The 57,671-nt window shown below is 62.3% G+C and carries 52 protein-coding genes, 1 tRNA gene and 1 rRNA gene (1 of these 54 running past the window's edge); 40 read left to right on the top strand and 14 right to left on the bottom strand.

Features of this window, described 5'->3' with window-relative positions; genetic code table 11:
• The 3 genes from H582_RS0107165 to gyrA form a co-directional block, all read right to left on the bottom strand.
• Positions 1-70 (bottom strand): 16S ribosomal RNA (locus H582_RS0107165); the annotation flags it as partial.
• A gap of 219 nt (positions 71-289) precedes the next feature.
• Complete coding sequence (locus tag H582_RS0107170; protein ID WP_028597995.1) at positions 290-1,354, bottom strand: HD-GYP domain-containing protein; 1,065 nt, start codon at positions 1,352-1,354, stop codon at positions 290-292.
• Positions 1,355-1,389: 35 nt separating this feature from the next.
• Positions 1,390-3,888, bottom strand: coding sequence for a DNA gyrase subunit A (gene gyrA / locus H582_RS0107175; protein WP_028597996.1), 2,499 nt, complete (start codon positions 3,886-3,888; stop codon positions 1,390-1,392).
• Between the two features lie 321 nt (positions 3,889-4,209).
• On the opposite strand from gyrA, the gene H582_RS0107180 reads away from it, so the two are divergent.
• On the top strand, positions 4,210-4,968 hold the full coding sequence (locus H582_RS0107180) for a YheC/YheD family protein (protein ID WP_028597997.1): 759 nt from the start codon (positions 4,210-4,212) through the stop codon (positions 4,966-4,968).
• Between the two features lie 87 nt (positions 4,969-5,055).
• Here H582_RS0107180 and gyrB read toward each other — a convergent pair whose 3' ends face one another.
• The 6 genes from gyrB to dnaA form a co-directional block, all read right to left on the bottom strand.
• Positions 5,056-6,969: a DNA topoisomerase (ATP-hydrolyzing) subunit B gene (gyrB, locus tag H582_RS0107185; protein ID WP_028597998.1), complete on the bottom strand. Its 1,914-nt coding sequence runs from the start codon at positions 6,967-6,969 to the stop codon at positions 5,056-5,058.
• A 76-nt stretch (positions 6,970-7,045) separates the two neighbouring features.
• On the bottom strand, positions 7,046-7,297 hold the full coding sequence (gene remB / locus H582_RS0107190) for an extracellular matrix regulator RemB (RefSeq protein ID WP_028597999.1): 252 nt from the start codon (positions 7,295-7,297) through the stop codon (positions 7,046-7,048).
• A 67-nt stretch (positions 7,298-7,364) separates the two neighbouring features.
• Positions 7,365-8,474: a DNA replication/repair protein RecF gene (gene recF, locus H582_RS0107195; protein ID WP_028598000.1), complete on the bottom strand. Its 1,110-nt coding sequence runs from the start codon at positions 8,472-8,474 to the stop codon at positions 7,365-7,367.
• Positions 8,475-8,532: 58 nt separating this feature from the next.
• On the bottom strand, positions 8,533-8,748 hold the full coding sequence (gene yaaA, locus H582_RS0107200) for a S4 domain-containing protein YaaA (RefSeq protein ID WP_028598001.1): 216 nt from the start codon (positions 8,746-8,748) through the stop codon (positions 8,533-8,535).
• Between the two features lie 112 nt (positions 8,749-8,860).
• Positions 8,861-10,003, bottom strand: a complete 1,143-nt coding sequence (gene dnaN, locus H582_RS0107205; protein ID WP_028598002.1) for a DNA polymerase III subunit beta — start codon at positions 10,001-10,003, stop codon at positions 8,861-8,863.
• A 225-nt stretch (positions 10,004-10,228) separates the two neighbouring features.
• Positions 10,229-11,581, bottom strand: a complete 1,353-nt coding sequence (dnaA, locus tag H582_RS0107210; protein WP_028598003.1) for a chromosomal replication initiator protein DnaA — start codon at positions 11,579-11,581, stop codon at positions 10,229-10,231.
• A gap of 639 nt (positions 11,582-12,220) precedes the next feature.
• Between dnaA and rpmH the strand changes: the two genes are divergently transcribed.
• From rpmH to H582_RS0107260, 11 genes are all read left to right on the top strand, one after another.
• Positions 12,221-12,355, top strand: a complete 135-nt coding sequence (gene rpmH / locus H582_RS30765; protein ID WP_084136787.1) for a 50S ribosomal protein L34 — start codon at positions 12,221-12,223, stop codon at positions 12,353-12,355.
• Positions 12,356-12,510: 155 nt separating this feature from the next.
• A complete protein-coding gene (gene rnpA, locus H582_RS0107215; RefSeq protein WP_028598004.1) occupies positions 12,511-12,855 on the top strand; it encodes a ribonuclease P protein component in 345 nt (114 codons plus the stop codon).
• A gap of 105 nt (positions 12,856-12,960) precedes the next feature.
• Positions 12,961-13,833, top strand: coding sequence for a YidC/Oxa1 family membrane protein insertase (locus H582_RS0107220; RefSeq protein ID WP_043111057.1), 873 nt, complete (start codon positions 12,961-12,963; stop codon positions 13,831-13,833).
• 156 nt (positions 13,834-13,989) lie between these two features.
• Entirely contained in the window at positions 13,990-15,369 is a 1,380-nt protein-coding gene (gene mnmE / locus H582_RS0107225; RefSeq protein WP_028598006.1) for a tRNA uridine-5-carboxymethylaminomethyl(34) synthesis GTPase MnmE, read from the top strand.
• Positions 15,370-15,564: 195 nt separating this feature from the next.
• Positions 15,565-17,451, top strand: a complete 1,887-nt coding sequence (gene mnmG, locus H582_RS0107230) for a tRNA uridine-5-carboxymethylaminomethyl(34) synthesis enzyme MnmG (protein WP_028598007.1) — start codon at positions 15,565-15,567, stop codon at positions 17,449-17,451.
• Between the two features lie 3 nt (positions 17,452-17,454).
• Positions 17,455-18,189 (top strand): 16S rRNA (guanine(527)-N(7))-methyltransferase RsmG, encoded by a 735-nt coding sequence (gene rsmG, locus H582_RS0107235; RefSeq protein WP_028598008.1) that lies wholly within the window; start codon positions 17,455-17,457, stop codon positions 18,187-18,189.
• Positions 18,190-18,550: 361 nt separating this feature from the next.
• Complete coding sequence (gene noc, locus H582_RS0107240; protein ID WP_028598009.1) at positions 18,551-19,369, top strand: nucleoid occlusion protein; 819 nt, start codon at positions 18,551-18,553, stop codon at positions 19,367-19,369.
• A gap of 270 nt (positions 19,370-19,639) precedes the next feature.
• Positions 19,640-20,413: a ParA family protein gene (locus H582_RS0107245; RefSeq protein ID WP_028598010.1), complete on the top strand. Its 774-nt coding sequence runs from the start codon at positions 19,640-19,642 to the stop codon at positions 20,411-20,413.
• On the top strand, positions 20,394-21,239 hold the full coding sequence (locus H582_RS0107250) for a ParB/RepB/Spo0J family partition protein (RefSeq protein WP_028598011.1): 846 nt from the start codon (positions 20,394-20,396) through the stop codon (positions 21,237-21,239). Before H582_RS0107245 ends, H582_RS0107250 begins: the two co-directional genes overlap by 20 nt.
• A 190-nt stretch (positions 21,240-21,429) precedes the next feature.
• Entirely contained in the window at positions 21,430-22,599 is a 1,170-nt protein-coding gene (locus H582_RS0107255) for an aminotransferase class V-fold PLP-dependent enzyme (protein WP_028598012.1), read from the top strand.
• 27 nt (positions 22,600-22,626) lie between these two features.
• Positions 22,627-23,157 carry a DUF4446 family protein gene (locus tag H582_RS0107260; protein ID WP_240478965.1) on the top strand — a complete coding sequence of 177 codons (531 nt, stop codon included), beginning with the start codon at positions 22,627-22,629 and terminating at the stop codon, positions 23,155-23,157.
• Here the strand turns inward: H582_RS0107260 and yyaC are convergent.
• A complete protein-coding gene (gene yyaC, locus H582_RS0107265; protein ID WP_028598014.1) occupies positions 23,108-23,701 on the bottom strand; it encodes a spore protease YyaC in 594 nt (197 codons plus the stop codon). The genes H582_RS0107260 and yyaC overlap by 50 nt on opposite strands.
• 91 nt (positions 23,702-23,792) lie before the next feature.
• On the opposite strand from yyaC, the gene H582_RS0107270 reads away from it, so the two are divergent.
• The 4 genes from H582_RS0107270 to H582_RS0107285 all read left to right on the top strand — a co-directional run bounded on the left by H582_RS0107270 (position 23,793) and on the right by H582_RS0107285 (position 25,711).
• Positions 23,793-24,026, top strand: a complete 234-nt coding sequence (locus tag H582_RS0107270; RefSeq protein WP_028598015.1) for a putative Se/S carrier protein — start codon at positions 23,793-23,795, stop codon at positions 24,024-24,026.
• Positions 24,027-24,289: 263 nt separating this feature from the next.
• Positions 24,290-25,252, top strand: a complete 963-nt coding sequence (locus H582_RS26435; protein WP_052333044.1) for a mechanosensitive ion channel family protein — start codon at positions 24,290-24,292, stop codon at positions 25,250-25,252.
• Between the two features lie 81 nt (positions 25,253-25,333).
• A complete protein-coding gene (locus H582_RS0107280) occupies positions 25,334-25,564 on the top strand; it encodes a DUF951 domain-containing protein (protein WP_028598016.1) in 231 nt (76 codons plus the stop codon).
• Positions 25,565-25,620: 56 nt separating this feature from the next.
• Positions 25,621-25,711, top strand: a tRNA-Ser gene (locus H582_RS0107285).
• Between the two features lie 422 nt (positions 25,712-26,133).
• Here the strand turns inward: H582_RS0107285 and H582_RS0107290 are convergent.
• Positions 26,134-26,319, bottom strand: a complete 186-nt coding sequence (locus tag H582_RS0107290) for a YjzC family protein (RefSeq protein WP_028598017.1) — start codon at positions 26,317-26,319, stop codon at positions 26,134-26,136.
• Positions 26,320-26,738: 419 nt separating this feature from the next.
• Between H582_RS0107290 and rpsF the strand changes: the two genes are divergently transcribed.
• The 3 genes from rpsF to rpsR are packed head-to-tail and all read left to right on the top strand — an operon-like array spanning position 26,739 to position 27,922.
• Positions 26,739-27,023: a 30S ribosomal protein S6 gene (rpsF, locus tag H582_RS0107295; RefSeq protein WP_028598018.1), complete on the top strand. Its 285-nt coding sequence runs from the start codon at positions 26,739-26,741 to the stop codon at positions 27,021-27,023.
• Positions 27,024-27,057: 34 nt separating this feature from the next.
• Positions 27,058-27,624, top strand: coding sequence for a single-stranded DNA-binding protein (locus H582_RS0107300; RefSeq protein ID WP_028598019.1), 567 nt, complete (start codon positions 27,058-27,060; stop codon positions 27,622-27,624).
• A gap of 19 nt (positions 27,625-27,643) precedes the next feature.
• The gene (gene rpsR / locus H582_RS0107305; protein WP_028598020.1) at positions 27,644-27,922 is read left to right on the top strand and encodes a 30S ribosomal protein S18; all 279 of its coding nucleotides are present in this window, start codon (positions 27,644-27,646) and stop codon (positions 27,920-27,922) included.
• 191 nt (positions 27,923-28,113) lie between these two features.
• Here rpsR and H582_RS26440 read toward each other — a convergent pair whose 3' ends face one another.
• Entirely contained in the window at positions 28,114-29,481 is a 1,368-nt protein-coding gene (locus tag H582_RS26440) for a hemolysin family protein (protein WP_052333045.1), read from the bottom strand.
• Positions 29,482-29,719: 238 nt separating this feature from the next.
• Between H582_RS26440 and H582_RS0107320 the strand changes: the two genes are divergently transcribed.
• The 15 genes from H582_RS0107320 to H582_RS0107390 all read left to right on the top strand — a co-directional run bounded on the left by H582_RS0107320 (position 29,720) and on the right by H582_RS0107390 (position 47,726).
• Positions 29,720-30,481 (top strand): DUF1836 domain-containing protein, encoded by a 762-nt coding sequence (locus H582_RS0107320; protein ID WP_028598022.1) that lies wholly within the window; start codon positions 29,720-29,722, stop codon positions 30,479-30,481.
• A gap of 89 nt (positions 30,482-30,570) precedes the next feature.
• Entirely contained in the window at positions 30,571-31,668 is a 1,098-nt protein-coding gene (locus tag H582_RS26445) for an LCP family protein (RefSeq protein WP_084136792.1), read from the top strand.
• Between the two features lie 33 nt (positions 31,669-31,701).
• On the top strand, positions 31,702-32,133 hold the full coding sequence (locus tag H582_RS0107330; RefSeq protein WP_028598023.1) for a CBS domain-containing protein: 432 nt from the start codon (positions 31,702-31,704) through the stop codon (positions 32,131-32,133).
• A 179-nt stretch (positions 32,134-32,312) separates the two neighbouring features.
• Positions 32,313-33,215 (top strand): DUF2232 domain-containing protein, encoded by a 903-nt coding sequence (locus H582_RS0107335; protein ID WP_028598024.1) that lies wholly within the window; start codon positions 32,313-32,315, stop codon positions 33,213-33,215.
• Between the two features lie 15 nt (positions 33,216-33,230).
• Complete coding sequence (locus H582_RS0107340; RefSeq protein ID WP_028598025.1) at positions 33,231-35,192, top strand: DHH family phosphoesterase; 1,962 nt, start codon at positions 33,231-33,233, stop codon at positions 35,190-35,192.
• Positions 35,189-35,635, top strand: coding sequence for a 50S ribosomal protein L9 (rplI, locus tag H582_RS0107345; protein WP_028598026.1), 447 nt, complete (start codon positions 35,189-35,191; stop codon positions 35,633-35,635). The genes H582_RS0107340 and rplI overlap by 4 nt, the downstream gene beginning before the upstream one ends.
• Before the next feature lie 19 nt (positions 35,636-35,654).
• Entirely contained in the window at positions 35,655-37,010 is a 1,356-nt protein-coding gene (gene dnaB / locus H582_RS0107350; protein WP_028598027.1) for a replicative DNA helicase, read from the top strand.
• Positions 37,011-37,433: 423 nt separating this feature from the next.
• Positions 37,434-38,720, top strand: a complete 1,287-nt coding sequence (locus tag H582_RS0107355) for an adenylosuccinate synthase (RefSeq protein WP_028598028.1) — start codon at positions 37,434-37,436, stop codon at positions 38,718-38,720.
• 135 nt (positions 38,721-38,855) lie between these two features.
• On the top strand, positions 38,856-39,548 hold the full coding sequence (locus H582_RS0107360; protein WP_028598029.1) for a hypothetical protein: 693 nt from the start codon (positions 38,856-38,858) through the stop codon (positions 39,546-39,548).
• A 440-nt stretch (positions 39,549-39,988) separates the two neighbouring features.
• Complete coding sequence (locus H582_RS26450; RefSeq protein WP_052333046.1) at positions 39,989-41,455, top strand: M23 family metallopeptidase; 1,467 nt, start codon at positions 39,989-39,991, stop codon at positions 41,453-41,455.
• A gap of 185 nt (positions 41,456-41,640) precedes the next feature.
• Positions 41,641-42,393, top strand: a complete 753-nt coding sequence (gene yycF, locus H582_RS0107370; RefSeq protein ID WP_028598030.1) for a response regulator YycF — start codon at positions 41,641-41,643, stop codon at positions 42,391-42,393.
• Entirely contained in the window at positions 42,390-44,222 is a 1,833-nt protein-coding gene (walK, locus tag H582_RS0107375; protein WP_028598031.1) for a cell wall metabolism sensor histidine kinase WalK, read from the top strand. Before yycF ends, walK begins: the two co-directional genes overlap by 4 nt.
• The gene (locus H582_RS26455) at positions 44,219-45,751 is read left to right on the top strand and encodes a YycH family regulatory protein (protein WP_052333047.1); all 1,533 of its coding nucleotides are present in this window, start codon (positions 44,219-44,221) and stop codon (positions 45,749-45,751) included. Before walK ends, H582_RS26455 begins: the two co-directional genes overlap by 4 nt.
• The gene (yycI, locus tag H582_RS0107385) at positions 45,738-46,622 is read left to right on the top strand and encodes a two-component system regulatory protein YycI (protein ID WP_028598032.1); all 885 of its coding nucleotides are present in this window, start codon (positions 45,738-45,740) and stop codon (positions 46,620-46,622) included. The genes H582_RS26455 and yycI overlap by 14 nt, the downstream gene beginning before the upstream one ends.
• A gap of 291 nt (positions 46,623-46,913) precedes the next feature.
• Complete coding sequence (locus H582_RS0107390; protein ID WP_028598033.1) at positions 46,914-47,726, top strand: MBL fold metallo-hydrolase; 813 nt, start codon at positions 46,914-46,916, stop codon at positions 47,724-47,726.
• Here H582_RS0107390 and H582_RS26460 read toward each other — a convergent pair.
• Positions 47,689-47,940 carry a hypothetical protein gene (locus tag H582_RS26460; RefSeq protein ID WP_052333049.1) on the bottom strand — a complete coding sequence of 84 codons (252 nt, stop codon included), beginning with the start codon at positions 47,938-47,940 and terminating at the stop codon, positions 47,689-47,691. The genes H582_RS0107390 and H582_RS26460 overlap by 38 nt on opposite strands.
• A 265-nt stretch (positions 47,941-48,205) precedes the next feature.
• Between H582_RS26460 and H582_RS0107400 the strand changes: the two genes are divergently transcribed.
• The 6 genes from H582_RS0107400 to H582_RS0107425 all read left to right on the top strand — a co-directional run bounded on the left by H582_RS0107400 (position 48,206) and on the right by H582_RS0107425 (position 53,052).
• Positions 48,206-49,528, top strand: a complete 1,323-nt coding sequence (locus tag H582_RS0107400) for a S1C family serine protease (protein ID WP_028598035.1) — start codon at positions 48,206-48,208, stop codon at positions 49,526-49,528.
• Positions 49,529-49,626: 98 nt separating this feature from the next.
• Positions 49,627-49,794, top strand: coding sequence for a CxxH/CxxC protein (locus H582_RS30770; RefSeq protein WP_084136798.1), 168 nt, complete (start codon positions 49,627-49,629; stop codon positions 49,792-49,794).
• A gap of 261 nt (positions 49,795-50,055) precedes the next feature.
• Positions 50,056-50,859, top strand: coding sequence for an alpha/beta fold hydrolase (locus H582_RS0107410; protein WP_028598036.1), 804 nt, complete (start codon positions 50,056-50,058; stop codon positions 50,857-50,859).
• 144 nt (positions 50,860-51,003) lie between these two features.
• Positions 51,004-51,438 (top strand): YciI family protein, encoded by a 435-nt coding sequence (locus tag H582_RS0107415; RefSeq protein ID WP_028598037.1) that lies wholly within the window; start codon positions 51,004-51,006, stop codon positions 51,436-51,438.
• Complete coding sequence (locus H582_RS0107420; RefSeq protein WP_028598038.1) at positions 51,435-52,679, top strand: RNA polymerase sigma factor; 1,245 nt, start codon at positions 51,435-51,437, stop codon at positions 52,677-52,679. Before H582_RS0107415 ends, H582_RS0107420 begins: the two co-directional genes overlap by 4 nt.
• A 28-nt stretch (positions 52,680-52,707) precedes the next feature.
• Positions 52,708-53,052, top strand: coding sequence for a DUF1801 domain-containing protein (locus H582_RS0107425; protein ID WP_028598039.1), 345 nt, complete (start codon positions 52,708-52,710; stop codon positions 53,050-53,052).
• A gap of 119 nt (positions 53,053-53,171) precedes the next feature.
• Here the strand turns inward: H582_RS0107425 and H582_RS0107430 are convergent, their stop codons facing one another.
• Positions 53,172-57,671, bottom strand: the 3' portion of a protein-coding gene (locus tag H582_RS0107430) for a DUF7507 domain-containing protein (RefSeq protein WP_164820137.1). Its footprint extends 417 nt past the window's final position; 4,500 of the gene's 4,917 nt are visible here — the last part of the coding sequence; the start codon falls outside the window, past its right edge — the gene reads right to left on this strand; it ends in the stop codon at positions 53,172-53,174.

A 57,671-nucleotide genomic window follows, 5' to 3' on the forward strand; every position in this document is an offset into this window, starting at 1 on the left:
TCCGCTCGACTTGCATGTATTAGGCACGCCGCCAGCGTTCGTCCTGAGCCAGGATCAAACTCTCCATAAAGGTAGTTCGATGACTCATTTATAATGCTGACTTGCTTCACTCGTTGTTCAGTTTTCAAAGAACAAATTCGCTTTGTTTCCGTCCCGCCTCTCAGCGGCGACTTAGATAATATATCACGCCCGCCTAGAACATTGCAACCCTTTTTTTCATTCTTTTCGATTTCTTTTTCGCTCAAGCATGGAAGCAAAAAAGCCCGGAGCTTTTCGCTCCGGACTTCAGTCAATGGCTGATGCATTCATCAATATAAAGCTGCCTCTCCACCGAGAGATTGACGATCGTGCCTGACACGGACACCCAAGGACGAATCGGCGCCGTCCGGTCCGTAAAGACGATTTCTCCGATCCTGCCGTCGCTCAGACGGACGAGGCTGCCGTTCTGGAACTGAGTCGCCTTTTCGATGAACTTGCGGACCGATCCCGGATCCAGGCTGCCGAAGGCGTCCTTCTCGATCTGCTCGAGCACGACATAGGGCGACATGGCGGGACGATAGGCCCGATCCAGCGTCATGGCGTGGAAAATATCCGCAATCGCGACAAGCTTGGCGTAGCGATGGATATTGTCCGCGCCGAGCCCGAGCGGATATCCGCTGCCATCCACCCGCTCGTGATGCTGCAGAGCCGACAGCTTGACCCCCTCGTTGAGCGCGGCGATCGGCTTGAGCAGCTGATAGCCGTTCAACGTATGCCGCTTCATCTCTTCCTGCTCCGAGGCGCTGAGGACGCCGGGCTTCATCAGGATGTCCCGATCCAGCTTGACGTTGCCGATGTCGTGGAGCAGTCCGGCGAGCGCTACCTGCATCCAGTCCTTTTGCGGGAGATCGGTCCACTGGGCTAGCCGGTAACAGGTCAAGGCGGACAACACGCTGCTATGGAAATAGAAGTCTTCCCGGCTCGCTTGCCGCGGCCGGAAGGCGAGCACCTGATAGTCCGCGCTATGAGCAAGCAGCCTCTCGAGCTGGGTCCGCAGCGAGAGCAGCGGCAGGGCGTCGCCGCCTGCAACGAGCGCGTAAGCTTTTCGCAGCTGTGCGGCCATCTCTTCGTACTCCGCATGCAGCGCGCTCCTCGCCGCCGGCGCCGCTGCCGCCGCAGCCTCGGATGCGGCGGCCGGAGACGTCTCCTCGCCGCGATCCACGCTGACCTGCTGCACGAGGAAAGCCGTCAAAATATCGAGTTCCCTTAGCGTAATGACGCGCCCTTTGTGGAAAAGGACGCTGCCTAGAGGCGTCAGCACATCTTGCGAGACTACATCGCCCGGCTTCAGCAACGACCGATCCACTATTGGCATGGAAGCTCCTCCTGAGTCATCGCGATCGCGGCCCCTTATTCCTCCGAATGGTCTTGCGCGCCGTCCGTCTCGGCCTGTGGCTCGCCGTCGGCTGCATCTTCCTGGACTTCCTCGCTGCGGGCGACACGAGTGACGGTCGCGACCGCATCCTCTTCACGGATGTTGATGAGGCGCACGCCTTGCGTATTGCGGCCCATCGAGCGGATCGAGTCCATGCTCATGCGGATGAGCGTACCCGATTCCGTCATGATCATGAGATCCTCGTCCTCGGCCACCACCTTGAGGCAGACGACAGGTCCGCGCTGCTCGCTCACGTTGAACGTCTTGATGCCTTTGCCGCCGCGGGACTGGGAGCGGTAATCCTCGATCGGCGTCCGCTTGCCGTAGCCCTTGGAGGTGACGATGAGCACTTCCTGGTCGGGATCGACGACATCCATGTCGATGACCTTGTCGCTCTCGTCGAGCTGGATGCCCTTGACCCCGGTCGCCGAACGCCCCATGGAGCGCACGTCGCTCTCCGGGAAGCGGATCGACTGGCCGCCCGCGGTGCCCATGATGATCTGCTGCTTGCCGTCCGTCAGCTTGACGCTGATGAGGTCGTCGTCTTCGCGCAGGTTGATGGCGATCAGGCCGACCTTGCGGATGTTGGCGTAGTCGTCGAGCGGCGTCTTTTTGACGACGCCTTGGCGCGTGCCGAAGAACAGGAAGCAGTCGGGATCAAACGATTCCACCGGGATGACCGCGTTGACCGTCTCGCCTTGCTCGATCTGCAGCAGGTTGATGATCGGGGTTCCGCGCGCCGTGCGGCTCAGATCCGGAATCTCATACGCCTTCAGCCGGTACACCTTGCCCTTGTTCGTAAAGAACAGCAGGAAGTGATGCGTGTTGGAGACGAACAGATGCTCGACGAAGTCGTCGGACTTCGTGTCCATGCCCATGACGCCCTTGCCGCCGCGGCGCTGGCTGCGGTAGGTCGTGACCGGCAGCCGCTTCACGTAGCCGGAGTGCGTGATGGAAATGATGACGTCCTCGCGCGGAATGAGGTCCTCGTCGAGGATCTCGTCCTCGCCGATCGTCACCTCGGTGCGCCGGTCGTCGCCGAAGCGCTCGCTGATCTCGGCCAGCTCCTCGCTGATCAGATTCAGCACGAGCTGCTCGTCGGCAAGAATCGCCATGTACTCCGCGATGCGGGCCAGCACCTCGTTGTACTCGGACTCGATCTTTTCGCGCTCCAGGCCCGTCAGGCGCTGCAGCCTCATGTCGAGAATCGCTTGCGCCTGCTCGATGCTGAGCGCGAAACGGCTGATCAGCCCCTCGCGAGCCTCGTCGGCCGTGCGCGACGAGCGGATGAGCGAGATGATCTCGTCGATATGGTCCAGAGCAATGCGCAAGCCTTCGAGGATATGCGCGCGAGCCTGGGCTTTTTTGAGATCGAACTCGGTGCGCCGGCGGATGACCTCGATCTGATGCTGCAGGTAGTGGTACAGCATGTCCCGCAGCGTCAGCGTGCGAGGCTCGCCGTTCACGAGCGCCAGCATGTTGATGCCGAACGTCGACTGCATCTGCGTATGCTTGTACAGGTTGTTGAGCGTCACGCTCGGATTGACGTCGCGGCGCAGCTCGATGACGACCCGCATGCCGTTGCGGTCGGACTCGTCCCGCAGATCGGTGATGCCCTCGATCTTCTTCTCGCGGACGAGCTCGGCGATCTTCTCGACGAGACGGGCCTTGTTCACCTGGTACGGCAGCTCATGCACGACGATGCGGGCCTTGCCGCCGTTCTCCTCGATCTCGGCGCGGGCGCGCATCGTGACGGAGCCGCGGCCCGTCGTGTACGCCTGCCGGATGCCCGAGTGGCCCATGACGAAGCCGGCGGTCGGGAAGTCCGGCCCTTTGACGTAATCCATCAGCTCCAGCGACGTGATGTCGGGATTGCGGATGAGCGCCTGGACGCCGTCTACGATCTCGCGCAGGTTATGCGGAGGGATGTTGGTCGCCATGCCGACCGCGATGCCGGACACGCCGTTGACGAGCAGGTTGGGGAACCGGGCCGGAAGCACCGACGGCTCGCGCTCCTCGCCGTCATAGTTGGAGACGAAGTCGACCGTGTCCTTGCCCAGATCGCGCAGCAGCTCCATGGCGATCTTGGACAGGCGCGCCTCCGTATACCGCATGGCTGCGGCCATGTCGCCGTCGATGGAGCCGAAGTTGCCGTGCCCGTCGACGAGCATGTAGCGCATGGAGAAGTCCTGCGCCATCCGGACCATCGATTCGTAAACGGCGCTGTCGCCGTGAGGATGGTACTTGCCGATGACCTCGCCGACGATGCGGGCCGATTTTTTATAGGGCTTGTCCGGGGCCATGCCGAGCTCCGACATGGCAAAGAGGATGCGCCGGTGCACGGGCTTGAGCCCGTCGCGCACATCCGGCAGCGCGCGGCTGACGATGATGCTCATGGCATAATCCATGAACGATTCGCGCATCTCCGTGCCGATATCCCGGTCCTTGATTTGGGAACGTTGTTCTTCCGCCATACTTACCTCCTGTGCGGTCAGGCCTCCAAGCGGCTCTGGCCTGATGATCGCGGCCCGCCTCGCTCGCTGTCCGATCTTATCTGTGTGGCACAAAAAGCGGACAAATAAACGTCGGGACCGTCGAAAAATAGGTGGATGCCGTGCTCCATCCGTTCGCGAAATCCATAAAATAAGACGATGGATCGCGGATAGGACAATACAGTCTATTATAGCATTGATTGATCGCTTACGATATCGGAATTTGCACTAATATCCGGAAGCCGAACCGCCGAAAGCGGCGGAACGGCGCGCTTTTCGGAGACAAGGAAGGATGAGGAACGGTTGGCTATCCAACGGGTTGTGAGCAAGCAGAGAAAGACGGAGGTCCTGCTGCAGTCGGAGAAGCTCTCGCTCCATGTGCCGGACACGAGAGTCTACACGAAAGACTCGCTGAAGGCGATGCTTGACCAATACGGCATGCTGTATATCAAGCCGGATTCCGGCACCTTCGGCAACGGCGTCATCAAGGTGCAGAAGCTCGAAGAAGGCGGCTACCGGTTCCAAAGCGGCACCCGCGTCCAAACGCATGCCGCCTACGATGCGATGTTCCAGTCGCTGGAGCGCATCCGGCCGAAAAAGCGCTATCTGGCGCAGAAGGGGATCCATCTGCTCCGGCACCGCAACCGCCGCTTCGACCTGCGCGTCATGGTGCAGCGGAACCCGGCCGGCGCCTGGGAGACGACCGGCATCATCGGCAGGCTGAGCCACCCGTCGAAAATTGTCACCAACTACCACAGCGGAGGCACGATCACGCCGTTCGAGACGCTTCTGGGCAGCCATATGGACGCCGCCGCGCAGAAGGAGTTCCGCAGCCGCCTCGAGAAGCTCGGCGTCCAGACGGGCGAGCAGCTGGCGACGCGCTGGCCGCGCCTGAAGGAGATCGGGCTCGACGTCGCCGTGGATACGGCGTTGAAGCCGTGGATCCTGGAAGTGAACACGAAGCCGGATCCGTATATTTTCCGCAAGCTGCAGGACAAGGGGATCTTCCGCCGGATGCGGCGCTATGCCGCCGCTTACGCGCCGAAGCGCAGCGCCCGCTGAGGGCGGACGGCCGCTCCGGACCGATAGGTCCGAAAAAAGAGAGCCGGCTCGGGATCGCTCCGGGCCGGCTTTGCTTTGCGGTTTGCGCTAGATGTCGAGGTTCTTGACGTACTTGGCATACTGCTGGATGAAGTCGCGGCGCGGCTCGACGTTGTCGCCCATGAGGGTGTCGAACATGACGTCGGCCTTGATCGCGTCCTCGATCTGCACCTGCAGCATCGTGCGGCTCTCGGGATCCATCGTCGTCTCCCACAGCTGGGAGGCGTTCATCTCTCCGAGGCCTTTGTAGCGCTGCACGTTGACCTTGGCGCCCTCGCCGAACTCGGCGAGGATGTCGTCGCGCTCCCGTTCGGACTGGGCGTAGCGGACGACCTTGTTGCGCTCGATCTTGAACAGCGGCGGCTGCGCGATGTAGACGAAGCCGGCCTCCAGCACCTTGCGCATGTAGCGGTACAGGAACGTCAGCAGCAGCGTGCGGATGTGCGCGCCGTCGACATCGGCATCGGTCATGATGATGATCTTGTGGTAGCGGGCCTTGGCGATGTCGAAATCGTCGCCGATGCCGGTGCCGAGCGCGGTGATGATCGCGCGGATCTCGGCGTTGGACAGAATGCGGTCCAGGCGCGCCTTCTCGACGTTGAGGATCTTGCCGCGCAGCGGAAGGATCGCCTGGAAGTGCCGGTCGCGGCCCTGCTTGGCCGAGCCGCCGGCGGAGTCGCCTTCGACGATGTACAGCTCGCTAATGCTCGCGTCCTTGGAGGAGCAGTCGGCCAGCTTGCCGGGCAGGCTGCTCACCTCGAGCGCGCTCTTGCGGCGAGTCAGCTCGCGGGCTTTGCGCGCCGCCTCGCGGGCGCGGGAGGCGGACAGGCCCTTGTCCACGATTTTGCGGGACACGGACGGGTTCTCCTCGAGGAACTCCTGGAGCTTCTCGGCGAAGAACGACTCGACGATGCCGCGCACCTCGCTGTTGCCGAGCTTGGTCTTGGTCTGACCCTCGAACTGCGGCTCCGGAATCTTGACGCTGATGATCGCGGTCAGGCCCTCGCGCACGTCGTCGCCGGACAGATTGCTGTTGCTGTCCTTGATCGCGCCGGACTTGCGGGCGTAGTCGTTGATGATCCGCGTGAGCGCGCTCTTGAAGCCGGATTCGTGGGTGCCGCCCTCATGGGTGTTGATGTTATTGGCGAACGAGTAGATGTTCTCGCTGTAGCTGTCGTTGTACTGCAGCGACACCTCGACCTGGATGCCGTCCTTGGCGCCCTCCACGTAGATCGGCTGCTCATGCAGCGGCTCGCGGTTGCGGTTGAGGTACTGGACGAACTCGATGATGCCGCCGTCGTAGCGGAACGTGTTGCTGACGCCGGTACGCTCGTCCTCGAGCACGAGCTCGATGCCCTTGTTGAGGAACGCCAGCTCCCGCACGCGGGACTGCAGCGTCTCGTACTCGAAGACCGTCGTCTCGGTGAACACCTCGGGATCCGGCTTGAACAGCGTGCGCGTGCCCGTCTCGCTGCTCTCTCCGACAATCTTCATGTCGTACTGCGGCACGCCGCGGCGGTACTCCTGCTGATAGATCTTGCCGTCCCGGCTGACCTGGACGACGACCTGCTCGGACAGGGCGTTGACGACGGAGATGCCGACGCCGTGCAGGCCGCCCGACACTTTGTAGCCCTCGCCGCCGAACTTGCCGCCCGCATGAAGGACGGTCATGACGACCTCGAGCGTCGGCCGCTTCATTTTGGGATGCTCGCCGACCGGGATGCCCCGGCCGTTGTCGGTGACGGTGATGCTGTCGTTCTCGTGGATCGTTATCGTAATCCGGCTGCAGTAGCCGGCTAGCGCTTCGTCGATGCTGTTGTCGACGACTTCCCATACCAGATGGTGGAGCCCCTTGCCGCTCGTCGAGCCGATATACATGCCCGGCCGCTTGCGGACCGCCTCCAGGCCCTCGAGCACCTGGATCTGGTTCTCGTCGTACGTATGCTGTTGGTTCGTAGACATGCGATGATTCACTGCTCCTCTCGACTGCGCTAAGCAACTGATGCGGGCATGCCGCCTCCGGGTATGCCCTGCCGCCTTATCCGTTGGCGGCGAAGTTGTGGCCGCGCTTCTTCAGCGTGGATGATGAGATGGGGGAGTAATACACCCGGCTCTTGGTGACGACGATCGACTTCGGCTCCTCCTCGCCGATCAGCTCCACGTCCTTGCGCTTCTTGGCGCCGGCGACGAACTGCTTGGAGAGCTTGGAGGACTGCTCGATGGATATGTCGAAGATGGCGACCAGCTCGGATGCCCGGATGATCTTCTCCCCGCCCAGATGGATGTACATCTCCTTCACGCTCCTCTATGCAAAGCCCCGCTAGGAGGCAGAATCGCCAAGAAAGGGCTGAGGCGGCCTATTGGGTGACCTTGCCGCCTTCAACCCGGTAGATGCCCGCGTCGGACAGCCGGCTCGTATTGACGCTCTCCAGCCCCGTCGCGGTTATGAATGTCTGGACCTTGCCCTGGAACGTCTCGATCAGCTGCGTCTGACGGTGCTGGTCGAGCTCCGACAGCACGTCGTCGAGCAGCAGCAGCGGGTATTCGCCGATCTCTTCGCGAATGAGCTCCAGCTCCGCCAGCTTGAGCGAGAGCGCCGTCGTGCGCTGCTGCCCCTGAGAGCCGTATACCTGCGCCTCCTTGCCGTTGATGAAGAAGGCCAGATCGTCGCGGTGAGGGCCCGCAAGCGTAACGCCGCGGCGGATTTCCTGATCTTTTACCTGGGTTAACTTTATCATAAATTGCTCGAATAAAACAGATTCTTCTTCGTCCGCGCCGATGTCGAACGACGGACGGTACTCGATCGACAGCTCCTCGCTCCCGGCTGTGATGCCGGAATGGATGGCGGCCGCCCACGTCTTCAGCTTTTCTATGAATTGTTGCCTCTTTTTCATGATTTTAACACCATGCTCCGCAAGCTGCAGGTCCCATACCTCCAGCAGCCCCGGCTTGACGCCGGAAGGTCCCGTCGATTTGAGGTAATTGTTGCGCTGCACGAGCACCTTGCCGTACTGCTGCAGCGTATGCAGGTAGCCCGGCTGCACCTGGCCGATCTCCATGTCCAGGAAGCGCCGGCGGATGCCCGGAGTCCCCTTGACGATCTCGAGATCCTCGGGAGCGAACATGACGACGTTGAGCGTGCCGACAAAGCCGCTCAGCTTGCGCTGCTCGAGCCCGTTGACCCGGGCTTTTTTGCCTTGGGCGGAATAGGCGAGATCGAGCGTCACGCGGCCGTAGCGCTTGTCCACCTCGCCGTGCACCGACGCTTCCTTGCCGTTCCAGCCGATCAGCTCCCGGTCCTTGGCGGTGCGATGCGATTTCGTCAGCGCAAGCGCGAAGATCGATTCCAGCAAATTCGTCTTGCCTTGGGCGTTGGGGCCGATGAACAGATTCACCTTGCGGTCCGTCTCGAGCTCCAGCTGCTCGTAGTTGCGATAGTTGCGAAGCGCGATCACATTCAGGAACACCGCTCAGCCCCCTGTCTTGAAATGTCCGCCCCAGGCGGACAGCGCCGTCGGCACAGGTTCACGTTCTCTGAACCTTGAAGCTGCCGAAGCCGTCCACCTCTACGGTGTCGCCGTCGTACAGCTTACGTCCGCGCCGGTTGTCGGGCTCGCCGTTGATGACGACCTTCGTTTCCTGGAGGAAGAACTTGGCCTGGCCTCCGGAATCGATGCAGTCGGACAGCTTGAGAAACTGGCCCAGCGCGATGTAGTCGGTCTTGATCGTAATCGTGGTCATCGTGGATGCCTCCTGCGTGATGGGATGGGAAAAGAGGGAGAGCGCAGCGGCGCATGGAAAAGGCGGGCGACCGGAAGGTCGCCCGCCGTGTGCCGCCGCCGCCGCGGAAAATTCAGTTGGTCGTGCGGTAAGGCAGGATGATGTATTGGCTGTTGTCGTGGTCCGCGGGGCGGATGATGATCGGGCTCATCGCGCCGGTGAAGCTGATGACGAGCTGCTCGCTGTCGATGACCTTGAGCGTGTCGAGCATGTATTTGGAGTTGAACGCGATCCGCAGCGGCTCGCCGCTTTGGCGGATCACCTCGAGCTGCTCCGTGACCCGTCCGAGCTCCGAGGAGCTGGAGGAGATCTCGATCGTTCCGTTCTCGAGGGTGACGATACGCACGATGTTCGTCTTTTCCTCGCGGGACATCAGGTAGGCGCGCTCCATCGCGTCGATCAGCTTGCGCGTCTCGAGGACGAGTTCTGTTTTGAACGACTGCGGAATAATCTTGGAGGTATCGGGATAAGTGCCGTCGAGCATGCGGCTGTAGAACAGCGTATGGCCGAGGCGGAACAGCACCTGGTTGCTGGCGACGACGATATCGACGAGGCCGGCTCCATCGGGCACGAGCTTCGACAGCTCGACCATCGTCTTGGCGGCGATGACGACATTGCTCAGCCGGTAGCCGTCAGGAGTGTCGACGCGGGAAATCCGGCTCGCGAGCCGGTGCCGGTCCGTCGCGACGAACTTGAGCTCGCCTTCGATCAGGTTCCAGAGCAGTCCCGTCAGCACCGGCGTCTGCTCGCTCGTCGAAGCGCAGAAGACGGTCTGGCGGACCATCGCCTTGAGCAGGTCGCCGGGCAGCTGCAGCACTTCGTTCTCCTCGATGGACGGAAGCACGGGGAATTCCTCCGGATCCAGGCCGACCATCTGGATGTCGGTCGAGCCGGAGCGGATCATCGTCTGATAGTTGTCGCCGACCTCGATCTGGACGTCCTCCGCCGGCAGCTTGCGGATGATTTCGACAAAAAACTTAGCCGGCATGACGACGCTGCCCGGCTTGTCGACCTTGGCGATGACGGTCTCGTCCGTTTCGGCAGGAATGAAGCTCTGGATGGAGATGTCCGTGTCGCTTGCCGTAAGCGTGACTCCCTGATGGGTCACGTCGAACTTGATGCCTCCGAGAATCGGGATGGCGGGGCGGACCGAGGCGGCCTTGGCGACTTGCTGGATGGCGTCGTTGAGTTCGTTTTTCGAGATGGTAAGTTTCATGCGTTCCTCCTTGAGCGGCTTGGGCGGCACTCGTCCTTGGGGTTCAACCTGCGGCGGAGCCGTACTTTTTTTAGATGATGTTTAGTTAAAAGAAAAAAGCAGTAGTAGCCGTAGGTGCGGTGAATATGTGGATAAGCCCGCCAAAGGGGGATGCGACAAGCCTATCCACATGTGTACAGCTTGTGCATAGGCTTGTCGGTTCTTGTCCCTTTTTCGGGGATAAGATTACATATGATTTTTGACTTTTTCCGTCAGGTTCTGAATGACCTTGAACAGCTCCTGGTCCAGCTTGAGCTGCTTGGAGATCTTCTCGTGCGCGTGGATGACGGTCGTATGGTCGCGGCCGCCGAAAGCCTCGCCGATCTTGGGCAGCGAGTAGTCCGTCAGCTCGCGCGAGAGATACATGGCGATCTGCCGCGGATAGGCGACCGCTTTGGTGCGCTTGCGGGCCTTGAATTCCTCGAGCTTGAGGCCGTAGAACTCGCCGACGCGCTGCTGGATGTCATGGATCGTAATCATCTTGGGACGGCTGGACGGGATGATGTCCTTGAGCGCCTCCGCAGCCAGATGCGAGCTGATGTCCTCGTTGATGAGGCTGCTGTAGGCGACGACGCGGATGAGCGCGCCTTCGAGCTCGCGGATGTTCGTGTCGATCTGATTGGCGATGTACACCATCGCCTCGTTCGGGATGTCCAGGTTTTCCGCCTTCGCCTTTTTGCGGAGGATGGCGATCCTTGTCTCCAGATCGGGCGGCTGGATATCGGTGATGAGGCCCCATTCGAAGCGGGAGCGCAGCCGCTCCTCGAGCGTCGGGATCTCCTTGGGCGTGCGGTCGCTGGAGATGACGATCTGCTTGCGCTCCTCGTGCAGGGCGTTGAACGTGTGGAAAAATTCCTCCTGCGTGCCGTCCTTGCCGGCGAGGAACTGGATGTCGTCGATCAGCAGGACGTCGATGTTGCGGTACTTGTTGCGGAAGCTCTCGCCGCGGTTGTCGCGGATCGCGTTGATGAATTCGTTGGTGAACTTCTCCGAGGAGATGTACATCACTTTCGTGCTCGGGTTGTGCTCCAGGATGTAATGGCCGATCGCATGCATCAAGTGGGTCTTGCCGAGGCCGACGCCGCCGTAGAGGAACAGCGGATTGTAGGCTTTGGCCGGCGCCTCGGCGACAGCCAGCGATGCGGCGTGCGCGAAGCGGTTGTTCGCCCCGATGACGAACGTGTCGAATGTGTATTTGGGATTGAGCATATGCGAAAAGGTCTCTCCCGGCACGGCCGGAGCCGGCTTGACGGGCGGCTGGGCCGGAGTCGCGGGCTCGGGCGGCCGGTTCTCTTCGATGACGAACCGGATATCGACGGATTTGCCGACGAAGTCGGACACCGTCGAACGGACGAGCTTCGTGTAGCGGCTCTCCAGCCATTCCACCGCGAACGTTGTCGGCGCCGTGACGACAAGCTGTCCTTCATCCGAGAAATTGGCTTTCGTCGCCTTGAACCAAGTGTCGAAGCTCGGTTTGCTCAATTTGGTCTGGATGATTGACAGCACTTGCTGCCACAAATCAACGGTATGGCTGTCCACTGACGGTCACTCCTATCCCTGTTGGTACGATGGCAAAACCTGATGCCGCTATGCTAGTCGATTCTATTGGGGTAAGCCGCTCATCCATCCACAGATGCAGGGACTTGTTGATGAAGGTTATACAGAGGGGGATTATGTTGTTCACATTCTTATCCACAGGCTGTTGATAAATCAAGCCGTCATTGCTCTCCGTCCACAACAAAAACAAATCTATCATAGCAAAAGAAAGGCTCTATTTCAACGCGTGGCGGAATATTATCCACAATCGCTACTGCTTGTGTATAAGAGTTATCTACAGCACAAGATATTGTTAACAGCTTGTGCGCAGGTTCGACAGCAGGCGCCAAATCTCTTTTTTATTATGCACATGTTACTAAATTGCGACGCTTCCCGACCCGTTCCTCGGTTATCCACATCCATTTAGATGAAGGGAGCGGGCTGCGGACGGGAAGAGCGGAGCCCTGGAGGTGGTGGACGATCGAGATGCCGGTTGACTTCGCGGGCGTGAAATGGTTAAATGGAAAAAGGCGTTTTTACTTGGGCACGGACGAACAGATCGCTCGTCCAGCCGTTCCGCGGCTTCGCGCCGAGGAGCAGCCGAGTTGGACGAACGACCTTTAAAGCGGGGAGGTGCATGTAATGAGACCGACTTTCAAACCGAACGTGAGCAAGCGCAAGAAGGTTCACGGCTTCCGTAAGCGGATGAGCTCGAAAAACGGCCGCAAAGTATTGGCTGCACGCCGTCAGAAGGGCCGCGCCAAGCTGAGCGCGTAAGCTCTTTTCCTTCATAAAAGCGGCTTAGCCGCTTCAAAGCGAGAATGAACGATAGTTCTGGCTTGTGGAAAAAAGACCACCTGGCGTGGTCTTTTTTTCGTAAGGCAGCGCATATGGCGCCGAGCGGCGCCGAAAACTCATGGAGTCGGTGAACGATGCAAAGAAAATGGCGCCTCAGAAGGCGCGAGGATTTTGCCCGGACGTACCGGGGCGGGAAGTCCTTCGCCAACGGCCAGTTCGTCGTCTACTGGTCGCGGCAGCCGATTGCCGAGCCGTTCCGGCTCGGCATCTCCGCCAGCAAAAAAATCGGCAACGCCGTCGTCCGCAACCGGATGCGCCGCGTCTTGAAGGAAATCGTGCGCAAGCATGCCGACCGGATCTGCGAGCGGACCGACATGATCCTGATCGTCCGCGCGGGCGCGGTCGGCAAGCCGACCGAGGAATTGGAAAAGAACGTGCTCCACGTCCTTCGCAAAGCGGGATTGCTGAAGCCGCGGTGAAAGCTCTTTTCCGAGGCGCAGAGCCGGACGGGCTTGTTTCTTTGCCCCTTTTTGTATGGTATAGTTTAGGTTGAATCGCGACAGGCTGTCAGAGAGGAGATTTACATGTTTTTTTCGCGCTTGGCTTCAAAACGCAAATGGCTCGTCCTAGTCTCCCTGATTACGTTGGTGGCGCTCCTCTCTGGATGCATGCCGAATACGGATCATGCGACGACGACCGAGGATCTGAAGGCGAACGGCAACTGGTGGGAGCGCAACGTCGTCTACTACTTCTCCTACTCGCTGGATACGTTCGCAGACTGGTTCGGCGGCCAATACGGCTTCGCGATCCTGCTGATGGTCATCATCGTCCGCACGCTGATCCTGCCGCTCACGCTTAAGCAGTACCGCAGCTCCAAGGCGATGCAGGCGATCCAGCCCGAGCTCCAGGAAATCCGCAAAAAATTCGCGGACAACCCGCAAAAGCAGCAGGAAGAGACGATGAAGCTGTTCCAGCAGAACAAGGTCAACCCGATGGCGGGCTGCCTGCCTCTGCTCATCCAGATGCCGATCTTCATCGCGCTCTACAATTCCATCTACTATAACAGCGACATCAAGACGCATGAATTCCTGTGGCTGCAGCTCGGCGAGCCGGACCATTGGCATATCCTGCCGATCATCGCGGCGATCACGACTTACGTGCAGACCAAGATGATGCAGAAGTCCCAGCCGGACAACCCGCAGATGCAGATGATGAATACGATCATGATGATCTTCCCGATCCTGATCCTCGTCATGGCCTGGAACTTCCCGTCGGCGCTGCCGCTTTACTGGATCTACACGAACATCTACACGATCGTGCAGAACTATTTCCTGTACGTCCGCAACGCGGACAAGAAGGAGCCGAAGAAAGAAGACGGCGGCCAGAACCAGGGCAAGGGCAGCCAAAAGAAAAACAAAGGCAAGGGCAAGGCTGCCGTATCCTCCAAGAACAAATAAGGAGGAGAGGCCGGCCGGCTCTCCATGCATAAAGAATCGATTTGGCGGCAATGGCTCTTACAGTCATTGCTTTTTTGCCATCATCCGGCCTGCGGCTGAGCTCCGACCCTCGGGCCTCCGCCGGACCGATCAAACGAGGTGAATGTCAGCATCATGATGACTCAAGATACGATCGCGGCCATCGCGACGGCACTCGGCGAAGGCGGCATCTCCGTCATCCGCGTCAGCGGTCCGCAGGCGATCGCGAGCGTAGGCGGCGTGCTGCGGTCCAAACAGCCGCTGGCCGAAGCTCCGTCGCATACGGTGACGTACGGGCATATCGTCGATCCCGCCAGCGGCGAGGTGATCGAGGAGGTGCTCGTGACGGTCATGAAAGGTCCGCGCTCCTTCACGGCGGAGGATGTCGTCGAGATCGGCGCGCATGGCGGCCTCATCGCCGTCCGCAAGGTGCTTGAGCTCGTCCTGCGGCAGCCGGGCCTGCGCGTCGCCGAGCCGGGCGAGTTCACGAAGCGGGCGTTTCTGAACGGCCGCATCGACCTCGCGCAGGCGGAGGCCGTCATCGACCTGATCCGCTCGAAGTCGGACCGCTCCTATACGGTCGCGCTCAAGCAGGCCGAGGGCACGCTGTCCAAGCGGATCCACGCGCTGCGGCACAGCCTGATCGAGCTGCTCGCCCATATCGAGGTGAACATCGATTATCCGGAGCATGATGTCGAGGAGATGACGAGCCGGTACATCCGAGACAGCTGCGGCGCCGCGCTGGATTCGATCGAGCGGCTGCTGCGGACGGCGGCCGAAGGCAAGATTTTGCGCGAGGGCATCACGACGGCGATCGTCGGCCGTCCGAACGTCGGCAAGTCCTCGCTGCTGAACGCGCTCGTGCAGGAAAGCAAGGCGATCGTGACGGACATACCGGGTACGACCCGCGACGTGATCGAGGAATACGTGACCTTGTCGGGCATTCCGCTGCGGCTGCTTGATACGGCTGGCATCCGGGAGACGACGGACGTCGTGGAGCGGATCGGCGTCGAGCGTTCCCGCTCGGCGGTCGCGGAGGCGGAGCTGCTGCTGCTCGTGCTCAGCCATAACGAGCCGCTGCACGAGGACGAGCGCGAGCTACTCGGCAAGCTGACTGGCCGACAGGTGATCGTCATCGTGAACAAGACGGATCTGCCGGAGCGGCTCGAGCTGGCCGAGGTCCGCGAGGCGCTGCCGGACAGCCGGATCGTGCCGATGTCGGTGCTGCAGGAGCAGGGGCTCGACGATCTGGAGCAGGCGATCCGGGAGCTCTTCTTCGAGGGCCAGCTGGAAAGCGCCGATTTGACGTACGTCAGCAATGCGCGCCATATCTCGCTGCTGCACCGGGCGACGGATGCGCTGCGCGATGCGGTGAGCGCCACCGAGGCGGGCATTCCGATCGACATGGTCCAGCTGGACGTACGGGCGGCGTGGGAGCTGCTGGGCGAAATCGTCGGAGATACGGCGGCCGACTCGCTGATCGACCAGATCTTTTCGCAATTCTGCTTGGGCAAATAGATTATCCACATGTGAATAACGATAAAGGAAGGCCGGATCAATCGAGAAGATTCGCCGGCAATGGACAGCATGGCGACGGCAGAGGGCAATTCAGGCTAGCGAATGCCGTCGGATGCTGGGTTTGAAACCCTATTTTCATAAAAGAGGGAGAGGCGGGCTGAAAAGCGGCCGATTCCGACCAGGAGGCAATCCAAAATGAATTACGAGGCAGGACAGTACGACGTCCTCGTCATCGGCGCCGGCCACGCAGGCTGCGAGGCGGCGCTGGCGGCGGCCCGGATGGGCTGCGAGACGCTGCTGCTCACAATCAATCTCGACATGGTGGCGTTCATGCCGTGCAACCCGTCCATCGGGGGACCGGCCAAGGGTCATGTCGTCCGCGAGATCGACGCGCTCGGCGGCGAGATGGGACGGAACATCGACAAGACGTACATCCAAATGAGGATGCTCAATACGGGGAAAGGCCCGGCCGTGCATGCGCTGCGCGCGCAGGCGGACAAATTCCTCTATCAGCATACGATGAAGAAAACGATCGAGGAGACGCCGCATCTGACGCTGCGCCAAGGCATGGCGGAGGAGCTGATCGTCGAGGACGGCGCCTGCGTCGGCGTCATCACCAAGACCGGCGCCGTGTATCGCGCCAAAACCGTCGTCGTGACGACCGGCACGTATTTGCGGGGCAAGGTCATTATGGGCGAGCTGATCTACGAGAGCGGTCCGAACAACCAGCAGCCGTCTGTGCGGCTGTCCCAGTCGCTCAAGGAGAACGGCTTCGAGCTGGTGCGCTTCAAGACGGGCACGCCGCCGCGCGTCCATAAGGACAGCATCGACTTCGGCAAGATGGAGATCCAGCCGGGCGACGAGAAGCCGAAGTTCTTCTCGTTCGAGACGGAATATGCGGACAACGAGCAGCTGCCGTGCTGGCTGACGTACACGTCGGAGGACACGCATCGCATCATCAACGAGAATCTTCATCGCGCGCCGATGTTCTCGGGCGTCATCGAGGGCACGGGACCGCGCTATTGCCCGTCGATCGAGGATAAGATCGTGCGGTTCGCCGACAAGCCGAAGCATCAGATCTTCCTCGAGCCGGAAGGCATGAATACGTCGGAGTATTATGTGCAGGGCCTGTCCACGAGCATGCCGGAGGACGTGCAGCTCGGCATCCTGCGCTCGATTCCCGGCCTGGAAAAGGTCGAGATGATGCGCACCGGCTATGCGATCGAGTATGACGCGGTCGTGCCGACCCAGCTGTGGCCGTCGCTGGAGACGAAGGTGCTGCCGGGCTTGTTCACCGCCGGCCAGATCAACGGCACGTCCGGCTACGAGGAGGCGGCCGGACAAGGCGTCATCGCCGGCATCAATGCCGCCCGCAAGGCGTTAGGCAAGGAGCCGGTCATCATCGAGCGCTCGCAAGGCTATATCGGCGTGCTCATCGACGATCTGGTGACCAAGGGCACGAACGAGCCGTATCGCCTGCTCACCTCCCGCGCCGAGTATCGGCTGCTGCTCCGTCATGACAACGCGGATCTGCGCCTGACCCCGATCGGCCGCGAGATCGGCCTGATCAGCGAAGAGCGGTACGCCAAGTTTCTGGAGAAGAAAGCCCGCGTCGAGGAAGAGCTTGCCCGCCTGAAGACGATCAAGATCCGTCCGGAGGAGGCTGAGGCGATGCTGCAGGCAGCCGGCTCCGCTCCGCTTCAGTCCACGACCGACGCGCTTACGCTGCTGCGCCGTCCCGAGCTTTCCTACGCCCATCTGGAACCGTTCGCTCCCGCGCCGTACGAGCTGAGCGAGGACATGAAGGAGCAGGTCGAGATCCAGGTGAAGTATGCCGGCTATATCGAGAAGCAACTCGCTCAGGTAGAGCGGCTCGGCAAGATGGAGAAGAAGAAGCTTCCGGAAGGCATCGACTACAGCGCCGTGCATGGCCTCGCATCGGAAGCGAAGCAGAAGCTCGCCGCCATCCGTCCGCTGAATATCGGACAGGCTTCCCGCATCGCGGGCGTGACGCCGGCCGACATATCCATCTTGCTCGTGCATCTCGAGCAGTTCAACCGCGCCGGCGCGGCGAGGGCATAACGCATGGACAAGGTGATCGATGCGTTCTCCGCCCGGCTGCTGGAGCGGGGAATTCCGCTTGCGCCCCGTCAGCTGGAGCAGTTCCAACGCTACTACGAGCTGCTCGTTGACTGGAACGAAAGGATGAACCTGACCGGAATCACGGAGCGCGCGGCGGTGTTCGAGAAGCATTTCTACGATTCCGTCACGCTCGCCTTTTATGCCGACCTGTCATCCGCGGACCGGCTCGCCGATATCGGTTCGGGGGCGGGCTTCCCGAGCCTGCCCCTCAAAATCTGCTTCCCGCAGCTGCAGGTGACGATCGTCGATTCGCTGGCCAAGCGGATCTCGTTCCTCCAGCATGTATGCGAGCAGCTCGGACTGGAGGACGTGCAATGCGTCCACGGCCGAGCCGAGGATATCGGACGCCTGCCGGAGCATCGCGACCGCTATGCGATCGTGACGGCGCGCGCTGTCGCCCGTATGGCCGGCCTTAGCGAGCTGTGCTTGCCGTTCGCCCGCAAGGGCGGACTGTTCGCGGCGATGAAGGGAGCCGACCCGCAGGAGGAGCTCGAGGAGGCCAAGCATGCGATCCGCGAGCTTCGCGGCCGTGTAGATCGCGTCGAGACGCTGCGGCTGCCGGAGGAGCAATCGGAGCGGGCGATCATCCTGATCGCCAAGACGGATGCCACGCCAAAAGCGTATCCCCGCAAGGCGGGCGTTCCGCTGAAGCAGCCGCTGCTCAAACGGCGCGGATGACGATGTTTCACGTGGAACATTTTGTATCCATCCGGTGAAAACTTCGTGCAAGCGCGAAATCCAGCAGGAAATTTCCGAGCCTTCAACGAATTGGAAGTAGGGAAAGGGATTGTCGTCCTCCGTCAGGAGCGTCGACGCGGCTGCCCGTCCGGCGGAAGCGACGCGACGCGACCTTATTCGGCCGATCATTGCGGGAACCGCATACCGACCTGCCCGTGCTGCATGAACCAGAGCCGCGACCGGCTCGCCTCCGCCGCCGCGACGCGAAGCTGCGGAAGCACAATGTCGGCGGGGCGGGGCAGACGCACACGGATCCTACAGCAAGGACATTGGCACATTGAATTCGGGTGGTTGTAGAATGATGAAGGAACAATTTTCCCGGCTGTTCGGGCTGTCCGACCCGAAAGCTGTTCAAGATGAAGTGAAGCAGATTCCCGTCGGCAGCATCGATACGAGTCCGTATCAGCCGAGAACGATTTTTGACGACGACCGGATCGAGGAGCTCAGCCAGACGATCCGCACGCATGGCGTCATCCAGCCGATCGTTGTCCGGATTCGGGATGGCCGCTACGAGATCATCGCTGGAGAGCGGCGTTGGCGTGCGGTCAGCAAGCTCGGCCTGGAGACGATTCCGGCGATCGTACGCGACTTCAACGACTCGCAGGCGGCCTCGATCGCGCTGATCGAGAATTTGCAGCGCGAAGGACTGAGCGCGATCGAGGAAGCAGTCGCGTACCAGAAGCTGATCGACCTGCACAGCCTGACGCAGGAAAGTCTGGCGCAGCGGCTCGGCAAGAGCCAGTCGACGATCGCCAACAAAATCCGTCTGCTCGGTCTAAGCGATCCGGTCAAGTCGGCGCTTACCGACCGCAAGATTACGGAGCGGCACGCCCGCTCGCTGCTCGCTCTCGATTCCGAGGAGCTGCAGCAGAAAGTGCTCGACGACGTACTCAGCAAGGAGCTGAACGTCAAGCAGACAGAGGCGAGGGTCGCCTTTTACAAAGAAGCGACCAAGGCCAAAAAAGCGAAGCGCATCTCCTTTACAAAGGATGTCCGCCTCGCTCTGAATACGATCCGCCAATCGATCGATATGGTGTCCGGCTCCGGGCTGCAGATCAAGACCGACGAAAAGGACTTCGAAGATCACTACGAAATCGTCATCCAAATTCCCAAACGCTGATATCGCCGCCCGGGAGCGGTTCCCAATTCCGGCGGATTCCTTTATACTGGCTTCAATCCCTGCGATGGATGCGCGGCGTCCTGCGGCTACCGACACCATGATCGACTCTCCGATGCCCGAACGATGCCGCCGACGTCCTGGGAGCGCATAAAGCGGCAGCAGCCGCTTTTTTTTATCATCCAAGCTCTGCTTTTCCTATGCAAGCGCTATCCGCCGGATCGACTCCGACGGGATGCAGGTCCGAAGATTTGGAATATTGAGGTGACAAGGTTGTCCAAAATAATCGCCATAACGAACCAGAAGGGCGGGGTCGGAAAAACGACCACTTCCGTCAATCTGGGGGCCTGCCTCGCTTCTCTCGGGAAGCGGGTGCTGCTGGTCGACATCGACCCCCAGGGCAATACGACCAGCGGTGTCGGCATCAGCAAAGCCGACGTGGAAAACAGCATTTACGACGTCTTGATCAACGAAGTCGATCCTCATGAGGCGGTAGCGCCGACGGCGGTGCCGAATCTGAGCATCATTCCGGCCACCATCCAGCTGGCTGGAGCCGAAATCGAGCTTGTTCCGACGATTTCGAGGGAAGTGCGGCTGAAGAAGTCGCTTTCCCAGCTGCGCAACGAATACGATTACGTGCTGATCGATTGCCCGCCGTCGCTCGGCATCCTGACGATCAACTCGCTGACGGCTGCCGACTCGGTCATCATCCCGATTCAATGCGAGTATTACGCGCTGGAGGGGCTGAGCCAGCTGCTCAATACGGTGCGGCTCGTGCAGAAGCATCTCAATACGTCGCTGCAGATCGAGGGCGTGCTGCTCACGATGTTCGATGCGCGCACGAACCTGGGCATCCAGGTGATCGAGGAAGTGAAAAAATACTTCCAGCAGAAGGTGTACCAGACGATCATTCCGCGTAACGTGCGGCTGAGCGAGGCGCCGTCCCATGGTCAGGCCATCATCACTTATGATCCCCGCTCCAAAGGCGCCGAAGTTTATCTCGAACTGGCGAAGGAAGTGATTCAATATGAGCAAGCGGCTAGGTAGAGGACTGGATGCGCTCATTCCCTCCCTTTCGATCCAAGAGGACGACAAAATCGTCGAGATCGAGCTCAAGCAGCTAAGGCCGAATCCGTATCAGCCTCGACTGACGTTCCATGACGAATCGATCCATGAGCTGGCCGAATCGATCCGCCAGCATGGCGTCATTCAGCCGATTTTGGTCCGTTCCGTGCTCAAAGGCTACGAGATCATCGCAGGCGAACGACGATTCCGGGCTTCGCAGCTGTGCGGGCTCAAGACGATTCCGGCGGTCATCCGCAGCTTCACCGACCAGCAGACGATGGAGATCGCGTTGATCGAGAACCTGCAGCGGGAGGATCTCAACGCCATCGATCTTGCAGCGGCCTATCAGGCGATTATGGACAAGTTCGAGCTGACGCAAGAGGAGCTCTCGCTCAAAGTGGGCAAGTCGCGCTCGCATATCGCTAACTTCCTGCGGCTGCTCACCCTTCCTCCGGAAATCAAGGAAAATGTTTCACGTGGAACATTGTCGATGGGCCATGCGCGAGCTCTCGTCGGCGTCAAGGAAGACAAGCTGCGCAAGGAGCTTTCCAAGCAGGCGATAGAAAGCGAATGGAGCGTGCGCGAGCTGGAGCAGGCGATCCAGGAGCTGGACCGCAAGCAGCCGGAGCCGGCGCCGAAGGCCAAAGCCGTCAAGCGCGATCCGTATTTGGAGGCGCTGGAGGAAAACCTGAGGGAGCGGTTCCAAACATCGGTCAAGATCAAGGCTTCGCGCGAGCGAGGCAAGATTGAGCTTGCCTATTACAACAAGCAAGATCTGGAGCGGATACTGGATTTGCTGAAGCTGTAGAGCGCGGTCAGGCCCGCTTCTACAGCTTCGAAGCCGAAGCGCCGCTTCAGTCGTCGAACGAGCATACCTTGGTTGTAATCTGCTTTCCGAGAGATTAAACTTAGGTATGCTATTGTTGTTTTTGGAAGAAAGTCAGATGAGAGCCGGCCGATGCCAGAGGGCCTGCTTCGAGGAAAGGATGCGAGCGACCATGACGGCAGATCGGCCCTTGATCTATCTGGATCATGCCGCGACCTCCTGGCCCAAGCCGGAGGAGGTCGTAGCGGCCGTGCTGGAGGCGATGCGCCAAGGCGCCGCCAATCCAGGGCGAGGAAGCCATCGCATGGCGGTGCAATCGGGCAGGGTGCTGTTCGAGGCGAGAAAGAGCCTAGCCAAGCTGTTTCGGATCGCGAATCCGAACGATATCGCCCTGACGGCGAATACGACACAGGGACTCAATCTTGCGATCAAAGGGCTGCTGAAGCCTGGGGATCATGTCGTAGCTACGGCGGTGGAGCATAACTCGGTGCGCAGGCCGCTGGAGTTCCTGAAGGCGGCGATCGGCATCTCCGTCACTTATGTCGAGACGGCTGCGGACGGCAGTCTCGATGCGGCTCGAGTACGGGAAGCCCTGCGGCCGGAAACGGCGCTGATCGTGGCCACGCACAGCTCCAACCTGCTCGGGTCGATCTTGCCGGTAGCCGATATCGGCGAGATTGCCCGTGCCAGCGGCGTGCCGTTTCTGGTCGACGCGGCCCAGTCCGCCGGCGTGCTTGAGCTGGATGTCGAGGCGATGGGCATCGATCTGCTCGCTTTTCCCGGACACAAGGCGCTGCTGGGACCGCAAGGGACCGGCGGGCTCTATATCCATCCGAGGCTCGATCCGCTGCCGCTGCTTCATGGGGGCACCGGCAGCCAATCGGAAGCTGCGGAGCAGCCGACGGTGCGGCCGGACCGCTACGAGGCGGGGACGCCCAACACCCCCGGAAGCGCCGGCTTGGCTGCAGGCGTCCGCCTCGTGCTGGAGCGGACGACGCGAGCCATACACGCTCGCGAGACGGAGCTCGTCGGCCGGATCATGGACGGGCTGTCCGCAGTGGCAGGCGTCCGGCTGCTCGGGCCGGACATCGGGCAGCCTCGGACCGGCATCTGCGCATTCACGATGGAAGGCGTCGAGGCATCGGAGCTGAGCTTCATCCTCGATCAGCATTACGGCATCGCGGTCCGGGCAGGCTATCACTGCACCCCGCTTGCTCATCGAAGCGCAGGCACGGCAGAAAGCGGTGCGGTCCGGGCGAGCGTCGGCTTCTCCACGACGGAGGACGAAGCCGACGCGCTCGTGCGCGCGTTGCGCGAGATCCGGATCCATTATCCCCTGTAGGGAAAGATGAGGAGCGTACTTGGAATCATGAATGATTGGATCGAGTCGTGGACAGAAGAGCCATTTTACGGCATTGCGATCGGGCTGCTGGCGCTGGCGCTGCTGCTGCTGGTCGTCTGGATCGCGGCGCTAGGCCGCAGGCTGAAGAAGCTGCGGAAGCAATACGTGCAGGTGATGGGGCAGACGGGCGTAACCAATCTGGAGGAGGTCATCGTCGGGCTGCGGCTGTCTCTCGACGAGCAAGAGGAGCGGCTGGGTCGGTTCGACCGTCAATTGGCCGAGTTCGGCGAGCTGCTGCGGCAAACGAAGGGCAAGGTCGGCGTCGTGCGCTACAACGCATTCTCGAATCAGGGCAGCGACATGAGCTTTTCGGTCGCGATCATCGACGAGGCGGGCTCCGGGGTCGTGCTGACCGGACTGCATGGACGAGACGAGACCTATATGTACGCCAAGCCGCTGGCGCAGGGAGGCTCGTCCTATCCGCTGACTCCGGAGGAGCGTCAGGCGATTATTCTTGCGTCGCCGCATGCATCGGATAAGGCCGACAGTCGCGGATAGCGAGAGCGAGCGTGTCGGCCATCAGCTCGGCCATGCGCATGACGAGGTTGAGCCTCGTGTTCTGCAGGACGAAATATTCCATGAAGCCGCCGACATTGACGATGCCGGTCATATGGATGTCTCCGACGGGAGGAAGGTCCTTGTTGACGCCTGCGCCGGGACGCACCGGGCCCGAGCCGAGCTGGATGCTGCCGACGCTGCTCAGCTGGCCGAGGCAGGCGTCGATGCCGATGATGAACGGCTTGGAGTCGGCACGATGGATGTCCTGGAGGGTGCTTTCCAGATTCATCGCATGGACGGGCTCGTCCAGCGTGCCGTACAGCTCGAACTGCGAGCTGCGCAGCTTGTCCAGGCGGGAGCCGATGATCGGTCCAAGCGCGTCGCCGGTGGAGCGGTCGGTGCCGATGCAGACGACGGCAATCCGGCGATCCGCCGGCACGTTCAGCAGATGCAGCAGCAGCCGGCTGGCCAGCTGCTGGGAGGCGCCGGGGTCGGTATGCGGCACCTTGAGCGGGACTTCATGCATGGCAGCAGGACGTTTCATAGATTCCCCTCCGCTAAAATGAACTACTAATAGTATATGGTAGAGACGGGGGATTTATACTTGCCTGTCCCTTCGAAAAGGAGTCCCGACGATGCTGATCGCCTTTGATTCGACGCAGCAGGCGCTGCGTACCGAGATGCTGCTCGAATACGCCGATATCGAGATCGACATCCGGCCGACGCCGAAGACGATTACGGCAGGCTGCGCGCTGTCGATCGATTTTCCTGATGAAGAGCTGGAGCGCGTCCGGACGATCCTGCAGGAGCAGACGGTCGACATCCGCGGCATTTTCCGCGAGACGGGCACCGGCTACGAGCCGGTGTAGCGCAGGCGGTCCGTTCGGCCGTCATGGAAGCCTGCCTGCCGCTCGGGTGCCGGGCGGCGGCAGGCGGTTGAGAGGAAGGACAAGCGGTTATAAGGTCTAATGAGACGAGCCTTCCCGCAGCCGATGCGGAGAGGCTTTTTTAAACGATAAGAAACGAGAAGCGAATCGCTTCCGTGATCGTATCTTGCTCGGAACGAGGCTGGCCTCGCCGCCAGAGGACGACGAGAGCCGCTTCGCCCTGTATGGAGAGGAGAACGAATCCGATGAATTTCTTGCATCAGCCGCTGGCAGCGGCGAATCCTGCGGCATCGCCGCCGCCTTCCGCCAGCCCCGGGCCGTCCGCCAGCCCGGAGCCGTCCGTCGCTCCGCTTCCAACGGACCTGGAGGGGATGAAGGAAGAGGTGGCGAATAAAACGAGCGCGTACTGGGATGCGATGACGAGCTACTTCGACAGCCAGTTCTGGATCAACGCGACGATCATCTGCATCAAGGTCGCCTTCATCCTGCTCGTCGGCCAGCTCATCATCTTCGTCGTCGGCAAGGGAATCGACAAGGTGCTGGAGCGGGAGACGCGGGTGCAGCAGCGCACGCGGCGCGTCGTGACGATGGGGAGGCTGCTCAAAAACGTAACCAACTATGTCGTCTACTTCATCACCGGCATGCTCGTGCTGTCGATGCTGAGCGTCAATGTCGCGCCGCTGCTGGCGGGAGCGGGCGTGCTTGGCCTGGCGATCGGCTTTGGCGCGCAGAGCCTCGTGAAGGACGTCATCACCGGCTTCTTCATCGTGCTGGAGGATCAGTTCGCCGTCGGCGACGTCATTCAGACCGGTACGTACAAAGGCACGGTCGAGCTGATCGGACTGCGGACGACGCGGCTGAAGACGTGGACGGGGGAAGTGCATATCATTCCGAACGGCACGATCTCGCAGGTGACGAATTATTCGCTCAACAATTCGCTTGCCGTCGTCGACGTCGACGTGCCGAACGATGTGCCGATCGAGACAGCGGCGGAGCGCATCCGCGACATGCTGGAAAAGATCGATAATCCGAATCTCGTCAAGGTGCCGGATCTGCTCGGCGTCACCTCGATGACGACGGCGGAATACAAGCTTCGAATCGTGGCGGAGTGCATGCCGAATACGGAAGCGACGGTATCCCGTCAGATCAACCGCGAGCTGCAGCTGCTGCTGCGCAGCGGAGAAGGACCGCAAGAAGCGCTGGCCTAGAAGCGGCGGGAAGTGTAAGATGGATAGGAGCGGCCGCCGCGACTGGAGTCGGCGCGGCGGGCAGAGGAAGAGGTGACGGGTATGGAGCGCAAGCAGTTCGAGCTGGGCGATGTGGTCCAGATGAAGAAGCCCCATCCGTGCGGGACGAACGAGATGGAAGTCATCCGCATGGGCATGGATATCCGGATCAAGTGCGTCGGCTGCAAGCATAGCGTCTTGATTCCGCGGGCGAAATTCGAGAAGAACCTGAAAAAGGTGCTTCGGGCGGCGGCGGAGCGGGAAAATGCGGATGGCGAGACGGCTTCTTCCTAGCCGCTCGAAAAAGACTTGCATGATCGCCAGATCCATGATATGATCTATCATGCTGCGGAAAGGTACCCAAGTGGCCCAAGGGGGCTGACTCGAAATCAGCTAGGCGTCTCACGGCGTGCGTGGGTTCGAATCCCACCCTTTCCGCCACCCACAGCCAAACAGCCAGCGGCTCTCGTCGAGAGCCGCTTTTTTCATGCCTGCCGCCTGCATACGGAAGGGAACAAGCAGGTCGAAAAACAAAAGCCCAGCCGGGATGGCTGGGCTTTTGCTGACGGCGCTTAATGGGCTGCAAGATCAATCAAGCTGCACTCCTCATTGAATCGTACGGAAAGCCGCCCGGCTTCAACTGTCGAAAGACTTTTGAGCCTGCTGCGGCGAAGGCCTTAAAGACAATCGTCTTTGGCGCAACCCCTCGCTTCTCTGCGTTCGTGAACATGAATGCTTGGCTGTGTCTGTGCCCTTGCGCTTGTTACGGCCAACGGAACCACACCCTCATCTTGTCGCGCCGTCGAGGATAGTATGGCCGGGACCGGCGCGATTATGCGCCGCATGCCGAATTCGGCTTCAGCTCAGTCCTTCGGCATTTTGACCCAGACCCGATTGTGGTTCGAGTTTTTCGGGAAATGCTGGCCTTTCTTGAGGGAGATCTTTTTCGGATGGGAGATGCCCATATGGAAGGAATCCTCTCCCGCCTCCATGTACCAGCCGTCGTTCGGCGCTTTGAAGCCCGCTACAAACTTGGTCCGCTCGCCCATGTCGCGCTTCTCCACCTTCAGCTAGGAATTCGGCCGCCGCGGACGCGCCAGGCAGGCGCAGGCCCAGCGTACGGGCCTGGCGCCTGCCTGGCATCCCTCGAGGCCGGACGCTTAGTGTCTGCCGCGCGGAAACGAATCATCAGCGGGAATTTTTCGCACGCATAGTGCTCGGAAGCACGCGAGCGGCGTCCGGCGATGCCGCCAGCCGTATCGTCGGCATGCTGCAGCGAGGATGATCGCGCAGCGAGGCTTCGTCAAGCCTTCGTCATTCCTCGTCAGGCTTGCGTCAGTCTTCGTCAGCCTTGCGTCGGACAGGCTGTTCTGGTATAGTAGGTTGGTATGCGAGTTAATCCTCGCTCCTTGCTCTTTCATCCGCAAGGATGAGAAGGGCCGCTTAGTCCAAGAGGAGGTGAATCAAAGTGCGCAAATACGAATTGATGTACATCATTCGTCCGGAGACGGAGCAAGAAGCAGTTCAAGCTCTCGTCGAAAAATTCAATGGCATCATCGCGAATGGCGGAGAAGTTACCAAGTCCGACGTTCTCGGCAAGCGCCGTCTTGCGTATGAGATCAACAAGATCCGTGACGGGATCTATGTTCTTGTCCACTTTACGGGTCCGTCCGAAGTGGTCAACGAGCTGGACCGCGTCATCAAGATCACGGATGACGTCATCCGTTTCCTGATCGTCAAAGACGTAGCGTAAGCCAAGACTCAGCTGACTTGGGAGGTGCGTATCGATGTTGAACCGTGTCATTCTGATCGGCAGGCTCACCCGAGATCCGGAGCTTCGCTATACCCCTTCGGGAGTTGCGGTCACGCAATTCACGCTGGCGGTGGATCGGCCCTTCAACAGCCAATCCGGCGAGCGCGAGGCCGATTTCATTCCGATCGTCACCTGGAGGCAGCTTGCCGAAACCTGTGCCAATTACTTGCGCAAAGGTCGTCTGGCAGCAGTCGAAGGACGGATGCAAGTCCGGAACTACGAGAACAACGAAGGCAAGCGCGTCTACGTGACGGAAATCATTGCCGACAACGTTCGGTTCCTGGAGTCCGGAAACCGTGAAAACGCTCCGCGTGAGGAAGGCTCTTACAGCGGCGGCGGAAGCAGCGGCAACAGCGGCGGCGGAAATTACGGCGGCGGCAACGGAGGCTATGGCGGTGGCGGCGGCCAATCGGGCGGCGGAAGCCAAGGCGGAGGTTCCTACGGGGGCAATCGCGGCGGCGGTGGTTCTTCGAACAGCCGGGATCCATTCTCGGATGACGGACGTCCGATCGACATCTCCGAAGATGATTTGCCATTTTAAAGGAAAGGACGGATAGACCATGGGATTCAAGCAAAGAGAAGACGGCGGCGAGCGCCCAGAGCGCAAGTTCCGCAAAGGCGGCCGCAACAAGCGCCGTAAAGTCTGCTACTTCACCGTGAACAAAATCAAGCATATTGATTACAAGGACACGGATCTGCTTCGCAAGTTCATCAGCGAGCGCGGCAAAATTCTGCCACGTCGTGTGACGGGCACAAGCGCGAAATTTCAGCGTGCTCTGACGGTTGCGATCAAACGCTCCCGCCAAGTAGCCCTGCTGCCATATACGACGGACAACTAGGCCGTCAAGACGAACCGGCATCCGTCGTCCTCGACGGCGATGCGGGCCTCGTTCCGAGCAAGCAGCTCTTCCACTTCCGGGAGGGCTGCTTTTTTGCGTTTGGGTGCAGGCGAAGCATGAGCATGACGGACGAGGGCGTAAAAAAACCACCTGCCCTGCGGCAGGTGGTGGCGAGAATCGTGCATAGGGGATCAAGAGGAGGAAGGCTCTCCGTTCAGCTCGGCTTGAGCCTGCGCGGCCTGGGCTTCCGCCGAGGAGATCTCGTCCTCGGTATGGATGATGAGCTCGATCTTGCGGATGCGGTTTTTGGTCGCCTCGCGGATGATGAACGTGAGGTTCTCATAATCATGCTGCACGCCGACCTTGGGCGACTGGAGGCGGGTGTACAGCCAGCCGCCGACGGTATCGGTATCCTCGTTGTCGAAGTTGTGTCCCGACAGCTGGCCCAGCTCGTCGAGCGAGACCTTGCCGTCGAGCAGGTAGCAGTTCTCCTCAAGCTTCTCGATCTCGCGGCGCTCGTCCTCGTCGAACTCGTCACGGATCTCGCCGACGATCTCCTCGAGGATATCCTCGATCGTGATCAGGCCGGACGTGCCGCCGTACTCGTCCACCAAAATGGCGATATGGACGCGCTCGAGCTGCATGCGCTTGAGCAGCTGCTTGACCGGGATGCTCTCCGGCACGGACACGACGGGATGGATCAGATCCTTGAAGTTGAACTCCTTGTCCTCCTGATACGTCAGGAAGAGCTGCTTCGTGTTGATCATGCCGACAATATTGTCCTTGCTCTCGGTGGCGACCGGGAAGCGGGTATATTGCTCCTTTTGGATGACCGCCAGGTTCTCCTCGCGGCTGTGGTTCGTGTACAGGCACACCATGTCGGTGCGGGGAACCATGATCTCGCGGGCGACCATCTCGTCGAAGGCGAAGATGCGGCTCACATAGCCATACTCGGTATTGTTGATCTTGCCGCTCTGCAGGCTCTCGCTGAGGATGATCTGGATCTCTTCCTCGGAGTGCGCGTTCTCATGCTCGCTGACGGCGCGCAGGCCGAACAGGCGGATGAGGGCGTTGGCGGAGCCGTTGAGCAGCCAGATGAACGGATAAAGGATGCGGTGGAACCAGATGATCGGCTTCGCCACGAGGAAGCTGATGAATTCGGCTTTCTGGATGGCCCACGACTTTGGCGCGAGCTCGCCGACGACGACGTGCAAGTACGTGACGACCAGAAACGCGATCAGAAAGGACAGAAGTCCGGCCAGGCTGTCGTTCAGATGGAATTGGTGAAAGATGGGATGCAGCAGCTTCTCCATCGTCGGCTCGCCGAGCCAGCCGAGTCCGAGAGCGGTGATGGTGATCCCGAGCTGGCAGGCGGAAAGGTATCCGTCCAGGTTGCTCGTTACTTTCTGCACGGCCAACGAGCCTTTGCGTCCTTCGACGACGAGCTGATTCACGCGGCTCGGCCGTATCCGGATGATGGCGAACTCCGTCGCCACGAAAAAGGCGGTCAGAAAAATCAGCAGTGCGACCAAAGCCAAATTCAAGCCTATACTGTCCATTCTAAATCATCGACATCCTTTACCTATGAAATGAGTTCTTTTGAACCAGTATAACGAACCTATCGCCTGTCCATCAACTGTTTCAAAGCCTTTGTCTGACGGTATAAGGCTGTGGGAGCCGAAGAGAGCGGCTCAATCGGCGTTTTTCTCCTTCATGCCAGTCTTTACAGCCGCATGAGGGGGACTTATGATAGGTTCATATGAACTTGATATCCTGGAACGGAAGGAGGAAAACGGCATGGAAGCCTTTATGCTGACTCGGCGCCAGATGGCGGAGCTGCTGCTCTCGCTCTGCGGACGCCGGGCGGAGAGCCCGATCCAGATCGTTCAGGACGCATGGCGCAAGGAGCATCGCGATCAGGTAGACTCCGGCAAGGCGCTGCCGGCTTTCCTCTCGACGGATTGGCCGGCGGTGCTGGAGAAGCTGATCAAGGGGCAGGGCATCAAGGGCGTCTCGCTGCAGGAAGCGGCGACGCTCGGCGCAAGGGTCGAATATTCGTCCTTGTCGATCACGGCCATGCAGAATTGGGTGAAGCGGGATTTCAAGCCGTTCTTCGAGTCGCCCAAGGCCGGCAAAAAATACTCGCTCGAGCAGGCGGCGCTGCTTTATATCATCGACGATCTCAAGGCGAGCCTCGATTTCGAGTCGATCCGCCAGCTGTTCGAACGTCTTTTCGGCTGCGGCGAGGACGGCCGGTGCCGGCCGCTGCTCGGGGCGCTGGAATTCTATCTGGCCTATTCCTCGATTTTTGAGGATATGGACGCCGACGGAGACCAGATTCTCGACAGCGGGCCTGCTCTGACCGGCTACGGGGCGGCCCCGCTGGAGACTCGGGTCCGGGATGCCGCCAAGGCCTATCTCGACGGCCTCGAGCGGCTGAGCGAGCTGGAGCGCGTCACGCTGGAAAACATGCTGCTGATCGCCGTCTTTTCGGTGCAGGCCGCGTATTTCCATGCGCTCACCCGGCGGTACTGCAATGCGACGCTCTTCCTGCATTAATCTTCTTGTAACTATTTTTTAAGGATACTCGTCTACACTTAGGCTAAACTAAATGAATCTATTCGACCGATAGAAAGGAACTTTTTCCGATGAAGCCAAAAAAATCGCGCGCCCGGAAGGCATGGACATGGACGGCATCCGTCCTGGCGCTGCTGCTCGTACTCGGAGCGGCGGGATATTATAACCGTACGACGCTGGCGCTGTGGGGCTTTGATCTTTTCCTGGCCAAGGACGTGGAGAAGCAGCTTGAGAAATCCTACAAGCCGACCGTCGACAGCAAGCCGAAGCCGCCGGCGGCCGAGCAGATCAAGTATACGCAGGCCGATCCATACTCGGTGCTGCTGCTGGGCGTGGACGCCCGCGACGCGGAACAGGGACGTTCGGATACGATCATGTACACCGTCATCCGGCCGAAGGAAGGCGCGATCCTCATGGTGTCGATCCCGCGGGATACGTATGCGGAGCTCGTCGGCAGGGACCGCGAGGACAAGATCAATCATGCCTACGCCTTCGGCGGAGCCAAGATGGCCATCGATACGGTGGAGAACCTGCTGGGCAGCGAGGTCGATTATTATGCGGCCGTCAACTTCAATGGATTCAAGAACCTGATCGACGCCATGGGAGGCATCTCCCTGCCGATCGAGGAGGATATCGTCAACAAGGATCCCGGCCATGAGAAGTTCACGATCAAGGCCGGACAGGACAAATACATGGGCCAGGACGCGCTCAACTTCGTCCGCTACCGCGAGGACGCGGGCGGCGACGTCAGCCGCACGGAGCGCCAGCAGACGTTCGTCGAGTCGATCATGGACGAAGCGTCGAGCATGTCCTCCTGGTCCAAAATTCCGGAGTACGTCGGCATCATGGGCGAGAACTTCGCCACGGACATTCCTCCGAGCGAGATGATCGAGATGGCCAAGGCGATGATGCAGGGCAAGAACCGCTCCATCTATACGCATACGCTCAAAGGCGAGGGCGGAAAGCTCGCCAGCAACGGCGCCTGGTATTACTTTGCCGACGAAGAGGATGTCGCCAAGAGCAAGACGCTCATCGAGGATTGGATGAATCCGGCCAAATCGCTGGCGGAGCTGACTGGAACCGGAGCGTCGGCTGCGGATAAGCAGGATGTCGCGGGCAGCGGCAAAGATCGGGAAGTGTCCACGGCCTCGGCCGGCGCGGACGAGTAAGCTTTCCCGCTAGAGAATGGAGTGCAGGCCAAGATGAACATTGCGTTTTTCCTTCTTCCCAAAGCGGAAGTCATCACGCTCACGCAGGAAGCTACGCTGCGGCAGACGCTGGAGAAGATGGAGCATCATCGCTACACGGCGGTGCCGATCCTCGACGACAAGGGCGGCTACGCGGCTACCGTCACCGAGGGCGATCTGCTCTGGTTCATGAAGAACGAGAACCTCAGCTTCGAGCAGACGCATCGCGTCAGCCTCTCCGAGGTGCCGATGCGCGTGCGGCTGAAGCCGGTGCGCATCGACGCCAACATGGAGGACCTGATCTCGCTGGCCAAGATGCAGAACTTCGTGCCGGTCGTGGACGACATGAACCGGTTCATCGGCATCGTCCGCCGGAGCGACATCATCGATTATTGCGCCAAGGGCCTTTTCCGGGGCAAGGAAGAGACGGCCGCCGTAAAGGAATAGCGTAGAACCGGATTTCCGCATCGGCGGAAATCCGGTTTTTTTCGTTTCGGCAGCGCCGTCCAAGGCGCCTTCCGCTCGCTTGCCGGCCTTGGATTTGTGGTATAATGGGTGGTAAAGCTTCTGGCCGGCCATGCCTAGGTCGGGCCAAGAGGAATCGCAGATTTGAGGTGAACGGGCTTTTGAAAACCGATGGGAAATCCATCCTCTGGAGCGTCGCCGCTCTCTTGCTGCTGCTCTCGATCGGAGTGCCGCTGCTGAACGTTCTGACCATCGCCTTGCTGATGGTTCCATATGTCGTGCTCTACACGACGCTTTCCAAGCGCATGTTCGCCGCCCATTTGATTCCGGTGTGGCTGATCGTCTATCTCGTGGCCGGACCGGCTCCGCTGATCGTCGGCCTGTTCTTTCTCGTGCCCTCGATCGTCATGGGCCATTATTACCGTACCGGCAAGCCCGTACGCTCGCGGATGACGGCGGTGCTCGTCAGCCTCGTCGCGATCGTGCTGCTCGAGCTGGTGCTGTTCGATCTCGTGCTGGACCTGTCGGTCATCGGCGCGCTGCAGGACCAGCTGCGCTCGGCTGCGAGCCGGGTCGCGAGCGAAGGGGTCATGAAGGACCTGTGGACGGCCGACATGGTCGACCAGCTCGTCGATTCCACCGTGCAGGTCATACCGCAGGCGCTGCTGCTGTCGGCCTTCCTGCTGACGGCGGTCGCCCAGTACGGATCGAGGATCGCGCTGCGCGCCTACGGCCTGCATCCGGCCGGCATGCCGCCCGCCCGCGAGTGGCGGGTGCCGCGCATTCTCGTGACGTATTACCTGATCGCGCTGCTGCTCCAGCTGATCGTGCCGGCGGGAGACAGCTCGTTTCTGACGACGGCAGTGGCCAATCTCGTTCCGCTGCTGCGGTTCGTCTTCACCGTCCAGACGATCGGCTTCTTTTTCTTCCTGGCGCATCAGAAGCGCTGGCCGAAGGGCGTGCCGGCCTTCATCGGATTTCTCGTGCTGCTGTTCCCGCCCCTCAGTCTGATCGGCGTGCTGGACGCGGCGTTTCCGATCCGCAAGTCGTTCCAGAAACCTTGAACAGGGGCGTGACTTATGCCTAGGAATCTACTCAAGCGCTGGCATGGCATGCACGGGATCGCATGGGCGGCCGCCCTCGTCCTGATCGCCGCGGCGCTGATGGCCTACAATCTGGCTCTGGGCATCGCGGGACTGGTGCTGGCGGCCGGCTGCGGCTTCTACACGTACATGGCGGAGAGGGCGTTCCGCCGCGAGTTCAAGAACTATCTCGGGACGATGTCCTACCGCATCAAAAAAGTCGGGAGCGAGGTCATCCACGAGCTGCCTTTGGGCATTATTCTTTTCAATGATGAGCGCGTCGTGGAATGGCATAATCCGTTCGTAGCGAGCATGATGGAGGAGGAGTCGGTCATCGGCGTGCCGCTGATGGAGCTGTTCCCGACGCTGGCGCAGGCCAAGGACCGGCCCGGCAAGATGGAGATCGCGATCGGAGCCGACATCTACGAGCTGCTCTATCGTCCGGCGGAAAAGCTGCTGTACGTGCGAGACATCACGGAGATGTGGCAGCTCTCCAAGCAGTACGAGGAAGAGAAGCCGGCGCTCGGCATCGTCTTCATCGACAACCTCGACGAGGTGACCCAGTCGATGGACGATCAGCAGCGCACGACGCTGCTCTCCCGCGTCACGTCCGAGATTACGGAATGGTCGCAGCGAGAGAACCTGTATCTCAAGCGGCTCAACTCCGACCGGTTCCTGCTCATCACCGATCAGCAGGCGCTGCGCCAGCTTGAGCTGTCCAAGTTCATCATCCTCGACGAAGTGCGGGAGATGACCGGCGACCTCAAGATTCCGATGACGCTGAGCATCGGCTTCGCGGCCGGGGCGTCCAGCATTCAGGAGCTCGGCCAGTGGGCGCAGGTCAGCCTCGACATGGCGCTTGGCCGCGGCGGCGATCAGGCGGCGGTCAAGGTCGGCGAGCGGACCAGCTTCTACGGCGGCAAGTCCAACGCCGTCGAGAAGCGGACGCGGGTGCGGGCGCGCGTCGTCGCGCATGCGCTGCGGGACATGATCCGCGAGAGCGAGAAGGTCGTCATCGTCGGGCACAAGATGCCGGACATGGATGCGATCGGAGCCGCCGTCGGCGTGGCCAAGATGGCGTCCCATCTCGGCAAGGAAGCGTACATCGTGCTCGAGGGAATCAATCCCGCGATCCAGAAGATGATGGAGATGATCAAGGAGGACGAACGGCTGTACCGCCGCTTCATCTCGCCGGAGCAGAGCCTCGCGCTCGTCGACGGCCGCACGCTCGTCGTCGTCGTCGACACGCACAAGGCTTCGATGCTCAAGGAGCCCCGGATTCTCAGCCAGACCGGTCGGATCGTCGTCGTCGACCATCACCGCCGGGGCGAGGAGTTCATCAGCCACGCGGTGCTCGTCTACATGGAGCCGTACGCCTCGTCGGCATGCGAGCTCGTGACGGAGCTGCTCCAATATATCCATGACCGCCTCGTGCTCGACATCCGCGAGGCGACGGTGCTGCTCGCGGGCATCACCGTCGACACGAAGAGCTTCGCGCTGCGGACCGGCGCGCGCACGTTCGAAGCGGCCTCGTTCCTGAGGCGCAACGGAGCGGACACCGCGATGGTGCAGCGGATGCTCAAGGAGGATCTGGAGGAATATCTCAAGAAAGCCGACATCATCAAGCATGCCGAAGTGCTGTACGGCCATGTCGCGCTGGCGGTGACGGAGCCGGGCAAGCGCTACTCGCAGCTGCTGATCGCGCAGTCGGCCGATACGCTGCTCAACATGACGGGCATCTACGCGTCGTTCGTCATCGGCGAGCGCCAGGACGGCCTCGTCGGCATCAGCGCCCGCTCGCTGGGCCAGATGAACGTGCAGGTCGTCATGGAGCGCATGGGCGGAGGCGGCCATCTGACCAACGCCGCCTGCCAGCAGGAGGGCAGCGTCCAGGATGTCGAAGAGAAGCTGAAGCGCGTGCTGCAGCAAATTCATGAGGAAGAGGGGTTGTTCGAATGAAGGTCATCTTTTTGCAGGATGTAAAGGGACAGGGCAAACGCGGCGAGGTCAAGGAAGTATCGGAAGGGTACGTCCGCAACTTCCTGCTGCCGAAAGGCCTCGTAAAACCGGCGGAAGCGGGCAACATCAAGACGCTGGAGATGCAGAAGGCGTCGGAGGAGAAGCGCAAGGCTCAGGAGAAGGCCGACGCCGAGGCGCTGGCCGCCAAGCTGGAGCAGGTCACCGTCGTCGTCCGGACGAAGGCCGGCGAAGGGGGCCGGCTGTTCGGCGCGATCACGACCAAGCAGATCGCCGAGGCGCTGGAGAAGCAGGAGGGCATCAAGCTCGACAAGCGCAAGCTCGAGCTGCCGGAGCCGATCCGCTCGCTCGGCTTCACGAATCTGGACGTCAAGCTGCACCCGCAGGTGAAGGGCAAGCTGAAGGTCCAGGCGGCCGAAGAATGAGAACGGAGGCGCAGGCGGGATGAGTCAAGACGGCTTGATGTTCGACCGGGTCCCCCCTCAAAATCTCGAAGCCGAGCAGGCCGTGCTGGGCGCCGTCCTGCTGCAGGCCGAAGCGCTGATCACGGCGATGGAAAAAGTCCGCCCCGAGGACTTCTACCTGAGCTCGCATCAGCTCATCTTCGAGGCGATGATCGAGCTTGGCGAGAACAATCAGCCGATCGACCTCGTGACGCTCACCGCCTATCTGAGCGACCGCTCGCAGCTGGAGGAGGTCGGCGGCGTCAGCTACCTGGCCAAGCTGGCGAGCGTCGTGCCGACGGCGGCCAACGTGGAGCACTACGCCCAGATCGTCGAGGAGAAGTCGATGCTGCGGCGCCTGATCCGCACGGCGACGACGATCGTCTCCGACGGCTATGGGGCGACGGACGACATCGGCCTCATGCTCAGCGAGGCGGAGCAGCGCATCATGGAGATCGCCAACCGGCGCTCCAGCAGCGGCTTCGTCTCCATCCGCGACGTGCTGATGGAAGTGTTCGAGCGCGTCGAGTTCCTTTATACGAACAAAGGCGGATCGACGGGAATTCCGTCGGGCTTCGTCGATCTCGACAAGATGACGAGCGGCTTCCAGCGCAGCGACCTCATCATCGTGGCCGCGCGTCCCTCTGTCGGCAAGACGGCGTTCGCGCTCAACATCGCCCAGAACGTCGGCGTGCGCGCCCGCGAGACAGTGGCGATCTTCTCGCTCGAGATGAGCGCGGCGCAGCTCGTGCAGCGTATGGTGTGCGCGGAGTCCAACGTCGACGCCGGCCGCATGCGGACGGGCTTCCTCGAGGGCGACGACTGGGAAAAGCTGACGATGGCGATCGGCGCCTTGTCCGAGGCGGAGATCTATATCGACGATACGCCGGGCATCACGGTCAGCGACATCCGCGCCAAATGCCGGCGGCTCAAGAAGGAGCGCAACCTCGGCATGATCCTGATCGACTACCTGCAGCTCATCCAGGGCCGCGGCAAGGCCGGGGAGAACCGCCAGCAGGAGGTTTCCGAGATCTCCCGTACGCTCAAGCAGATCGCGCGCGAGCTCGAGGTGCCGGTCATCGCGCTGTCGCAGCTGAGCCGGGGCGTCGAGCAGCGCCAGGACAAGCGGCCGATGATGAGCGACCTTCGCGAATCCGGCTCGATCGAGCAGGACGCCGACATCGTCGCGTTCCTGTACCGGGACGACTACTACGACAAGGAAACCGAGAAGAAGAACATCATCGAGATCATTATCGCCAAGCAGCGTAACGGTCCCGTAGGCACGGTGGAGCTCGCTTTCCTCAAGAATTTCAATAAATTTGTTAGCTTGGATCGTACTCACGAGCCAGCATCATAGGCTCGTGAGTACGATCAGTCGAACTCACAGCCCGCATCATAATCTCGTGAGTACGATCAGTCGAACTCACGAGCCGGCATCATAATCTCATGAGTACGATCAGTCGAACTCACGACCCGGCATCATAGGCACTCGATCCAACCGGCCGGTCCTTCTGGACCCGGCCGGTTTTTTCGCTTCTCTCGCTGCCGGGGCCGCATGCGGACCGGAAAACGTCTATTTTCCGAACAATGATTCTTCCCTAACAAGGATTGTTCGCCTTTCTAGTTGACATGCCATGGCAGGGCTGATACACTGGGATTGCTGCTTTCGGACCGCCTCCGTACTTGCGCGTGGTAACGTGTCACAGCGCCGTATGGCATTCCGGGCGGATGAGAACGATAAAAGCAGCAAATTCCAAGCAAGCAAAGCGGAGGTATGATCATGTCTACGGTTGTTGTTGTCGGCACGCAGTGGGGAGACGAAGGAAAAGGCAAGATTACCGACTATCTGGCCGACGGCGCGGAAGTGGTCGCCCGTTATCAAGGCGGCAACAACGCCGGTCACACCATTCTCATCGACAACAAGAAATACAAGCTGACGATGATTCCATCCGGCATTTTCAATCATAATAAAACCTGCGTCATCGGCAACGGGATGGTCATCAATCCGGCTGCCCTGCTCGACGAGATCGACTATATCCACGAAAACGGCTTCTCCACCGAGAACCTGAAAATCAGCGACCGCGCGCATGTCATCATGCCGTACCATCTCGTGCTCGACGGGCTCGAGGAGGACAGCAAGGGCGACAACAAGATCGGCACGACGCGCAAGGGCATCGGCCCTTGTTACATGGACAAGGCTGCCCGCAACGGCATCCGCATCGCCGATCTGATGGACGCGGAGGAGTTCGAGAGCAAGCTGCGCCGCCTCGTCGCCGAGAAGAACCATGTCATCCAGCAAGTGTACAGCGGCGAGACGCTGGACGCCGACGCCATCCTGGCGGACTACCTCAAGTATGCGGAGCGCCTGCGTCCGTACGTGACGGACACCTCGGTCGTCCTGAACGACGCGATCGACACCGGCAAGCGCGTGTTGTTCGAGGGCGCGCAGGGCGTCATGCTCGACATCGACCAAGGCACTTATCCGTACGTCACGTCGTCCAATCCGACGGCTGGCGGCGTGTGCATCGGCTCGGGCGTCGGCCCGTCCAAAATCCAGCAGGTCATCGGCGTCGCCAAAGCCTATACGACCCGCGTCGGCGACGGCCCGTTCCCGACCGAGCTGCATGACGCCATCGGCGACCAGATCCGCGAGACCGGCCATGAATACGGCACCGTAACGGGCCGTCCGCGCCGCGTCGGCTGGTTCGACACGGTCGTCGTCCGCCACGCCCGCCGCGTCAGCGGCATCACCGGGCTGTCGCTCAACTCGCTCGACGTCATGACCGGCCTCGAGACGGTCAAGATCTGCACCGGCTACAAGCTGCGCGGCGAGATCATCGAGCACTACCCGGCCAGCCTCAAGCTGCTTTCCGAATGCGAGGCCGTCTACGAGGAGCTCCCAGGCTGGAACGAGGACATCTCCGGCGCCAAGACGCTGGACGACCTGCCGGCCAATACGCGCCGCTACGTCGAGCGCGTCTCCGAGCTGACGGGCATCCCGATCGCGATCTTCTCCGTCGGCCGCAACCGCGAGCAGACGAATCCGGTCCGTCCGATCTACGAATAGGCCGCTTCGGCCGAGCCGCTGCTTCCCTACCGGAAGCGGCGGCTCTTTTTGTTCCGGAAAAATAGAGAGAATGCGTCGCAGCGCCCTTGCCCATACTGATAGAGAGCAGCAGAGCGAGGGAGGAGGACTCATTCCATGAACATGAAAAAGACGGCCGCCTGGCTCGGAAAGCTGGCGGCGGGCGCGCTGCTCGTAAGCGTGCTGTCGATCTGGACGACCGGGTATATCGTGACCAGCTACGTGGAGGTGCTGCTGAAGCAGTTCCACATCCCGCTGCAGATGCAGCCGATGTCGATGAGCGGGGTATGGGGGGCGTTGTGGGGAGCCGATTCGGCGGCCGAGCCGGCCTTTGCGCCGACAGGCCCACCGGAGCCGTCGCCGTCTCCAGCCGGCGAGGCGACACCTGCGCCTCAAGGCGGCAGCGGCGATGGAGATCCGGCGGCTGGCGGAATTCCGGCCGATCCGTCGGCGACCGACGGGGGAGCGCAGGATCCGGCCTGGCAGCCGGAAGGGTCGGAAGCTCCGGACGTCAGCGGGCCGTCTTCGTCCGGCTGGCCAGAAAGCGGAGGCGGCTCCTCCGGCACCGGCGGAGCCGACGGGCTTTCCGGCGCCGGCGGCCTGGACGACGGCTGGCCGTCCGGGCAAGCGGAGCCGGGAGCGACGGGACCCTCTTCGGGGGGCCCGCAGCCGTCGTCCTCTCCCGTTCCCAGTCCGGGAGCGGAAGAGACCGATCCGGCGGTATCCGGGACGAGTCCGGCGCCATCCCCAGGCAGTCGGAGCGAGCCGGATGCCCTTCCTTCCTGGAAAATGCAGCCGCAGAACATGTAGGCGAAAGGATAAGTAATCCTTTAGAATACTCAGTATTGCTAAAGTCGAACGCCTCCGTTTCGGAGGCGTTTTCGGCTTGACCGCTTCCCCTGCTGAAGCCCGACCCCAGGCTGCGCCAAGCTCATGCAAAGCATCCCCCAATTATGGAAGCGGATTCGCAGGCAAGGGTTCCATAACCGATTGCCGCAAAGCCTGCCTCCCGGCTCGATCGTCTAGAAATCAGCGCCTGTCGCATCCTGTCGATCAATTCTGAAAAAAGTTTAATCCGCTGTGGCCGAGAAGCGGTTGAACGGGCAAAACGGGCTATGGTAAAGTAAGAAACGAATTCTTCCTCAGGGGAGGATTCGTCGTTTTTTGCCGACGGCGGCTGCCGGAGGCGAAAAGCACGGGGAACGAAGCCGAAGCAAGCGAGCATACGACAGAAGGAGCACACCTTGAAGATGATTGCTTTTAAGCCGAACGAGCACCCCTCGAATCCATCTTTTCCGGACCCGCCCTCGCAAAGGCGCTGGATCCGAATCCTCCTGATCACCGCGGTCGCGATCGCAGTCCTCGCTGTCGCAGCGACGATCGGAACGAAGCAATATATCAACGCCCACACGTACAGTTACTATAAGGTGCTGCTCGACGGACAAGCCGTCGGCACCGTCGAGGATCCGGCTCAGGTCGACGAGCTCGTCGAGAGCGAGACGGCCAAGCTCAAGCAGTCGTACCCGAATCTGGAGATGAAGCTTCATACCGGCGTCATTTCCTACGAGGAGGTGCGGGAGTACAAGGGCGAGCCGCAGACGCAGGCGGCGCTGGACAAGCTGGCCTCCTCCTTCACGTCGACCGCGGTCGGCACGGAGGTGATCGTCGGCGGCAAGGTCATCGGCGTCGTGAAAAACGAGGCGACCGCCAAGGCGGTGCTCAAGCAGCTGCAGGACAAGTATGCTCCGCCGTCCCGCATGAAGAGCGCGCAGCCGCAGGTGACGACGCTGTCCACCGCGACCAAGGCGGCGGCCGCTCCGGTGAACCGCATCAGCGGCGTCAAGTTCGCCGAGGAGGTCAAGGTCGAGCCGACCGAGCTCGATCCGTCCGAGGTGCTCGGCCAGGACCAGCTGCTGCGCCTGCTGAGCGGCGGCACGGAGACCGCGACCAAGTACACGGTGCAGCCCGGCGACTGCGTCGGCTGCATCGCCGCGAAATTCGACATTTCGCCCGAGGTCATCTATAAGAACAACCCGTCGATCCAGGACGACCTCATCAAGGCGGGCGACGTCATCGACCTGACCGTGCAGAAGCCGGCGATCAACGTCGTCACGACGGAGAGCCAGTCGGAGATCATCACGACCGAGCCGCAGGTCATCATCCAGAACAAGGCGACGCTCAAGAAGGGCGAGTCCAAGGTGATCCAGGAAGGCCAGGCGGGCTCGAAGCGGCTCACCTACGCCGTCGTCAAGCAGAACGGCTACAAGATGAGCGAGGAGCTCGTCAGCATCGACGTCCTCGCGAAGTCGGTGCCGAAGATCATCGTGCGCGGCACGAAGGTCGTCGGCGAGGGCAGCGGCACGTTCAGCTACCCGGTCTCCGGCGCCCGCATCACGAGCACGTACGGCACCCGCTGGGGCCGGCTGCACAAGGGCATCGACCTGGTCGGCTCGAGCACGATCAAGGCGGCCGACGAGGGCGTCGTCGAATTCGCCGGCACGAAGAGCGGCTACGGCAACGTCGTCATCGTCAACCACCGCAACGGCTACAAGACGCTGTACGGCCATCTGCGAAGCATCTCGGTCGGCGTCGGCGATACGCTCGAGCGCGGCGAGAAGCTCGGCGTCATGGGCAATACGGGACGCTCGACCGGCACGCATCTGCATTTTGAGATCTACAAGAACGGCGCCCTGCAGAATCCGTTGAAATACCTGTAAGCAGCACTCCTTTTTTCTTATCGCGAGCGCGGCCTTCCGAGGCCGCGCTTTTTTGATGCTCGGGGCCTCGAAGGGCCGGACCCGAAGCGGAGCGCCTGCCGGCTGTGGTAAACTAAGGAGAAAGAAGGCGGCGCTCCGCAGGCAGGGGGCAGGGGCTGCAGCGAGGAAGGGAGCGGACGGCAACGATGCAGGGCAAAATTCTCGTGGTCGACGACGAGCGGCCGATAGCGGACATATTGAAGTTCAACCTGGAGAAGGAAGGCTATGAGGTCATCTGCGCCTTCGACGGCGGAGAAGCGGTGAGGGCGGCCTTCGAGGAGGAGCCGGACCTGATCCTGCTCGACCTCATGCTGCCGGTCAAGGACGGCATGGACGTCTGCCGCGAGGTGCGGACCCGGCTGCAGACGCCGATCATCATGCTTACGGCCAAGGACACGGAGATCGACAAGGTGCTCGGCCTGGAGCTTGGCGCCGACGATTACGTGACGAAGCCGTTCGGCACGCGGGAGCTGCTGGCGCGCGTGAAGGCGCATCTGCGCCGCACGCAGAAGACGCGCGAGGCGCTGGCCGCCGGCGCGGCGCAAGGCGCGGCCGAGGCGGAGCCGGACAAGCAGGGGCTGAAGCTGTTCAACCTGTTCATCGATACGGACATGTACGTCGTCTACAAGGACGAGCAGCCGCTCGACCTGACGCATCGCGAGTATGAGCTCGTCTACTACCTCGCCCGCCACAGCGGCAAGGTAATGACCCGCGAGCATCTGCTGCAGGCGGTATGGGGCTTCGAATACTTCGGCGACGTGCGCACGGTCGACGTGACGATCCGCCGGCTGCGGGAGAAGATCGAGGACGACCCGAGCCGACCGGAGTACATCCTGACGAGGCGCGGCCTCGGCTATCTGATGCGCAATCCGAAGCAGGGAGGACTGGGCGGCGGATGAAGGGCAGGCGCTGGTTCAGCACGATCCAAGTCAAGCTGATCGCGATCTACATGCTGCTCATCCTGATTTCGATCCAGCTGATCGCGGTCTATTTTGTCAGCACGGTCAAAAGCTCGCTCACCGACACGTTCACGAACAGCCTCAACGACCAGGCGCGCGCGCTCGCGGTGCTCGCCGCGGACAAGCTGTCCGAGGGCTCGCTCGCCGGCGGCGAAGCCGAGGAAGGCGCGATCTCGCTGTCCGACTACGTGAACAGCCTGTTCAGCCGCACCGGCGCGGAGCTGCAGGTGCTCGACTCGAGCGGGCGCGTGCTGGCGACGTCGGACGCGTACAGCGCCTACATCGGCAAGAAGAACACGTCGCTCATGGTGAGCCAGGCGCTGCAGGGCATCCCGGACAACGAGCAGGACATCCTCGACGAGGACAACGTGCGCAAGAAGATCATCACCCAGCCGATCCAATCGCCGGACAACCGCGTCATCGGAGCGGTCTACATCGTCGCCGGCATGACCGAGGTCAACGCCACGGTCGACCGGGTCAACCAGATCTTCGTCTCCGGCACGCTGATCGCGCTCGGCTTGACCGGCGTGCTCGGCATCGTGCTGGCGCATACGATCACGAGCCCGATCAAGGGGCTGACCCGTCAGGCGGAGGCGGTCGCCGAGGGACGCTTCGACCAGCAGGTGCCGGTGCTCGCGGACGACGAGATCGGACGGCTGAGCGAGGCGTTCAACGAGATGACGCAGCGGCTGCGGGAGGCGCTGTCGGTCAACGAGGAGGAGAACGAGAAGCTGCAGTCGGTCCTCTCCAACATGAGCGACGGCGTCATCGCGGCTGACGAGCGCGGCACGGTGATGGTGTCCAACCGCCGCGCGCTGGAGCTGCTCGGCGTCGACCAGTGCGAGGGCAGCCCGCTGACCGACGTGCTGGAGCTGCCGCAGGAGCGGCTCGAGGCGCTGCGCGCCTCGCGCGGCCTCGCCGCCGTGCTCGTCAAGGAGTCGCCGGACGGCGAGGAGCGCTGGGTGCTGCGCGTCACGCTCAGCCCGATCCACCGCCGCGACCGCGGCATCACCGGCACGATCGCGTTGCTGCAGGACATCACCGAGCAGGAGAAGCTGGACCAGTCGCGGCGCGAGTTCGTGGCCAACGTCTCGCATGAGCTGCGCACGCCGCTGACGACGATCCGCAGCTATGCCGAGGCGCTCGGCGACGGAGCGCTCGCGGAGCCGCAGCTGGCGGACCGCTTCGTCGGCGTCATCCGCAACGAGACCGAGCGGATGATCCGGCTCGTCACCGACCTGCTGCATCTGTCGCGGCTCGACTCCCAGCAGTCGACGCTGCGCCGCCGCGATACCGACATCGCCGAGATGCTCGACGAGGTGGCGGACCGGTTCTCGGTGCAGATGCGCAAAAAAGGCATCCGCGCCGTCGTCCAGGTCGACCGGCGCGTCGGCAAGGCCGTGCTCGACCGGGATCAGATCGATCAGGTGCTGGACAATCTGATGTCCAACGCGATCAAGTACACGCTCGAGGGCGGGCGCATCGAGCTGTCGGCCGGCCTGCAGGATAGCGGGGCGCTGGCCGTCAGCGTCAAGGACTCCGGCATCGGCATTCCGAAGCGCGACCTTGCCCGCATCTTCGACCGCTTCTATCGGGTCGACAAGGCCCGCTCGCGAGAGATGGGCGGCACCGGCCTCGGGCTTTCGATTGCCCGGGAAATGATCAAGGCGCACGGAGGCGCGATAACGCTGGAGTCCGAGCTGGACGTAGGCACGACGGTGACGTTCATCCTGCCGCAGCCGCAGCAGAAGGGGGAGCAGCCGACATGAAGGAAAGGCTCAAGACGATCGCGCTCGCAGCCCTCGTCGCCCTCAGCCTCGTGCAGAGCTACATGCTCGCCTACAGCACGCCGGGCGCGGCCGTGCGCACCGCGCAGAACTACGTCAGCACCGAGCAGATGGGGCAGGCGAGCAAGACGGAGGAGACGCTGTTCCCCGAGCAGCTTGTCCTGCACTTCGGCAACGGCAGCCATACGGTGCTCAATCCCGGCGACCTGCCGTTCTACAACCTCATCATGAGCAAGCTCAAGGGACGGGAGTTCCGCGGCTTCCAGCGGATGGCCGATACGGTCGTGCGCTGGAGCGAGATCCGCGACAACAACCTCGGCCTCGAGCTGCGGCTCGGCAGCGGCTTGCCGGTGACGCTGCTGTCGCGGATGCTGCAGCTCGACAGCAGCGACGAGAGCTTCCTCGGCGATACGGTCGACCGCATCTGGATCTTCCGCAGCAGCAGCACGGAGGAGGTGCGGACCTTCTTCTTCAGCGCGGGCGGCGGCGTTGTCTACGAGGCGACTCAGGCCGACTTGACCGTGCGGGACGTCGAGGACGACGTCGGCCTCGGCGAATACTGGACGCCGTACGAGCCGGACGCCTACGGGCTGTACGTGCCCCGGCAGCCGGTGGAGGCGGCGCAAGCGCGGATCGGCTATCAGTCGTACTCGGCCGATCTGCTGCAGCGCAACCTGTTCATCGATCCCGGCACGACGCGCATGATCAAGGACCGGGACGGCTCCCAGGTGTACACGGACGGCAAAAGGGCGCTTCAGGTCGAGCAGAACGGCCAATGGATCAGCTACACCGATCCGGCCGCGCCGCTGAGCGGCAGCGGGCAAGCGCGCAGCAACCCGGCCGGCAGCATGAGCAGCGCCATGCAGTTCGTGAACCAGCATGGCGGCTGGGACGGCTTGCATCAGCTCGTCTCGCTGGGCGGCGCAGACGCGGCGGCGGGCGGATCGGCGGGGCAGACGCCCCGGCCGGGCCAGGGGACGGCGGAGGAGCAGCATGCGCTGCTGTTCCGGCAGTATTTCCGTTTCGGCGAAAATCGCGTCCTGCCGGTCGTCCCTTCGGCGGACTTCCGGTTCGGCTTCATCCGGCTGACGGTGCAGCAAGGCTCCGTAACGACCTATGAGCGCTCGCTCATCACGCTCAACCCGTCGCCCGCGCAAAAGTCGGCCCGCTGGCTGCCGGGCGGGCAGCGTCTCGACCAGTCGCTCGCGGCCTATTCGAGGCGCTCCGAAATCGAGGCGCTCTATCCGGCGGTCAAGGCGGAGCAGGCCGAGGACGGCCAGCTGCGCTTCCTGCCGGTGTGGGCGGTGCGTCTGACGGACGGCACGGAGGAGGCGCTGGCCGGGCCGCTTGAGGAAGGCTTCGACGGCTCCGCCTTGCCGCGCGAGAATCTGTCGGCGCTCGGCGGAGCCAAGAACGGCGGCGAAGCCGGCGCGGCGCCGACTCCATCGCCGCCGCAAGGCGACGGAGCGGCGCGCGTAGAGGAAGGAGGAGCGGCCCGTGGATTGGGGTAGAGCGAAGAGCGTATTGATCCTGGCGTTTCTGCTGCTCAACCTGCTGCTCGGCTATCAGCTGTGGGGCGATGTGCGGGAGCGCGTGCAGCCGAGAAGCAACTCGGCCGAGCTGTCGCCGGAGACGCTGGCGGCGCTGAAGGCGAAGCGCGTCGCGTTCTCCGGCGTCATCCCGAAGGAGACGCCGGAGCTGCATGACCTGACGTACCGGTACGTCGGACGGGCGGGAGCGCCGGCGTCTGACGCCGAATCGGCTGGCGCAGGGTCGAAGGCTGGCGCTGCGGAAAGCGGCGCAGGCGCGGAGCAGCCGGACGGCGGCGTCGCGGAGCCGGGCGTGACCAGCGGCGGGGAGCCGGAAGGCATCACGCCGCTCGAGACGCCGGTGGACAGCCGCGTCGTCTTCCAGCGGGAGGAGCTGCTCAAGGCGCTGGGAGGAGTCATCCCGGAGCTGGACCGGTATGAGCTGGACACGCTCGGCCTCGACGACCGCAAGTTCGTGCTGTACCGAATGGAGGCTGGCCGGCCGATGTTCAACGTGAGGCTGGAGCTGTACTACAGCGATCAGCGCATCACCGGCTACCGCCAGGACCGGATCGAGCTGCTGCCGGCAGACGAGGGCCAGCGGCCGCAGCCGGTGCTGCCGGCTTCGCGGGCGATCCGCCCGGAGGTCGTCGAGAAGTACATGCCGGACGGAGCCGCGATCAAGGAGATCCGGCTCGGCTACAAGGAAGGCCAGCGGTTCGATTCGGAGACGCAGGTGTCGACGCCGTCCTGGCGCATCCTGATGGAGGACGGCAGCTCGATCTATCTGCAGGCGTCCAGCGGGGAAGTGCTGATCGACAAGCCGGAGCCTTCGCCGGCATCGGGAGGCTAGCGGAACCGCCGCCGGCAGGCGGAGCGAGGCTCGCAGCGGAGAGGGAGCCGCCGGTGCGCGGAGCGAGAACCGCTCCGGTGACGGAGCCTCTTTCCGCTTCCAATAGCGGTTTTGGCTGCTATCCTCAAAACAAAACGGCCGTCCCCTGGTCCGCGAGTCGGACCGGTCGGGACGGCTCCTTTTTTCTAGCGAAATTTCCAGCAGACTGTAGAGACGCCGGACGGACAATGGTACAATGGGACTTTAAGGGCTTGGATGGCCTTGCGGGCCATGGAAGGGAAGGCAAGGAGAATGGAATTCCGATTTACCGTGCTGGCCAGCGGCTCGACCGGCAATGCGACGGTCGTGCAGAGCGGGGACAAGACGGTGCTCGTCGATGCCGGGCACAGCCTCAAGAAGCTCGAAGAGCTGATGAGCAGCCGGGGCATCGCCGGCCATGACATCGACGCCGTGCTCATCACGCATGAGCATTCCGATCATATCAAGGGCCTGGGCGCCCTCGCGCGCAAATACGAGCTGCCCGTGTACGCCAATGAGGCGACATGGGGAGCCCTGGAACGCCATGCCTCCCACGTGCCGCCCGAGCGGCGGATCGTGATGGGCACGGGCGAGGAGATGCGGTTCGGCAGCATGAAGGTCCGCTCGTACCCGATCTCGCATGACGCGGCGGAGCCGGTCGGCTATACGTTCACGGACGACGGCTACAAGCTGAGCCTCGCGACGGACCTCGGGTATGTCAGCGATCTGGTGCGGCGCAGCATCATCGACTCCGACGTGCTCGTGCTGGAGTCCAACCACGACCCCGAGATGCTGCGCATGGGCCGCTACCCGTGGAACATCAAGCGCCGCATCCTCAGCGACATCGGCCATCTGTCCAACGAGGCGGCCGGCGAGGCGCTGTGCGAGCTGATGACCGACCGCACGAGGCGGGTCTACCTCGCGCATCTGAGCCTCAACCATAATCTGATGGATCTGGCGAGGCTGACGGTGAACGGCGTGCTGGAGGACCGCGGGCACTTTTTCCGCAAGGACGAGCATCCGCTGCGGGACACGCATCCGTACGAGCCTACTCCATGGGATCAAATAAAGCGGAAAGCGCTCTGAGCGGCTCGCTGTCGCCGGCCTCGAGCTGAGCGGACTTCTGCTCAAGCTCCTCGCGGGTGAGGATGCCCTTGTCGACGAGCAGCTCCAGCATGGCGCTGAGCGCCAGCAGCGTCCGGTACTGCGTATCGCTCAGATCTCCGAGCTTGCCCATGACCGCGACCTGGTTCCAGGCGCTTGGAGCGGCGTCCGGAGTGGTAATGAGCTTTATATCCATCGGCTTTCTTCCTTTCCCGGTATCGGCTGGATGAGCGGGCAGGCAGCGCTACATAGTGGATTTATCGGCGTCACGCTGCAACATTTGAGCTTTCGCCTCCGTCTAAAAGGGGAGCCTAGGCTCGCCCTATCATTATTCTAGACGCATCTTCCGAAATCATTCCAAGAAGAGAAAAAACATCCTGTAGTCGAACCAGAAGCAGCCACGTATGCTTAGAAAATAGAGCAATCGAACGCGTGCGCAAACCACGGGAGGAGCGGGTATCATGGGTTTGTTCGAGGATGAGTTCTATTCGACAAAGATCTCCCGGCGCGCCAGCAAGACCAGCCGCAAGCAGATGTCCGGATTCCCCTTGCGCAGCCGCAAGGACTGGGGAGCCGGCCGGCTCGCCCTCTTGTCCGGGGCCTCGGGAGCCGCGATCGTGCTTGCGCTGGCGCTCGCCCTTGGCGGCGGCAGCCCGGAGGCCGCGGTCGAGACGGCGGGGACGCCGGCGGCGAGCGGACTCGTCGCCCCCGGCGATGCGATCCAGCAGACCGTCGCCGCCTCGTCCAAGGTGCGTCCGGCGGTCGTGAGCGTCGTCAACGAGCAGGCGGCGTTCCAGCCGCAGCCGCAGGACGGCGAGGACGCGCCGCAGGACGCCGAGCTGCACCCGGCCAGCGTCGGGAGCGGAGTCATCTTCGCCAAGAAGGACGGCAAGGCGTATCTGATCACCAACAACCATGTCATTGACGGCGCGGCCGGGCTCAAGGTCGTCCTGATCGACGGCGAGACGCGTCCGGCCAAGCTGGTCGGCGGCGACTACATCACCGATCTGGCCGTGCTGGAGATCGACGGCGAAGGCATCGAGACGATCGCCGAGATGGGCGACTCCGCCAAGCTGCAGTCCGGCGAGATGGTCATGGCGATCGGCAATCCGCTCGGCCTCGGCGACTCGCTGTCGATGGGCATCGTCAGCAAGACGAAGCAGATCATCCCGGTGTCGCTCAGCCAGGACGGCAACTACGACTGGGAGCAGGAGGTCATCCAGACCGACGCCTCGATCAACCAGGGCAACAGCGGCGGGCCGCTGATCGACATGCAGGGCCGGGTAATCGGCATCAACAGCATGAAGATCTCCGACATCGGCGTCGAAGGGGTCGGCTTCGCCATTCCGGTCAACAACGTCATGCCGATCGTCGATCAGCTGATGAAGACCGGCGCGGTTCCTCGCCCTTATCTCGGCGTGTACACGCTCGACCTGGCGTCCTATTACGCCCAGCAGGGGCTCGGCGGCGGCGTGCCGGACGCGGAGGACGGCGATGCCGCGGCGCAGACGCCGACCTCGCCCGGCGGTCCGAAGCTGCCGCCGGAGGTCACCTCGGGCGTCATCGTGCTGGAGTCGGTCGGACCGGCCAGCGAGGCCGGCCTGCAGTTCAACGACGTCATCACCAAGCTGGACGATCAGCCGATCGGCAGCACGATGGAGCTGCGCAAGTACCTGTACGGCAAAAAGCGCATCGGCGACAAGATCAAGGTGACGTTCTATCGCGACGGCAAGCCGGATGCGGTGACGTTCAAGCTGCAGGACAAGAGCGAAGAGGAAGAGTAGGAGAAAGCGGGTCGCCGGCGGGATGCCGGCCCCGCTTTTGTGGTATAATGGCGGTAATCGACATCATTTCAGGAATGAGAATAGGGGTAGGTCATCGAATGTATTGCGTGTGCAAGGGACATATTGAGCTGGCATTGGACAAGTTCGTGGATGAGTACGAGGATGCGCCGGACATGGTGGATCTGAACGAGACGCACTTCGCGAATTGGGACCCGCCGGTAAAATGTGACTTGTGCGAGGAGAAGGCGGAATTCCTCATCGTATAAGCCCGGCAAACGTTTCGAGCGCAAAAGTCTTTCCCGAAAGGGAAAGGCTTTTTTTGCTTTTCCCCATGCATGCGCGCGCCCGAAGGCCGGCCTGTGGACAGCTGGCGGCGTATCCACGGAGAGCTGTGGAAAAGCGCAATCGCCCCCTTGCGGAGAGCTTATCCACATGTGGATGAAAAAAATCCGGCACGGCTGTCGATTCGTCCGCTTCCTGTTCGTCGTGTAGATAAAGGCCACCAATCCGCATGAAGGAGAATGATCATGAACATCGCCATTTCGAAGGACGGAACCCGCATCGCTTATGAAAAGACAGGAAAGGGACCGGCTGTCGTGCTCGTGACGGGAGCGTTCAGCTACCGGAGCTTCCCGGACCAGGTCGAGCTGGCCCGCCTGCTGTCCGACCGCTATACCGTCTACTACTATGACCGCCGGGGAAGAGGAGACAGCGGGGATGCGGCCGTCTACGCCCCGCAGCGCGAGGTCGAGGATCTGGAGGCCGTGCTGGCGGCGGCCGGGGAGGCGGCCTGCGTATGGGCGCTGTCCTCCGGTGCGATGATCGCCCTGCGGGCGGCCGCAGGCGGAGCGGACATCGCGAAGCTTGCGCTCCACGAGCCCCCCTTCATCGTCGGGGAACAGGACCGGCGGCCGCCGGCGGACTTCGAGGAGCAGACGCGGAGGATTGCCGCCGCTGGCGACCGGGCGGAGGCGGTGCGTTATTTCATGACCGAGGGGCTGGGCGCTCCGGCGTTCGTCGTGAAGATGATGCGGATGATGCCCGGCGTATGGAAAAAGCTGCTCGCGGTCGCGCACACGCTGCCCTACGACGCGGAGCTCATGTCCGGCTGGATGGACGGAAAGCCGCTCCGAGCGGATGACTGGAGCGCCGTGACGACGGAGACGCTCGTGCTCGCCGGCACGGAAAGCCCGGCCGCCCTTCGGCGGGGAGCGGAAGCGATCGCGGCCGCGCTTCCATCGGCGGCGCTATGCAGCGCCAAAGGGCTCGGGCATACGAAAAAGCTCCAGCCGAAACGGATCGCGGCCGAGCTGAACGCCTTTTTCGGCTGAATGGCCTCGGACTCTCCGCAATTGGAAGGGATAGGAAAGGGCAGGCGCGAAAATAGAGAGGACGCGATGTCGATTCCTCCGCGCCGTGATCGACGTGTAGATAGGAAGGGAGCCGAGGCTCTCCTAACCAAAGGAGGATACACGATGAAATTCATGATGATCGTCAAAGGAACGACCGATTCCGAGGCCGGCGTGCTGCCGGCCCCGGAGCTGATCGAAGCGATGCAGCGCTACAACGAGGAGCTGGCGCGCGCGGGCGTGCTGCTGGCGGCGGACGGCTTGCAGGCGAGCGCGAACGGCATCCGCATCAGCTATCCGGAGCCCGGAGGCAAGCCGAAGGTGGTGGACGGGCCGTTCACCGAGACGAAGGAAATCATCGCCGGCTACACGCTGATCGAGGTCAAGTCGCGCGAGGAAGCGATCCAATGGGCGATGCGCATGCCGGACCCGCATGGCGGCGGACAGGGGCAGATCGAGCTGCGGCAGGTGTTCGAGCCGGAGGAGCTGACGCCGGATGCCGAGTGGCGGCAGCGCGAAAACGAGCTGCGGCGGCAAGTCGAGTCGCAGCGCCGAGGATGAGCGAGGTCCGCCGGACGATCGAGGCGGTGTGGAGCATGGAGGCGCCCAAGCTGATCGCCGCGCTCACCCGCCTGACTCGGGATGTCGGCATCGCCGAGGATCTGGCGCAGGACGCGCTCGTCGCGGCGCTGGAAAAATGGCCGCAAACCGGCCTGCCCGACAACCCGGGCGCTTGGCTCATGACGACGGCGCGGCGGCGCGGCATCGACCTCATCCGCCGCAGCCGGCTGCGGGAGCGCAAGTACGAGCAGCTGGCGGGCCATACGCCGCTCTATGCGGAGGATGAGCCGGATCTCGGCGAGGGCGTCGGCGACGATCTGCTGCGGCTGATCTTCCTGACCTGCCATCCCGTGCTCGCTCAGGAATCCCGCGTCGCGCTGACGCTGCGGCTGCTATGCGGCCTGACGACGGAGCAGATCGCCCGCTCCTACCTCGCCGCCGAGCCCGCGATCGCCCAGCGGATCGTGCGCGCCAAGCGCACGCTGGCGGCGAAGCAGGTCGCGTTCGAGCTGCCGGAGGGGCGGCAGCTGCAGGAGCGGCTGTCCGCCGTGCTCGAGGCGCTGTACCTGATGTTCAACGAAGGGTACGCGGCGACGTCCGGCGACGACCTGCTGCGGCCGCTGCTTTGCCGGGAGGCGCTGCGGCTGAGCCGCGTGCTCGCGGAGCTCATGCCCGGCGAGCCCGAAGTCCACGGACTCGCCGCTCTGCTCGAGCTCCAGTCGTCGCGGCTCCGCCAGCGGGTCGCGCCGGACGGACGGCTCGTCCGGCTGCGCGACCAGAATCGCGCCCGCTGGGACCGGCTGCATATGCGGCGCGGACTGGCAGCGCTGGAGCGGGGCCGCTCGCTCGGCCGGCGCTATGGGCCGTATCTGCTGCAGGCGGCCATCGCCGCCTGCCATGCCGAGGCTCCGTCCGAGGCGGAGACGGACTGGGTGCGCATTTCGGCGCTGTACGAGGCGCTGATGCAGGGCCAGCCGTCTCCGGTCGTCGAGCTGAACCGCGCGGTCGCCGTGGCGATGGCGTTCGGGCCGGCGATCGGCCTGGCGATCGCCGACGAGCTGGAGCGGCGCGGCGAGCTTGCCGGCTATCATCTGCTGCCGAGCGTGCGCGGCGAGCTGCTGCAGCGCCTCGGGCGGCCCGCAGAGGCTCGCGCCGAGTTCGAGCGCGCGGCCGGTCTTGCCCGCAATGCCCGCGAGCGCGAGCTGCTGCTGGAGCAGGCGGCGGCTTGCGAAGCGATCTAAATCTATCACGTCGAGGAGAGATGACTTGATGAATCCCGAAGTAACCGCATTCCTGGAAGCCCTGAACGAGCCGTGGCAAGCGGAGCGGTCCGCCGAGCTGCGGCAGCTCGTGCACGATACGATCCCGGACGTGCAGGAGCGCATCCAGTACAAGAAGCCTCATTTCTTGAAAAACGGCAAGTATGCGGCCGTCATCTCGACGTCCAAGGACGCCGTCAGCTTCACGATCTTCAACGCCGAAGGGCTGGAACTGCCGGAGGGGCGCTTCGACGGCCCGCCGGAGCGCAAGACGATCAAGCTGCGCAAAGGCGACGCCGTGGAGACGGAGCTGCTGGCGCCGCTGCTCGCGCAGGCGAGCGCCGGGCTGGGCTGAGCGGAGGAATTCCGATCGTCTGGCGCATCAGCCGCCTGCATGCAGACATAAAACAGGAGGGACCCATTTGGGATCCCTCCTGTTTTTTGCTTCCAGCCCCGAGGCTGGCCGAGAGGCGCTTATTCTTCTTCCTCCTGGACGGCGAGCACGAGCCGGTTGGAGCGGGCTCTTGCTCGGAGAAGGCTGCCGCTCTCGTCCCGGAACGAGTAGCCGACGAGCGCGACGTTGACGAGCTCTCTCGCGTGCAGCGGAGAAGCGACGCGGACGCTGAACTGGACGATCCGCTCCGCCCCCGGGGCGAGATTGCCGATCGGCAGTCCGGACAGGGAAGGCCGGGCCGGCGGGGCTCCGTCGATCACGAGGCTGCCGGGGACGAGGCTCAGCCCTTGCGGCAGCGGATCGGACAGCGTCAATCCGGTCGTGGCGACCGAGCTCGAATTGCGGATCGCGATCCGGAACAGGACGACGTCCCCCGGCGTCGTAACGGCGCGATCCGCGCTCTTGCGCACCTCGAGCAGCGAAGGAAGGATGCGGACGGAGGCCGACGCCTGCTGCGGATCGACGCCTGTCGCCGAGGTGCGCGCGGTATTGACGATCTCCGAGCCGGTCGGAGCGGAGTCCGGCACCAGGTACGGCACGGAGAGGATCGCCCGGGCGCCGTTCACGGTCGTCGGGGAGCCGCTCGGCAGCAGGTTGACGACCGTATCGATGCCGAGCAAGGTGTCGACGATGCGCACCGGGCTCAGCGGCACGTTGCCTGCATTGCGCACGGCAATCAGGAACGCGATTCGCTGTCCCGGCCGCGCGACGGCCGGAACCGCCTGCTTGGTGAGGATCAGCGCCGGACGAGGCAGCACCGTGAAGCTGGCGACAGCCTGGGCCGGAGGCGTCTGGTCGCTGACGGCCGTCACGATGTTGGTGATGACCGAGCCCCCCGGCGCGGCGGCGGGAACGATGTACTCCACCTCAAGCACGACCGACCGGCCTGCCGGAATTTCCGTGATGATCTGGGAGAAGCCGAGCACGCGGTCGACGACCCGGATGTTCGTCACCGGCGCGTTCGAGTCGTTGCGCAGCTCGATCCGGTAGGTGACCGTATCGCCTGGCGCGGCTGCCGTGGCGCTGACGGACTTGAGCACCGCGAGGCTGAACCCGCTCCGTACCGTCACGGCAGCGGAGCTTTCCGTTGGAGGCGTCTCGGCGCTCGTGACGGTCGCCGTATTGATGAACACCTGGCCGGCCGGCGCCGTCTCCGGAATCCGGAACGGCTGCCGGATCGTCTCCGACTGTCCGATGCCGAGCAGCGGCAGCACGGCATTCAGGCCGATCAGCGTGTCGGAAAGGACGACATTCGTCAAAGGCACGTTGCCCGTGTTGCTGATGGTCAGCGAGTAGATGACCGTCTCGCCCGGGAACGCGGCCGGCGTGCTCGACGACTTGAACACGGCCAGGGCCGGAGCCGGAGATACGGTGACGATCGCCGTGTCTTCGCCAGGCGGAGTCTGATCCGATTGGGCGACGACGGTATTGGCGATGACGGTGCCTGCCGGCGTGCCGGGAGGAACGGTCAGCTGCGTCGGGATGACGACCGACTCGCCCGGTCCGAGCTCGGGCACCGAGACGCCAAGCTGCGTCACCGGATCGGCGATGAGCACATTGGTCAGCGTCAGCGGAGACGGGTTGGTCACCGTAATCGTGTAGACGATCGGCTCCATCGGCGCGGCTGTCGCCCGGTCGGAGGTCTTGACGACGACGAGCGTCGCGGGCGGATCGATGCCGACCCGGGCAGAGTCCATGACGGGCGGCGTCTGATCCGACTCGGCCACCGCCGTGTTCACCAGCACCGTATCCGACGGCGCGTCGGCCGGCACGGCATAGACGGCGGTCAAGACCGATGTCTGCGCCGGTCCGAGCGCGGCGATGACCGTATCGAGCGCGACGAGAGGGTCCTGCACGCGGATGTTCGTCAGCACGACATTGCCGGTATTGGTCAGCGTATAGGTGTAGGTGATCGTCCCTCCGGGCGAGACGATGGAGACGTCGGCGACCTTGCTCAGCTCCAGCGCCGGGTCGGCCTCCACCGTGACGGCCGCGTCCGCGGATTCGGTCGGCGCCTCATTGGACGAGGCCGTGGCGACGTTCGCGATGACCGTGCCGGGAGCGGTCCCTGCGGGCACGACGTAGGTGCCGGTAAAGGAGACGAACTCGCCCGGGATGAGCCGGTCCAGCGTCTCGAGCAGGCCGAGAAGCGGATCCTGCACGACGATGCCGGTCAAGTCGGCTCCGCCCGTATTGCGCACGACGACGACATACTGGATCACGTCTCCCGGAACCGCCGTAACGCGGTCGGCCGCTTTTTCGATGCGGATGTCGAACGTCGGCAGGACGAGCACCTCGGCCGAATCCTGCTGCGGATCGGTCTCGTCGGACCGGACGATCGCCGTGTTGACGAGCACCGTGCCGGGCGGCACGGTCAGCGGCACCGTATAGGTCCGCTGGAATTCGGCGGTCTGTCCGGGCGCAAGCGAGCGGATCGTCTCGTTCAAGCCGAGATCAGGGTCCGTGACCCGCACGTTCGTCAGCGCGACATCGCCGACATTCACGACCTGGATCGTGTAGAGCACCGTATTGCCCTGCAGCACCTCGGTCCGATCCGCCGTCTTGGAGAACAGCAGCTCCGGCACCGTCACGATCGTCAGGCGGGCGACGGCTTCATTGCTTCTCACCGGCGTGCCGTCCTCGGCCGTGCCGGTCGCCACCGCCGTATTGACGAGCACGCCGCCCGGCGGCACGGTGGACGCGACATACACGAACTCAAAGCGGAACGACTCGCCCGGCAGAAGCTGCGCCTGAGCAATCGTGAGACCGAGCACCGGATCCTCGATGGTAATGTCGCGCAGCGTGAACAGGCTCGTATTGGTCGCGGTAAACACATACAGGGCAGATTCTCCGAGCCGTACCGTCTCCGGCGTGACGGACTTGGAGAGCTTCAGGCTCTCGGGACCGGCGACGACGAACACCGTCTCGGAATCCTCGACCGGACCGGTCTGATCGGTCTTCACCGTGACCGTATTCGAGATGCGGCCATCCTGCACATAGGGCGGCGATGCCGTGATCGACACCGTGATTTCCCTCGTCTCCCCGATCCCGAGCGTAAACGGAGGCACGGATACGGGGATAAGCGAGTCGTTGACGAATACGTTCGTAAGCGGCACGTTGCCGGTATTGGTCACGCTGATCGTGTAGACGACTTCCTCGAACTCCACGACGACTTCCCGATCCGCGCTCTTGATCACCTCGATCCCGGGAAGGGCGTTCACCTCGACGACCGCCTCCGCGTCGTCGCCGGCTTCGTCGCTGATCGCGGTCACCCTGTTGAAGAACGGGCCGGCGGGGGCATCCTCCGGAATCTCGAACGGCACTTGCAGCAGCACGCTTTCCCCGATGCCGAGCTCGTCGATGAACTCGACATAACCGAGCGTCGGGTCATCCACGACGATGTTGTGCAGGATCGTATCGCCGGTGTTGATGACCTCGATCGTATAGGTGACGAGATCGCCCGGATTGACGGACGTGATGCCGCCTGTCGATTTGGTGACCAGGATGGCCGGCGAGGTGGAGCGGATGTTCGGGATGTCGATGTACTCGCCGAACTCGATGTCGATCGTAAACGGAGGGACCGGCTCGTAGCCGGGAGGAGCGGCGATTTCCTGGACAAAGTAACTGCCGGGCAGCAGCTGGAAGGCGACGACTCCGTTCTCACCGGTGACGACCTGCACGTAGGAAGGGCCCTGGAACAGGAACACCGCTCCCTCGAGGCCTGCTCCCGTCTCGATATCGTACTTCCGCAGGAAGACGTTGACGAGGCTGCGGAAGTTCGTCAGCTGCAGGAAGACGGTCTCGCCGGAAAATTGGATTGTGAAATAGAGCGGCAGCGGCTCCGGAATGTAGCCGGGCGGAGGCGTGACCTCGACCACCTCGTATTCGCCGAGCGGCAGCCCTCCGAACAACACCCGGCCGTAGCTGTCGGTTACGCCCGTAAGCTTGATGCCAGGCGGATTGAGGCTGACGACGGTAATCCCGACGCCTTCAAGCGGATTGCCGCTCTCGTCCGTCTTGTAGATCTCCACGGCGCCCGTATCGCCGAACACTTCGAGGCGGTCGACGCCGATCGGCACGAGGCCGACAGGAATCTCGGCGATCAGCTGGTCCGTAGCGGTGTCGATGACGATGACGCTGTCCGTGCTCGTGATGGCGACATAAGCCTCGCGCAGCGTCGTGATCGTGATGCCCTGGGCGAGCGGATTGGTCGGGACGGGCAGCACGGAGCCGCTGCCGGGCACGATGACGAACACGTTGCCGTCCGCGTCGGTCGCGTACAGCTTGGAGCCGTCGGGCGTCAAGGCGAGGTTCTGAAGATTGGGACTGACCGCGATGACGTCGATGACCGTGTTGGTAAGCGCGGCGATGACGGCAATGCCGGTTTCGTTGATGGCGTAGACCAGGCTGCTGCCGGGATCGACGACGATGCCGGCGCCGGCCGGCGGACCGACGTCGATCGTGGCGATCGCGGCCAGCGCGACGGTGTCGATGACGGTGACCAGACCGCTGGAGCTCGT

This window comes from Paenibacillus pasadenensis DSM 19293, from assembly GCF_000422485.1.
Classification (GTDB): Bacteria; Bacillota; Bacilli; order Paenibacillales; family Paenibacillaceae; genus Paenibacillus_O; species Paenibacillus_O pasadenensis.

Bases quoted from the DNA above. Each gene is read 5' to 3' on its own strand.
- H582_RS30770 (WP_084136798.1), top strand. From the start codon at position 49,627: ATGTATTGCGTGTGCAAGGGACATATTGAGCTGGCATTGGACAAGTTC.
- rpmH (WP_084136787.1), top strand. From the start codon at position 12,221: ATGAGACCGACTTTCAAACCGAACGTGAGCAAGCGCAAGAAGGTTCAC.
- H582_RS0107355 (WP_028598028.1), top strand. From the start codon at position 37,434: ATGTCTACGGTTGTTGTTGTCGGCACGCAGTGGGGAGACGAAGGAAAA.
- H582_RS26460 (WP_052333049.1), bottom strand. From the start codon at position 47,940: ATGGATATAAAGCTCATTACCACTCCGGACGCCGCTCCAAGCGCCTGG.
- yyaC (WP_028598014.1), bottom strand. From the start codon at position 23,701: ATGAAACGTCCTGCTGCCATGCATGAAGTCCCGCTCAAGGTGCCGCAT.
- yycF (WP_028598030.1), top strand. From the start codon at position 41,641: ATGCAGGGCAAAATTCTCGTGGTCGACGACGAGCGGCCGATAGCGGAC.
- noc (WP_028598009.1), top strand. From the start codon at position 18,551: ATGAAGGAACAATTTTCCCGGCTGTTCGGGCTGTCCGACCCGAAAGCT.
- H582_RS0107300 (WP_028598019.1), top strand. From the start codon at position 27,058: ATGTTGAACCGTGTCATTCTGATCGGCAGGCTCACCCGAGATCCGGAG.
- mnmG (WP_028598007.1), top strand. From the start codon at position 15,565: ATGAATTACGAGGCAGGACAGTACGACGTCCTCGTCATCGGCGCCGGC.
- gyrA (WP_028597996.1), bottom strand. From the start codon at position 3,888: ATGGCGGAAGAACAACGTTCCCAAATCAAGGACCGGGATATCGGCACG.
- H582_RS0107170 (WP_028597995.1), bottom strand. From the start codon at position 1,354: ATGCCAATAGTGGATCGGTCGTTGCTGAAGCCGGGCGATGTAGTCTCG.
- H582_RS0107415 (WP_028598037.1), top strand. From the start codon at position 51,004: ATGAAATTCATGATGATCGTCAAAGGAACGACCGATTCCGAGGCCGGC.
- H582_RS0107270 (WP_028598015.1), top strand. From the start codon at position 23,793: ATGCTGATCGCCTTTGATTCGACGCAGCAGGCGCTGCGTACCGAGATG.
- H582_RS26440 (WP_052333045.1), bottom strand. From the start codon at position 29,481: ATGGACAGTATAGGCTTGAATTTGGCTTTGGTCGCACTGCTGATTTTT.
- rpsR (WP_028598020.1), top strand. From the start codon at position 27,644: ATGGGATTCAAGCAAAGAGAAGACGGCGGCGAGCGCCCAGAGCGCAAG.
- walK (WP_028598031.1), top strand. From the start codon at position 42,390: ATGAAGGGCAGGCGCTGGTTCAGCACGATCCAAGTCAAGCTGATCGCG.
- H582_RS0107420 (WP_028598038.1), top strand. From the start codon at position 51,435: ATGAGCGAGGTCCGCCGGACGATCGAGGCGGTGTGGAGCATGGAGGCG.
- H582_RS0107290 (WP_028598017.1), bottom strand. From the start codon at position 26,319: ATGGGCGAGCGGACCAAGTTTGTAGCGGGCTTCAAAGCGCCGAACGAC.
- H582_RS0107250 (WP_028598011.1), top strand. From the start codon at position 20,394: ATGAGCAAGCGGCTAGGTAGAGGACTGGATGCGCTCATTCCCTCCCTT.
- H582_RS0107320 (WP_028598022.1), top strand. From the start codon at position 29,720: ATGGAAGCCTTTATGCTGACTCGGCGCCAGATGGCGGAGCTGCTGCTC.
- H582_RS0107330 (WP_028598023.1), top strand. From the start codon at position 31,702: ATGAACATTGCGTTTTTCCTTCTTCCCAAAGCGGAAGTCATCACGCTC.
- H582_RS0107425 (WP_028598039.1), top strand. From the start codon at position 52,708: ATGAATCCCGAAGTAACCGCATTCCTGGAAGCCCTGAACGAGCCGTGG.
- rplI (WP_028598026.1), top strand. From the start codon at position 35,189: ATGAAGGTCATCTTTTTGCAGGATGTAAAGGGACAGGGCAAACGCGGC.
- dnaB (WP_028598027.1), top strand. From the start codon at position 35,655: ATGAGTCAAGACGGCTTGATGTTCGACCGGGTCCCCCCTCAAAATCTC.
- H582_RS0107255 (WP_028598012.1), top strand. From the start codon at position 21,430: ATGACGGCAGATCGGCCCTTGATCTATCTGGATCATGCCGCGACCTCC.
- yaaA (WP_028598001.1), bottom strand. From the start codon at position 8,748: ATGACCACGATTACGATCAAGACCGACTACATCGCGCTGGGCCAGTTT.
- H582_RS26445 (WP_084136792.1), top strand. From the start codon at position 30,571: ATGAAGCCAAAAAAATCGCGCGCCCGGAAGGCATGGACATGGACGGCA.
- H582_RS0107260 (WP_240478965.1), top strand. From the start codon at position 22,627: ATGAATGATTGGATCGAGTCGTGGACAGAAGAGCCATTTTACGGCATT.
- H582_RS26435 (WP_052333044.1), top strand. From the start codon at position 24,290: ATGAATTTCTTGCATCAGCCGCTGGCAGCGGCGAATCCTGCGGCATCG.
- H582_RS26455 (WP_052333047.1), top strand. From the start codon at position 44,219: ATGAAGGAAAGGCTCAAGACGATCGCGCTCGCAGCCCTCGTCGCCCTC.
- H582_RS0107400 (WP_028598035.1), top strand. From the start codon at position 48,206: ATGGGTTTGTTCGAGGATGAGTTCTATTCGACAAAGATCTCCCGGCGC.
- H582_RS0107280 (WP_028598016.1), top strand. From the start codon at position 25,334: ATGGAGCGCAAGCAGTTCGAGCTGGGCGATGTGGTCCAGATGAAGAAG.
- rnpA (WP_028598004.1), top strand. From the start codon at position 12,511: ATGCAAAGAAAATGGCGCCTCAGAAGGCGCGAGGATTTTGCCCGGACG.
- H582_RS0107360 (WP_028598029.1), top strand. From the start codon at position 38,856: ATGAACATGAAAAAGACGGCCGCCTGGCTCGGAAAGCTGGCGGCGGGC.
- dnaN (WP_028598002.1), bottom strand. From the start codon at position 10,003: ATGAAACTTACCATCTCGAAAAACGAACTCAACGACGCCATCCAGCAA.
- gyrB (WP_028597998.1), bottom strand. From the start codon at position 6,969: ATGTCTACGAACCAACAGCATACGTACGACGAGAACCAGATCCAGGTG.
- rsmG (WP_028598008.1), top strand. From the start codon at position 17,455: ATGGACAAGGTGATCGATGCGTTCTCCGCCCGGCTGCTGGAGCGGGGA.
- mnmE (WP_028598006.1), top strand. From the start codon at position 13,990: ATGACTCAAGATACGATCGCGGCCATCGCGACGGCACTCGGCGAAGGC.
- remB (WP_028597999.1), bottom strand. From the start codon at position 7,297: ATGTACATCCATCTGGGCGGGGAGAAGATCATCCGGGCATCCGAGCTG.
- H582_RS0107390 (WP_028598033.1), top strand. From the start codon at position 46,914: ATGGAATTCCGATTTACCGTGCTGGCCAGCGGCTCGACCGGCAATGCG.
- H582_RS0107340 (WP_028598025.1), top strand. From the start codon at position 33,231: ATGCCTAGGAATCTACTCAAGCGCTGGCATGGCATGCACGGGATCGCA.
- H582_RS26450 (WP_052333046.1), top strand. From the start codon at position 39,989: ATGATTGCTTTTAAGCCGAACGAGCACCCCTCGAATCCATCTTTTCCG.
- H582_RS0107220 (WP_043111057.1), top strand. From the start codon at position 12,961: ATGTTTTTTTCGCGCTTGGCTTCAAAACGCAAATGGCTCGTCCTAGTC.
- H582_RS0107410 (WP_028598036.1), top strand. From the start codon at position 50,056: ATGAACATCGCCATTTCGAAGGACGGAACCCGCATCGCTTATGAAAAG.